This is a genomic window from Streptomyces sp. TAA204 (assembly GCF_000424965.1).
Genome location: NZ_AUKW01000005.1, coordinates 1 through 57257, shown reverse-complemented (window position 1 = coordinate 57257; position 57257 = coordinate 1). Strand labels below are relative to the sequence as shown.

Annotated in this window: 52 protein-coding genes (1 of these 52 running past the window's edge); 38 read left to right on the top strand and 14 right to left on the bottom strand. The window is 71.9% G+C overall.

The window, feature by feature from the left end; genetic code table 11:
* A protein-coding gene (locus tag H343_RS0111055) for a cysteine desulfurase/sulfurtransferase TusA family protein (protein WP_028431186.1) crosses the window boundary here: on the top strand, positions 1-713 show its end. Its footprint begins 751 nt before the window's first position; 713 of the gene's 1464 nt are visible here — the last part of the coding sequence; its start codon lies off the left edge, out of view; its stop codon occupies positions 711-713.
* Positions 714-815: 102 nt separating this feature from the next.
* Here the strand turns inward: H343_RS0111055 and H343_RS0111050 are convergent, their stop codons facing one another.
* A complete protein-coding gene (locus H343_RS0111050) occupies positions 816-1790 on the bottom strand; it encodes a carbohydrate kinase family protein (protein WP_028431185.1) in 975 nt (324 codons plus the stop codon).
* Between the two features lie 138 nt (positions 1791-1928).
* Between H343_RS0111050 and H343_RS0111045 the strand changes: the two genes are divergently transcribed.
* Both H343_RS0111045 and H343_RS0111040 read left to right on the top strand, forming a co-directional pair.
* Complete coding sequence (locus tag H343_RS0111045) at positions 1929-2165, top strand: hypothetical protein (RefSeq protein WP_028431184.1); 237 nt, start codon at positions 1929-1931, stop codon at positions 2163-2165.
* Positions 2166-2297: 132 nt separating this feature from the next.
* Positions 2298-3878 carry a hypothetical protein gene (locus tag H343_RS0111040; protein ID WP_028431183.1) on the top strand — a complete coding sequence of 527 codons (1581 nt, stop codon included), beginning with the start codon at positions 2298-2300 and terminating at the stop codon, positions 3876-3878.
* A gap of 264 nt (positions 3879-4142) precedes the next feature.
* Here H343_RS0111040 and H343_RS0111035 read toward each other — a convergent pair whose 3' ends face one another.
* Entirely contained in the window at positions 4143-4496 is a 354-nt protein-coding gene (locus tag H343_RS0111035) for an iron-sulfur cluster assembly accessory protein (protein ID WP_028431182.1), read from the bottom strand.
* A gap of 250 nt (positions 4497-4746) precedes the next feature.
* On the opposite strand from H343_RS0111035, the gene nadA reads away from it, so the two are divergent.
* Both nadA and H343_RS0111025 read left to right on the top strand, forming a co-directional pair.
* A complete protein-coding gene (gene nadA, locus H343_RS0111030) occupies positions 4747-5943 on the top strand; it encodes a quinolinate synthase NadA (RefSeq protein WP_037903486.1) in 1197 nt (398 codons plus the stop codon).
* A 9-nt stretch (positions 5944-5952) separates the two neighbouring features.
* Positions 5953-6834, top strand: coding sequence for a GNAT family N-acetyltransferase (locus tag H343_RS0111025; protein ID WP_028431180.1), 882 nt, complete (start codon positions 5953-5955; stop codon positions 6832-6834).
* Between the two features lie 53 nt (positions 6835-6887).
* On the opposite strand, the gene H343_RS0111020 is transcribed toward H343_RS0111025, so the two are convergent.
* The 4 genes from H343_RS0111020 to H343_RS0111005 form a co-directional block, all read right to left on the bottom strand.
* The gene (locus H343_RS0111020; protein ID WP_028431179.1) at positions 6888-7586 is read right to left on the bottom strand and encodes a response regulator transcription factor; all 699 of its coding nucleotides are present in this window, start codon (positions 7584-7586) and stop codon (positions 6888-6890) included.
* Positions 7583-8962 (bottom strand): histidine kinase, encoded by a 1380-nt coding sequence (locus tag H343_RS30120; protein ID WP_051265074.1) that lies wholly within the window; start codon positions 8960-8962, stop codon positions 7583-7585. The genes H343_RS0111020 and H343_RS30120 overlap by 4 nt, the downstream gene beginning before the upstream one ends.
* 136 nt (positions 8963-9098) lie before the next feature.
* On the bottom strand, positions 9099-9377 hold the full coding sequence (gene pspAA, locus H343_RS0111010) for a PspA-associated protein PspAA (protein WP_028431178.1): 279 nt from the start codon (positions 9375-9377) through the stop codon (positions 9099-9101).
* An 89-nt stretch (positions 9378-9466) separates the two neighbouring features.
* Positions 9467-10273: a PspA/IM30 family protein gene (locus H343_RS0111005; RefSeq protein WP_078505420.1), complete on the bottom strand. Its 807-nt coding sequence runs from the start codon at positions 10271-10273 to the stop codon at positions 9467-9469.
* A 264-nt stretch (positions 10274-10537) separates the two neighbouring features.
* Here H343_RS0111005 and H343_RS0111000 point away from each other — a divergent pair, with 264 nt between their 5' ends.
* Together H343_RS0111000 and H343_RS0110995 are read left to right on the top strand one after the other, a co-directional pair.
* Entirely contained in the window at positions 10538-11137 is a 600-nt protein-coding gene (locus H343_RS0111000) for a DUF3043 domain-containing protein (protein ID WP_028431176.1), read from the top strand.
* Positions 11134-11865, top strand: coding sequence for a methyltransferase domain-containing protein (locus tag H343_RS0110995; protein WP_051265072.1), 732 nt, complete (start codon positions 11134-11136; stop codon positions 11863-11865). Before H343_RS0111000 ends, H343_RS0110995 begins: the two co-directional genes overlap by 4 nt.
* Before the next feature lie 51 nt (positions 11866-11916).
* Here H343_RS0110995 and H343_RS30115 read toward each other — a convergent pair whose 3' ends face one another.
* Positions 11917-12153 carry a hypothetical protein gene (locus H343_RS30115; protein WP_037903423.1) on the bottom strand — a complete coding sequence of 79 codons (237 nt, stop codon included), beginning with the start codon at positions 12151-12153 and terminating at the stop codon, positions 11917-11919.
* Positions 12154-12235: 82 nt separating this feature from the next.
* Between H343_RS30115 and H343_RS0110985 the strand changes: the two genes are divergently transcribed.
* From H343_RS0110985 to H343_RS0110950, 8 genes are all read left to right on the top strand, one after another.
* Positions 12236-13456, top strand: coding sequence for a bifunctional adenosylcobinamide kinase/adenosylcobinamide-phosphate guanylyltransferase (locus tag H343_RS0110985; protein ID WP_028431174.1), 1221 nt, complete (start codon positions 12236-12238; stop codon positions 13454-13456).
* A 149-nt stretch (positions 13457-13605) separates the two neighbouring features.
* On the top strand, positions 13606-14724 hold the full coding sequence (locus H343_RS0110980) for a nicotinate-nucleotide--dimethylbenzimidazole phosphoribosyltransferase (protein WP_028431173.1): 1119 nt from the start codon (positions 13606-13608) through the stop codon (positions 14722-14724).
* A 76-nt stretch (positions 14725-14800) separates the two neighbouring features.
* Positions 14801-15796, top strand: a complete 996-nt coding sequence (locus H343_RS0110975) for an adenosylcobinamide-GDP ribazoletransferase (RefSeq protein WP_078505418.1) — start codon at positions 14801-14803, stop codon at positions 15794-15796.
* A gap of 194 nt (positions 15797-15990) precedes the next feature.
* Entirely contained in the window at positions 15991-17538 is a 1548-nt protein-coding gene (locus H343_RS0110970) for a leucyl aminopeptidase (RefSeq protein ID WP_028431171.1), read from the top strand.
* Positions 17539-17844: 306 nt separating this feature from the next.
* Positions 17845-19233 carry a dihydrolipoyl dehydrogenase gene (gene lpdA / locus H343_RS0110965; RefSeq protein WP_028431170.1) on the top strand — a complete coding sequence of 463 codons (1389 nt, stop codon included), beginning with the start codon at positions 17845-17847 and terminating at the stop codon, positions 19231-19233.
* A 112-nt stretch (positions 19234-19345) separates the two neighbouring features.
* Positions 19346-21097, top strand: a complete 1752-nt coding sequence (gene sucB / locus H343_RS0110960; protein ID WP_028431169.1) for a 2-oxoglutarate dehydrogenase, E2 component, dihydrolipoamide succinyltransferase — start codon at positions 19346-19348, stop codon at positions 21095-21097.
* 192 nt (positions 21098-21289) lie between these two features.
* Complete coding sequence (locus tag H343_RS34870) at positions 21290-22312, top strand: helix-turn-helix domain-containing protein (protein ID WP_028431168.1); 1023 nt, start codon at positions 21290-21292, stop codon at positions 22310-22312.
* A gap of 457 nt (positions 22313-22769) precedes the next feature.
* Positions 22770-23273 (top strand): hypothetical protein, encoded by a 504-nt coding sequence (locus H343_RS0110950; RefSeq protein WP_028431167.1) that lies wholly within the window; start codon positions 22770-22772, stop codon positions 23271-23273.
* 168 nt (positions 23274-23441) lie between these two features.
* Here H343_RS0110950 and H343_RS0110945 read toward each other — a convergent pair whose 3' ends face one another.
* Positions 23442-24026 (bottom strand): Uma2 family endonuclease, encoded by a 585-nt coding sequence (locus H343_RS0110945; protein ID WP_028431166.1) that lies wholly within the window; start codon positions 24024-24026, stop codon positions 23442-23444.
* 136 nt (positions 24027-24162) lie between these two features.
* A complete protein-coding gene (locus H343_RS0110940; protein ID WP_028431165.1) occupies positions 24163-26880 on the bottom strand; it encodes a hypothetical protein in 2718 nt (905 codons plus the stop codon).
* 232 nt (positions 26881-27112) lie between these two features.
* On the opposite strand from H343_RS0110940, the gene H343_RS0110935 reads away from it, so the two are divergent.
* Positions 27113-27769 (top strand): GntR family transcriptional regulator, encoded by a 657-nt coding sequence (locus tag H343_RS0110935; protein WP_028431164.1) that lies wholly within the window; start codon positions 27113-27115, stop codon positions 27767-27769.
* 36 nt (positions 27770-27805) lie between these two features.
* Here H343_RS0110935 and H343_RS0110930 read toward each other — a convergent pair whose 3' ends face one another.
* Entirely contained in the window at positions 27806-28645 is an 840-nt protein-coding gene (locus H343_RS0110930) for a PaaX family transcriptional regulator (RefSeq protein ID WP_486586861.1), read from the bottom strand.
* Between the two features lie 147 nt (positions 28646-28792).
* Between H343_RS0110930 and H343_RS0110925 the strand changes: the two genes are divergently transcribed.
* From H343_RS0110925 to H343_RS0110895, 7 genes are all read left to right on the top strand, one after another.
* Positions 28793-29710, top strand: a complete 918-nt coding sequence (locus H343_RS0110925; RefSeq protein ID WP_037903420.1) for an SDR family oxidoreductase — start codon at positions 28793-28795, stop codon at positions 29708-29710.
* 50 nt (positions 29711-29760) lie between these two features.
* Positions 29761-30663 (top strand): amidohydrolase family protein, encoded by a 903-nt coding sequence (locus tag H343_RS0110920; RefSeq protein ID WP_028431161.1) that lies wholly within the window; start codon positions 29761-29763, stop codon positions 30661-30663.
* Positions 30660-31130, top strand: coding sequence for a MaoC family dehydratase (locus H343_RS0110915; protein WP_028431160.1), 471 nt, complete (start codon positions 30660-30662; stop codon positions 31128-31130). The genes H343_RS0110920 and H343_RS0110915 overlap by 4 nt, the downstream gene beginning before the upstream one ends.
* Before the next feature lie 74 nt (positions 31131-31204).
* Positions 31205-32593: an MFS transporter gene (locus H343_RS30110; RefSeq protein ID WP_051264999.1), complete on the top strand. Its 1389-nt coding sequence runs from the start codon at positions 31205-31207 to the stop codon at positions 32591-32593.
* Between the two features lie 13 nt (positions 32594-32606).
* Positions 32607-34151 carry an acyl-CoA synthetase gene (locus tag H343_RS0110905; protein WP_028431159.1) on the top strand — a complete coding sequence of 515 codons (1545 nt, stop codon included), beginning with the start codon at positions 32607-32609 and terminating at the stop codon, positions 34149-34151.
* Positions 34152-34466: 315 nt separating this feature from the next.
* Positions 34467-37181, top strand: a complete 2715-nt coding sequence (gene aceE, locus H343_RS0110900; protein ID WP_028431158.1) for a pyruvate dehydrogenase (acetyl-transferring), homodimeric type — start codon at positions 34467-34469, stop codon at positions 37179-37181.
* A 69-nt stretch (positions 37182-37250) separates the two neighbouring features.
* Entirely contained in the window at positions 37251-38288 is a 1038-nt protein-coding gene (locus H343_RS0110895; protein WP_028431157.1) for a WYL domain-containing protein, read from the top strand.
* On the opposite strand, the gene H343_RS0110890 is transcribed toward H343_RS0110895, so the two are convergent.
* On the bottom strand, positions 38279-39199 hold the full coding sequence (locus H343_RS0110890; protein ID WP_028431156.1) for an SDR family oxidoreductase: 921 nt from the start codon (positions 39197-39199) through the stop codon (positions 38279-38281). The genes H343_RS0110895 and H343_RS0110890 overlap by 10 nt on opposite strands.
* 234 nt (positions 39200-39433) lie before the next feature.
* On the opposite strand from H343_RS0110890, the gene H343_RS0110885 reads away from it, so the two are divergent.
* Complete coding sequence (locus tag H343_RS0110885; protein WP_028431155.1) at positions 39434-39952, top strand: DUF4240 domain-containing protein; 519 nt, start codon at positions 39434-39436, stop codon at positions 39950-39952.
* Between the two features lie 102 nt (positions 39953-40054).
* Here H343_RS0110885 and H343_RS0110875 read toward each other — a convergent pair whose 3' ends face one another.
* Complete coding sequence (locus tag H343_RS0110875; RefSeq protein WP_028431154.1) at positions 40055-40579, bottom strand: GNAT family N-acetyltransferase; 525 nt, start codon at positions 40577-40579, stop codon at positions 40055-40057.
* A gap of 172 nt (positions 40580-40751) precedes the next feature.
* Between H343_RS0110875 and H343_RS0110870 the strand changes: the two genes are divergently transcribed.
* From H343_RS0110870 to H343_RS0110860, 3 genes are all read left to right on the top strand, one after another.
* The gene (locus H343_RS0110870; protein WP_028431153.1) at positions 40752-41693 is read left to right on the top strand and encodes a TIGR01777 family oxidoreductase; all 942 of its coding nucleotides are present in this window, start codon (positions 40752-40754) and stop codon (positions 41691-41693) included.
* Positions 41694-41870: 177 nt separating this feature from the next.
* The gene (locus H343_RS30105) at positions 41871-43397 is read left to right on the top strand and encodes an FAD-dependent oxidoreductase (protein ID WP_078505409.1); all 1527 of its coding nucleotides are present in this window, start codon (positions 41871-41873) and stop codon (positions 43395-43397) included.
* Positions 43398-43612: 215 nt separating this feature from the next.
* Positions 43613-43927 (top strand): hypothetical protein, encoded by a 315-nt coding sequence (locus tag H343_RS0110860; protein ID WP_028431152.1) that lies wholly within the window; start codon positions 43613-43615, stop codon positions 43925-43927.
* A gap of 66 nt (positions 43928-43993) precedes the next feature.
* Here the strand turns inward: H343_RS0110860 and H343_RS0110855 are convergent, their stop codons facing one another.
* Positions 43994-44404 carry a DnaJ family domain-containing protein gene (locus H343_RS0110855; protein WP_028431151.1) on the bottom strand — a complete coding sequence of 137 codons (411 nt, stop codon included), beginning with the start codon at positions 44402-44404 and terminating at the stop codon, positions 43994-43996.
* 238 nt (positions 44405-44642) lie between these two features.
* Between H343_RS0110855 and H343_RS0110850 the strand changes: the two genes are divergently transcribed.
* The 3 genes from H343_RS0110850 (at position 44643) to H343_RS0110840 (ending at position 47768) form a co-directional block, all read left to right on the top strand.
* Complete coding sequence (locus H343_RS0110850) at positions 44643-45173, top strand: TerD family protein (protein WP_028431150.1); 531 nt, start codon at positions 44643-44645, stop codon at positions 45171-45173.
* A gap of 169 nt (positions 45174-45342) precedes the next feature.
* Positions 45343-47229 carry a Na+/H+ antiporter NhaA gene (gene nhaA, locus H343_RS0110845; protein WP_028431149.1) on the top strand — a complete coding sequence of 629 codons (1887 nt, stop codon included), beginning with the start codon at positions 45343-45345 and terminating at the stop codon, positions 47227-47229.
* An 83-nt stretch (positions 47230-47312) separates the two neighbouring features.
* Positions 47313-47768: a VOC family protein gene (locus H343_RS0110840; RefSeq protein ID WP_028431148.1), complete on the top strand. Its 456-nt coding sequence runs from the start codon at positions 47313-47315 to the stop codon at positions 47766-47768.
* 54 nt (positions 47769-47822) lie between these two features.
* Here the strand turns inward: H343_RS0110840 and H343_RS0110835 are convergent, their stop codons facing one another.
* The gene (locus H343_RS0110835; RefSeq protein ID WP_028431147.1) at positions 47823-48440 is read right to left on the bottom strand and encodes a histidine phosphatase family protein; all 618 of its coding nucleotides are present in this window, start codon (positions 48438-48440) and stop codon (positions 47823-47825) included.
* 287 nt (positions 48441-48727) lie between these two features.
* Here H343_RS0110835 and H343_RS0110830 point away from each other — a divergent pair, with 287 nt between their 5' ends.
* The 8 genes from H343_RS0110830 to H343_RS30095 form a co-directional block, all read left to right on the top strand.
* A complete protein-coding gene (locus H343_RS0110830; protein WP_028431146.1) occupies positions 48728-48946 on the top strand; it encodes a CbtB domain-containing protein in 219 nt (72 codons plus the stop codon).
* Positions 48947-48965: 19 nt separating this feature from the next.
* Positions 48966-49748 carry a CbtA family protein gene (locus H343_RS0110825; RefSeq protein ID WP_028431145.1) on the top strand — a complete coding sequence of 261 codons (783 nt, stop codon included), beginning with the start codon at positions 48966-48968 and terminating at the stop codon, positions 49746-49748.
* Between the two features lie 410 nt (positions 49749-50158).
* Complete coding sequence (locus H343_RS34155; RefSeq protein WP_028431144.1) at positions 50159-50884, top strand: dienelactone hydrolase family protein; 726 nt, start codon at positions 50159-50161, stop codon at positions 50882-50884.
* A gap of 112 nt (positions 50885-50996) precedes the next feature.
* A complete protein-coding gene (locus H343_RS35540; RefSeq protein ID WP_199778911.1) occupies positions 50997-51137 on the top strand; it encodes a hypothetical protein in 141 nt (46 codons plus the stop codon).
* Positions 51138-51635: 498 nt separating this feature from the next.
* Complete coding sequence (locus H343_RS30100) at positions 51636-53024, top strand: cytochrome P450 (RefSeq protein ID WP_078505403.1); 1389 nt, start codon at positions 51636-51638, stop codon at positions 53022-53024.
* A 229-nt stretch (positions 53025-53253) separates the two neighbouring features.
* Positions 53254-53541, top strand: a complete 288-nt coding sequence (locus H343_RS0110800) for a hypothetical protein (RefSeq protein ID WP_037903418.1) — start codon at positions 53254-53256, stop codon at positions 53539-53541.
* Between the two features lie 262 nt (positions 53542-53803).
* The gene (locus H343_RS35875) at positions 53804-53962 is read left to right on the top strand and encodes a DUF7196 family protein (protein ID WP_486586860.1); all 159 of its coding nucleotides are present in this window, start codon (positions 53804-53806) and stop codon (positions 53960-53962) included.
* 1085 nt (positions 53963-55047) lie between these two features.
* Positions 55048-57257 (top strand): Ig-like domain-containing protein (locus H343_RS30095; RefSeq protein ID WP_037903416.1); only part of this gene is annotated, 2210 nt, incomplete at its 3' end.

Genomic DNA, 57257 nt, shown 5'->3' with positions numbered 1-57257 from the left:
ACGCGGAGGCCGTGGCCGCCCGGCTGAGCCCGCTGGTGGACCGGGTACGGGCCCGGGTGCCGGAACTGGTGCCGGACGTGGAGGTCGTCGGCGACCCCCTGCGGCGGCTGCCGAACGTGGTGACCTTCTCCTGCCTCTACGTGGACGGCGAAGCCCTGCTGCACGCACTGGACCGGGAGGGTTTCTCGGTCTCCTCGGGCTCGTCGTGCACGTCCAGCACGCTCACACCGAGTCATGTGCTGCGCGCGATGGGAGTGCTCTCCGAGGGCAACATCCGCCTCTCGCTGCCTCCGGGGCCGCCGGAGTCGGTGGAGGCGCTGGAGGCGGACGTCGAGCGTTTCCTGGCGGTGCTCCCGGAGGCGGTGCGCGGAGTACGCGAACAACTCGACGCCCCCGTCGCAGGGCGGGAGGAGCAGGAGGAGCGGCAGGCACCCTCGGCGGCAGAGGCGCAGGCCGTCGCCGGCGCCCCTCCGGCCGGGTCAGCCGCTGCGGCTCCCGCTTCCGGGCTCACGGTCGACGCGCTGGGCACGCTGTGCCCGCTGCCCGTGATCGAACTGGCCAAGGTGATCGGGGATGTACCGGTGGGCGGCGTGATCACGGTCCTGGCGGACGACGAGGCGGCACGCGTCGACATCCCCGCCTGGTGCGGGATGCGCGGCCAGGAGTACCTGGGCGCCGAGGGCACGTCGTTCCGCGTACGCAGACTGAACTGAAGCCTGAACGCCCCCTCGGAGCGGACGGCCCGGGACATACCGCACCGTACATACGGGCGGGGCGGCCCCCTCACAGGGCCGCCCCGTCACGCGGGAACCCGCTCAGCGCAGATGTGCGGAGACCTCTGCCGCGGCGTCCTCGCCGTAGCGCTTCGTGAAGCGGTCCATGAAGTGGGCGCGCTTCAGCTCGTACTCCTGGGTGCCGACCGTCTCGATGACGAGGGTGGCCAGCATGCAGCCGACCTGGGCGGCGCGCTCCAGTCCGACCCCCCAGGAGAGGCCGGAGAGGAAGCCGGCGCGGAAGGCGTCGCCGACGCCCGTGGGGTCGGCCTTGGCCTCCTCGTCCGGTACGCCGACGAGAATGGGCTCCTCGCCCTCCCGTTCGATACGGACGCCCTTGGCTCCCAGCGTGACGACACGGGTGCCGACCTTGCCGAGTATCTCCTTGTCCGACCAGCCGGTCTTCGTCTCGATGAGCTCCTTCTCGTACTCGTTCGCGAAGAGGTAGGTCGCGCCCTCCAGAAGGGTCTGGATGTCCGGACCGTCCATCCGCGCGATCTGCTGCGAGAAGTCGGCGGCGAAGGGAATGCTGCGCTTGCGGCACTCTTCCGTGTGCCGGGTCATGGCCTCCGGGTCGTCCGCGCTGATGCAGACGAGGTCGAGGCCGCCGACGCGCTGGGCGACGGTCTGCAGTTCGATCTGGCGGGCCTCACTCATGGCTCCGGTGTAGAACGAGCCGATCTGGTTGTGGGCCGAGTCGGTGGTGCACACGAAGCGGGCCGTGTGCCTGAGTTCGGAGATGTGGACCGATTCGGTGTCCACACCGTGGCGGTCGAGCCAGGCGCGGTACTCCTCGAAGTCCTCTCCCGCGGCGCCGACCAGGATCGGGTTCGCCCCGAGCTGGCCCATACCGAAGGCGATGTTGGCGCCGACCCCGCCCCGCCGGATGTCGAGAGTGTCGACGAGGAAGGAGAGCGAGACGGTGTGCAGCTGGTCGGCGACCAGCTGGTCGGCGAACCGACCGGGGAACGTCATCAGGTGGTCATTCGCGATGGAGCCGGTGACTGCGATACGCACGGCGAAAACTGCTCCTGTCGGAGGACGCTGTCGGATGGCAGCATCACGCTACCCGCTCGGCTCCCGTATCCGAACAGGACGTAATTACCAGATAGTAGGGCCTTCCGGGCAGCTCACCTGCTGCGTAGCGTCTTCAGCATGCGGAACATCACGCCACGCCCTGCCACAGAACCCGAGTCGATGGACCAGCTCCTCGGCGAGGCCGCCCGCATGGCTCCCCACTGGTCGGACCCGGGCATCCCCTCCCCCTCCCTCTCCGCCGCCCCGGCCGGAACTCCCCGGCTCCCGGCGGCACATGAGGCGCTGGGCGGGGTGCGCGTACCGGCTGCCGGCGCCCGCCTGACGGAGGGCATGTCCGAGTACGGCGACTGCTGACGCAAGGGGCGGGCGAGGCGTCACGGCGAAAAAAAACCGGCGGGAACCTTCCGGGCTCCGTCTCCGTCACATCTGCGTCCTCACATACAGGCCGGGACCTGAAGTGATGAGCGGAGCCGAAGGAGCAATGCCGTGAGCACCGAACCGTCTCCCACCCGGAGTGGGCAGACCCCCGAGAGCGATGAGCAGCCCGTGCGGGCCCGCGGGCGTCAGCTGTCCGCCGTCGTGGTGGCGGCTGCCGTACTGCTGGCCGGCGGTGGCGGCGCGTACTGGGCCTCGAACGCCGGGAGCGACTCCGCCCCGGCGGGCGGCACGTCGGACCCCCCGAAGCTCGCGCTGGACGGCCTCGCCGCGCAGCACAGCGGGGAGGACGGCGGGGACGGCAAACCCGGCGTCGCGCCGGGCGAACCGCACAACTCGCAGACCTACAAGGCGAACAAGAAGCTGCCGGAGGGCCCTGAGGCGGCCTCCGTCCACCGCACTCCCACCTCCGTCACCCGCGGGGCGGTCGCACGGCTCGCGGAAACACTCGGCGTCCCCGGCTCTCCGGAGAAGAAGGACGGCCGCTGGGTGGTGGGCGAGGAGGGCGCCTCCGACGCCCGCCCGCAGCTCACGGTGAACGACGGCCGCACGGCGGGCAACTGGACCTTCCAGCGCGGGGACCTCTCGGCCATGGCCTGCTCGAAGCCGCTGCCGACGGTCCCCGGCGGCGACGCCCCTGCCCAGTCCGGCCCGCCGGAGAAGGCCCCCGACTCATGTCCCGGCATGCCCGGTTCCGGCAAGGGCGATCCCGTCTCCGAGGAGGAGGCGAAGAGCGCCGTGGAGTCCGCGCTGAAGACGCTGGATCTCCGCGGCGCCGAGCTGGACGCCGGCACGACCACCGGGTCGATGCGCATGGTGAGCGCGACGCCCGAGGTCGACGGCATGCCCGCCAGGGACTGGAACAGCACCTTCACGGTGGACAAGGACGGCAAGGTCGTACGCGGACACGGCAGTCTGGGGAAGCTCCGCAAGGGCGACTCCTACCCGGTGATGACGGCCGGGCAGACGCTGAAGCACCTCAACAAGCAGGGTGCGGCGGGCACGTCCGGCGGATCGGGCACGGTGCGTGAGCCGGCGCCCGGCAAGGGCGCCCAGGAGCCTTCCGGCGAGTCCGGCGCGGTCGCGCCGAGTGAGCCGCTCAAGGTGACGGACGCCGAGTTCGGCCTGGTGACGCGCTACACGCTCGGAAAGCCCCTGCTCGTACCGTCGTGGATCTACGAGGTCGAACTGCAGGGCGGCGAGAACACGGCGAGCGTCGCGCACCCGGCGATCCAGCCGGAGTTCCTGAAGCCGGCCGGGCCCGCCGGAACGGGCGCCGACCCCGGAAAGGGCCAGGACGGCTCCGAACCGGGCTCCGGTTCCGGCCCGGACCCGGGCCAGGCGCAGAAGCCCGGTTCACCCGCGCCGATCCAGGCCGTCACGTCCTACAAGGCCGACGGACGCACCGTGGAGCTGACGTTCTGGGGCGGGGTCTGCGGTGGCTACAGGGCGAGCGCCGAGGAGTCGGGGAAGACGGTCGAGGTCACCGTCCGCCCCGAGAAGAGCGACTCGAAGAAGGTCTGCGTGAAGATGGCCGAGCAGCAGACGGTCGAGGTCGAGCTGGAGAAGGCTCTCGGTGACCGCGAGGTCGTGGACGGACGCGACGGAGAGGGTGTGCCGCGCGGAGGGTGACGGCGTCCCGCGCGGAGCGGTGACGACCGGGGACGGCCCGGGACAGCCGGCCGGGCGGACACGGCACAGGACACGGCACAGGACACGGCACAGGACACGGCCGGGGCGAGAGGCCCGCAGGAACGCAGAGGACGACGCAGTGGACGAGGGGGCCGAGGGGGGGCGGAACGACGAAGGCGGCGGACCCCTGGTGGGGGGAGTCCGCCGCCTTCGTCCTCTTCGGCCCGGCGCGCCGGCCGGTGCTCCGGCGGGCGCGGCTGCCTGTCAGTTGAAGGAGTCACCGCAGGCGCAGGAGCCCGAGGCGTTGGGGTTGTCGATCGTGAAGCCCTGCTTCTCGATGGTGTCGACGAAGTCGATGGAGGCTCCCCCGAGGTAGGGCGCACTCATCCGGTCGGTGACGACCTTCACGCCGTCGAAGTCCTTGACCACGTCGCCGTCGAGTGAGCGCTCGTCGAAGAAGAGCTGGTACCGCAGCCCCGAACAGCCACCGGGCTGGACGGCGACCCGCAGCGCCAAGTCGTCACGACCCTCCTGCTCGAGCAGGTTCTTGACCTTCACCGCGGCGGCGTCGGACAGGATGATGCCGTCGCTCACAGCGGTCTCGTCCGATACGGACATCTGCTTCTCTCCCGGGGTTGGTCGGACTGCTCTGCCGCCGGTGAGAACCGGCGGCGTCCCGGATTCATTCCAGGGCGGGCACGTTCAATTCTGCGTCGTTCTCGGTCCTCATGCTCGCACACAGCCGGAGCGGGTGGGAATGCGTCACATCGACGCTAACGGCATCGTCAAAGTGACGTGAAGCGGTTATGATTAATAGCGTCAGTTAGACGAAAAGCTGCCTTCCGTCGCTAGAGAAAGGGTGGGTGCCGTGACCGCCCAGCCACTGGACGTCCAGCCGACCCCGCTCGCGCTGCTGCTGCTCGGCCGCGAGTCCGACCCGAAGAGCGAGCGCGGCGTCGACTGCCCGGGCGACCTGCCCGCCCCCTCCGACCCCGGCCTCGTCGAGCGTGCACGCGCCGCGAAGGCCAAGCTCGGAGAACGCGTGTTCGTGCTCGGCCACCACTACCAGCGCGACGAGGTCATCGAGTTCGCCGACGTGACCGGGGACTCCTTCAAGCTGGCGCGGGACGCGGCGGCACGGCCCGACGCGGAGTACATCGTCTTCTGCGGCGTGCACTTCATGGCCGAGTCGGCCGACATCCTCACCTCCGCCGAGCAGCGGGTGGTCCTGCCCGACCTCGCCGCGGGCTGCTCCATGGCCGACATGGCGACGGCCGAGCAGGTCGCCGAGTGCTGGGACGTGCTCACCGAGGCAGGCGTGGCGGACGTCACAGTTCCCGTCTCGTACATGAACTCCTCCGCCGACATCAAAGCCTTCACCGGCAGGCACGGCGGCACGATCTGCACCTCCTCCAACGCCCGCCGCGCACTGGAGTGGGCCTTCGCACAGGGTCAGCCGCGGGAGGGCGGCCGGCACAACAAGGTGCTCTTCCTGCCGGACCAGCACCTGGGCCGCAACACCGCCGTCCGCGACATGGGGATGTCGCTGGAGGACTGCGTGGTCTACAACCCGCACAAGCCGGACGGCGGGCTGACCGCCCGGCAGCTGCGCGACGCGAAGATGATCCTCTGGCGTGGCCACTGCTCCGTCCACGGCCGCTTCTCGCTGGACTCCGTGCACGACGTACGCGCCCGCGTCCCCGGCGTCAACGTCCTCGTGCACCCCGAGTGCAAGCACGAGGTGGTCGCCGCCGCCGACCAGGTCGGCTCGACCGAGTACATCATCAGGACGCTCCAGGACGCCCCCGCCGGCTCGAAGTGGGCGATCGGCACCGAACTGAACCTGGTGCGGCGGCTGGCGAAACGTCACGCCCCCGACAAGGAGGTCGTCTTCCTCGACCGCACGGTCTGCTTCTGCTCGACCATGAACCGGATCGACCTGCCCCATCTGGTCTGGGCACTGGAATCGCTGGCGGACGGCAAGGTCGTCAACCGGATCGAAGTGGACGAGGAGACCGAGAAGTTCGCGAAACTCGCCCTGGAGCGGATGCTGGCCCTGCCGTAGCCTGCGGCAATGCTGCTGCGACCGGCACGGGAGAGCGACGAGGACGCCGAGGCCGTACGGCGGCTGGCCGAGGCGTCCTTCGCCGCATCCGCCGCCGCGAAGGACGAGGCCCCTCTCCCGGAGCCCGGACCGCGGCAGGCGGCGCGGCGGCGCGAGCGCGTCCGGCATCTGGTGCGTACGGACCCCGCCGGAAGCTGGCTCGCCACCGGCGCCGACGGCCGGCCGGTGGGCGCCGCGCAGTCGCTGATCCGGGAGGGCACCTGGGGGCTGGCACTGCTCGTCGTACTGCCCGAGGCCCAGGGCAGAGGCGTGGGCACCGCGCTTCTGGAGCGGACTCTCCAGTACGGCAGGGCATGCCTGCGCGGCATGGTCCTCGGCTCGCGTCATCCGGTGGCTGCCCGCGCGTACCGCCGGGCGGGCTTCGACCTGCATCCGGCGATGCGGCTGCGCGGGACGGTCGACCACGCCGGACTCGCCGACCCCGACGGCCCGGCCGTCGTGGGGTCCGCCGCGCACCGCGACCTGATGGACTCTCTCGACCGGCGGCTGCGCGGCGGCGCGCACGGCCCGGACCACGAGTATCTGCTGCGCCACCGCCGCTTGTTCGTCGCCGACGACCTCGCGGGCAGCGGCTACTGCTACTTCGACGAAGACGGCAGGGTGGAGCTGCTGGCGGCCACCTCGCGGCGCCTGGCCACGCGGCTCCTGACCGCGGCACTGCTGAGCCTGCCCGAGGGCTCCACGGCCGCGGTCCACGGCCTCACGGCCGAGCAGCAGTGGGCTCTCGACGTCGGGCTGGCGGCGGGTATGGAGGTCACGACCGGCGGCTACGTCTGTCTGCGCGGCATGCGCCCGCCCAGTCCCTACATCCCTTCGGGCGGTTTCCTCTGAGGCCGCGGCCCCGGCCACCCCGGCGGCCGGGGACCGGGGACCGGGGACCGGGGTCAGCTCCCGGGCCGCACCAGTCCGTTCTCGTAGGCCGCGACGACGAGCTGGGCCCGGTCGCGCGCCGCCAGCTTCGACATGGTCCGGTTGACGTGCGTCTTGACGGTCAGCGGGCTGACTGTCAGCCGCTCCGCGATCTCCTCGTTGTTGAGACCGCCGCCGATCAGCGTGAGCACCTCGCGTTCACGTCCCGTGAGCACCTCCAGCGCCCCCCGGCCGGCGCCGGACGCGTCCCCCGCCGGGCTGCCGCCGGCCGGATGCGGGGCGCCCTGTGCCAGGAAGGAGGCGATCAGTCCCTTCGTGGCCGCCGGGGAGAGCAGTGCGTCGCCCTTGGCGGCCGTACGGATCGCGGCGAGCAGCTCCTCGGGCTCGGCGCCCTTGCCGAGGAAGCCGGAGGCCCCGGCGCGCAGCGCCTCAACGACGTAGTCGTCCGCCTCGAACGTGGTGAGGATGACCACCCGGACCGCGGAGAGCGCGGGGTCGCCGCTGATGGCGCGAGTGGCGGCGAGACCGTCGCTGCCGGGCATACGGATGTCCATCAGGACGACGTCCGCCCCGGTCCCGCGTACGGCCTCCACGGCCCCGTCCCCGTCGGACGCCTCGCCGACGACCTCCATGTCGGGCTCGGAGTCGACCAGCACCCTGAACGCGCTGCGCAGCAGCGTCTGGTCGTCGGCCAGCACCACCCGGATCGTCATGCGGACGCACCCTCCTGGGCCTGTGTCCGCGGGGCCCGCCCGTCCCGGGCCGAAGGCTGCAGCGGCAGCTGTACGTGCACACGGAAGCCGCCGCCGGGCAGCGGCCCCGTCTCACACACGCCGTGCAGGGCGGCGGCACGCTCGCGCATGCCGATCAGTCCGTGTCCCCCGCTCGTGGCGTCCTCCCCCGGCGCCTCACCCGGCGCCCGTGCGGGGGCGGCCGGCGGTCCGGTTCCGGCGGGCTGCGCGGGAGACTCCCCCGTCCCTGGAGGCTCCCCCGTCCCGGAGGGCTCCTTCGCCGGCTCCGCGGCGGTGCCCGCGCCGTCGTCGGTCACCGTGACCTCCAGGGAGGCCGGAGTCGCCGCGATGCGCACTTCGGCGTGCGCGCCGGGTCCGACGTGCTTCTGAACATTGGTCAGCGCCTCCTGAACGACCCGGTAGGCGGTCAGGTCGATCGCCGAGGGCAGCGACGGCCCCTCCGCCGCGGACGCGTCCTGAGGGGAGACGGAGACGGTGACGGACAGCCCCGCCCGGGTGAAGCCCTCGACCAGTTCGTCCAGCACACCGAGCCCCGGCGCCGGTTCGGTCGGAGCGGTGCTCTCCCCCGACTGGCGCAGCAGGCCGACGGTGGCCTGCAGTTCGTTGAGGGCGTGCCGGCTCGCCTCCCGTACGTGCGCGAGGGCCTGCTTGGCCTGGTCCGGACGCAGGTCCATCACATGAGAGGCGACCCCGGCCTGCACGTTGACGAGGGCGATGTGGTGGGCGACCACGTCGTGCAGTTCGCGTGCGATGCGCATCCGCTCCTCGGCGACCCGCCGCCGCGCCTCCTCCTCACGGGTGCGCTCGGCGCGTTCGGCGCGCTCACGGATGGCGTCGATGAAGGCCCGGCGGCTGCGTACGGCCTCTCCGGCCGCGGCGGCCAGCCCGGTCCAGGCGAAGATGCCCAGGTTCTCCTGCGCGTACCAGGGACGGCCGCTCAGCAGCATTCCCGCGGCGGTGAGCACACCGACGGTGACGGCACCCACGCGCACGCTCGTCACACGGTCGGTCCGGTTGGAGACCGTGTAGAGAGCGATGATCGCGGCGATCACGATGGGTGCCCGGTGCCCCTCAGGGGGTGCGCCGATGCGCGGGTCGCTGATCAGTCCGAAGACGGTGAGGGCGGTGGTCACGCACAGCACCGGCATCGGCGTACGGCGGCGCAGCACCAGCGCCGAGCAGGCCAGGGCCGCCAGCGTGATCGTCAGGGGGTGGACGTCGCGCTCACCGAAGTGCGGGCGGCCGTGGCCGTGCGCGTCGGCGGCCGCGCTCAGCAGGATCGCGCAGAGGACGCCGAGCGCTATCAGCCCGTCCACGGCGTACGGGTGCGCGCGCATGCTCCGGCGCGCCCGGCACAGGGCGCCGACCGCGGGGTTCGTCGTCACGTCAGGCACGCTAAGGCTCTCCACAGCCGCCGGCCGGAGCCCGGCAGGGGCACGGGCGGCGGCGCTGCCACCGGCCCCCGGGGGCCGCTCAGCCCGGGATGAGGCCGTCGTCGGTGAGCATCTCCCGTACCTCTTCGAGCGACGCGTCGGGCGAAGGCAGGATCAGCTCCGAAGGTTCCAGCACATCGTCGGGAAGCGTGGTGCCCATGGTGCGTACCGCGCTCAGCAGCGCGGTCAGGGTGCGCCGGAAACCTTCCCCGTCCCCGGTCTCCATCTCGGCGAGCAGCTCGTCGTCCAGCTTGTTCAGCTCGGCGAAGTGGCTGTCGTCCAGCTTCACCTGGCCTTCCCCCATGATCCGCACGATCATGTCGCTCTCCTTCTGCGTGGGGCCGTCAGCCGCTCGCCGATGTGTCGCGTCGGTGCCCGCGCTGCCGGCTCCCGCTGTCCGCCCGGGGGCTACTTCTCGAACTTGGGTGTGTCCTGGGACTGCTGCTGCGCCTGCTCGCCCTGGCCGGCGCTGTTGCCGCCCTCGATGGCCTGCTTGTCGCCGCTGCCGCTGCCGCCGGCCAGTTCGGCCTTCATCCGCTGCAGCTCCATTTCGACGTCGGTACCGCCGGAGAGCCGGTCGAGCTCGGCCGTGATGTCGTCCTTGGCCATGCCGGAGGGGTCATCGAGCGCACCGGAGGCGAGCAGCTCGTCGATGGCCCCGGAGCGGGCCTGCAGCTGCGCGGTCTTGTCCTCGGCGCGCTGGACGGCCATGCCGACGTCGCCCATCTCCTCGGAGATGCCGGAGAAGGCCTCGCCGATACGGGTCTGCGCCTGGGCGGCGGTGTAGGTGGCCTTGATGGTCTCCTTCTTCGTGCGGAACGCGTCGACCTTGGCCTGCAGCCGCTGCGAGGCGAGGGTCAGCTTCTCCTCCTCGCCCTGGAGCGTCTGGTGCTGCGACTCCAGGTCCGTGACCTGCTGCTGCAGGGCCGCACGCCGGGAGAGCGCCTCGCGGGCCAGGTCCTCACGGCCCAGCGCGAGGGCCTTCTTGCCCTGCTCCTCCAGCTTGGAGGACTGGCCCTGCAACTGGCTGAGCTGCAGCTCGAGCCGTTTGCGGGACGTCGCGACGTCCGCGACACCGCGGCGCACCTTCTGCAGCAGTTCGAGCTGCTTCTGGTACGAGTAGTCGAGCGTCTCGCGGGGGTCCTCGGCCCGGTCCAGGGCCTTGTTCGCCTTCGCGCGGAAGAGCATCCCCATCCGCTTCATGACACCGCTCATGGGCCTCGCGCGCCCCCTTCGTAAACGGACTGAGCCTCAGCAGCACACCTTCAAGACCCAAGACTACGGGCCCTGCTTCCATTACCGCACTGTTCGGCGGCGGATGCGCTCCTCCTGAAGAACGATCCAGCTCCGCCGCCTCCGGCCCAGGGAGTAGGCGCAGGGTCCTCGACCGCGTGACCGGGCGCTCCGGGGCACGGGCGTTGCCAGATCGTTCCCGCCCGGGCCTGGGGGCACCCCGGCGCACGCCGTACCCTTGGAGTCGTGTTCCGAAGCCGTTCGAAGGAAGGGCAGGCCGCCTCCACCAGCAAGGTGACAGCTGCCGAGCCCAGTCAGATCCGTGACCCGCAGGCCCCCAAGGGCCGCCCGACGCCGAAGCGCAGTGACGCGCAGTCGCAGCGCCGTACGCTCGCCAAGACCCCGGCGAACCGCAGGGAGGCGGCCAAGCGGCAGCGCGAGGACCGCCGCAACGCCATGGCCCGCCAGCGTGCGGCGCTGGCAGGCGGTGACGAGCGCTATCTGCCCCCGCGGGACAAGGGGCCCGTGCGGCGGTACGCGCGCGACTACGTGGACTCACGATGGTCGGTCGCCGAGTTCTTCCTGCCCATCGCGGTGATCATCCTTGTGCTGAGCATGATGCCGTCGCTGCAGCTGAAGAACGTCTCGCTGCTGCTGTGGCTCTTCGTGATCGTGATGATCGTCCTCGATTCGGTCGGGCTGGGCTTCCGGCTGAAGCGCGACCTGCGCGCGCGCTTCCCCGACGAACCCAAGCGGGGCGCCGTGGCCTACGCCCTGATGCGTACGCTCCAGCTGCGCCGGATGCGCCTTCCCAAGCCGCAGGTCGCACGCGGCGAGCGACCCTGAGCGGGCAGCCGGGCCGGCTCGGTCAGCTCGGCCGGCTCGGTCAGGAAGTCCTCGCACGCCAGCTCGACGAGCAGCTCGCCGCGGGTTTCCCGGTGGGACGCAGGCTGCGTGTGCTCGACGTCGGCCTCGGGCACGGTGTACAGGCTCTGCGGCTGGCCCGCGCCGGGCACCATGTGACCGGGCTCGAGTCGGACCCCGATCTGCACGAACTCCTGGAGAAGGAGCTGGCGGACGAGCCCGAAGGGATACGCAAGCGGGTTCGTCTCGTCTCCGGCGGCAGCCAGGAGACGGGCGCCCACTTCCTGCCCGGGACCTTCGACGTCGTGCTGTGCCACGGGGGCCTCATCCAGGCCCGCGACCCCGGCACCACGCTGGCGGGGCTCGCAAGGGTGCTCGACGCGGGCGGGCTGCTGTCCGTGCTGATACGCAACGACGACGCGCTGGCCATGCACCCGGGCCGTACGGGCGACTGGGACGCGGCACTGGCGGCCTTCGACCTGCCGGAACACGTCGGGCGGGCCTTCCGTCTGGAGACGCTGGCCAGAGGGCTCGCCGGGATCGGCACACCGCTGCGGCACTGGTACGGGGTGGGGGTGTTCGGCCACGAGGCGTGGCCCGCCGAGGAGGAGGCCGCGGCGCGGATGCTGGCCGCGGAGGAGCGGGCGGGACGCACCGACCCGTACCGCTCGGTCGCCGCACTGCTGCACGTCTGCGGAGCGAGGGGCTGACCCGCCGGGCCCGGGGGCCGGGCCCGGCGGTGGGCACCGTTGCGGTGCGGTTCAGCTCTCCGGCGCGGTGTCGTCCGGGTAGCCCGCGTCGGCGTGCAGGCTCATCGGCCCGTAGATCCTGCTGCCGTCCTCCATCAGGGTGACCTGATCGGTCCCGCCCTCCAGCAGCTCCTTCCAGACCTCGCCGATCCATGACTCGGCGTCGCCCTGAGTGGGAAAGTCCTCGGGCTGTACGGCCGGTTCGGTCTCCGTGCCGTCCGTCTTCTCGAACCGCCACGTCCACGCCATCTGTGCCTCCCGAGATCGACTGTCTGCCCCGCAGAGTAATCCTGAGTGCGCGGCCGCCGACCGCGCACGAGACGATCGTGGTGTGGAACTCACACTGCTCGGCACCGGAGCCCCCACCGGACTGCCCCGGCCCGACTGCCCGTGCGCCGTGTGCGCGGCCTGCGTGGGCAGCCCGACGGACGCGCGCGCACCCACGGCGCTCCTCATCGACGACACGGTGCTGCTCGACCTCACTCCCGGCCCTGCCTTCGCCGCCGCACGGGCGGGGCGCTCCCTGCACCACGTACGCCAGGTACTGCTGTCGCATCCGCACGACGGGCCCGCGCTGGAGGTCCCCGCCGGACTGCCCGCCCCGGTACGGGTCTCGGACCGGCAGGAACTCGTCCTGATCAGCGGCCACCGCGTCCGCGCCGTGTCGCTGGACTCGCCGGGGACGGGCTACCAGGTGACCGGACCGGGCGGCGAGAGCCTGCTCTACCTGCCGCCCGGTGCCGGCCGCGCCGGGCCGGCCGACGGCCGGGACGCGCACGCGGCCGCGCCCCACGACATGGTGCTGCTCGACGTGCTCGGCCGCCCCGACGCACTCGCCCGGCTGCGTGCCGCCGGCGCGGTCGGCCCGTCCACCGACGTGCTCGCCGTCCACATCGGCCACGACGTGCCGCCCGGGGCCGAGCTGCGCAGGCGGCTCGCCGCGGCGGGGGCGCACACCGAGCCGGACGGGACCACGCTGGTCGTGGGCGAGTACCCGGAGCTGCCGGAGGTGCCGCGCCGCACGCTGGTCCTGGGCGGTGCGCGGTCGGGCAAGTCGGCGGAGGCGGAGCGGCGGCTGGCGGCCTTCCCGGGTGTGCTGTACGTGGCCACCGGCGGAAGCCGGGAGGACGATCCCGAGTGGGCGGACAGGGTGCAGGCGCACAGGGAGCGCCGCCCCGCGTCCTGGCGCACCAGCGAGACGTGCGATCTCGTCCCGCTCCTGGACGCCACCGGGCCGCCGCTGCTCGTCGACTGTCTCGCCCTGTGGCTGACGGACGCGATGGACGCGGCCGGGGCCTGGGACGAGCGGCGCTGGAGCACTGTCGGGGAGCGGATGCTGCGGGAGCGGGTCGCGCTTCTCGTCGCGGCCGTGCGCGGTACTCGGCGGACGGTGGTGGCGGTCAGCAACGAGGTGGGGTCGGGGATCGTGCCCGCCACCGCCGCGGGCCGCCGGTTCCGTGACGAACTGGGGCGGCTGAACGCGGCGTTCGCGGCGGAGTGCGAGCACGTGCTGACCGTCACCGCGGGCATCGCGCATCCGCTGCGCGGCTGAGGCGACGCAGGCCCGGGTTCCGTCCGCCCGCCTCGTCGCCGACCGCGCGGCACGCGGGCTTCCGTCCGTACGGCGGCCCGCTCCGGTCCGTACACGCCCCCACCCCGCACCACCGCCCGCGCGGGGTCGGTACCGTACGCTTCGCCAATATGAGTGACCGCACCCTGGAACTGGATGACTTCTCCGATCTCATCGAGCGCCCGCACGGCGGACTGCGCCGGGACGCCGAAGATCGAAGGGCGCGGACCGGACTGCCCGCTCATGCTCTCGGCAGGCTCGACGAGTTGGGCGAGTGGCTGACGGCGGCTCAGAACCGACTGCCCGTCGAGCCGGTGCGTCAGCCGCGCATGGTGGTCTTCGCGGGCGATCACGGCGTGGCCGAGCTGAACGTCTCGGCCTCCCCCCTCGGCAGTGCGACCGCGCTCGTACAGGCGGCGCTGGAGGGCACGTCACCCGCCGCGATCCTCGCCAGGCGCCTCGATGTCCCCGTGCGCATCGTCGACATGGCGCTCGACTGCGACCCCGGGGAGCTTCCCGCGGAGGTGACCCGGCACCGGGTGCGGCGCTCCTCGGGACGGCTGGACAAGGAGGACACCCTCACCGACGAGGAGGCGGAGCGGGCGTTCCGCGCGGGGATGGCCCTCGCGGACGAGGAGGCGGACGCCGGCACGGACCTGATCGTCCTCGGCGACCTGTCCGTCGGCGGTACGACGGCGGCGGGAACGCTCATCGCCGCGCTGTGCGGCACGGACGCCTCCGTCGTCACCGGACGCGGCGGCCACGAGATCGACGACCTCGCGTGGATGCGCAAGTGCGCCGCCGTCCGGGACGGTCTGCGGCGGGCGCGTCCCGTGCTGGGCGACCAGTTGGAGCTGCTCGCGGCCGTCGCGGGTGCGGACCTGACCGCGATGACAGGGTTCCTGCTGCAGTCCGCCGTGCGCCGTACGCCCGTGATCCTCGACGGCGTGGTCTCCGCGGCGTGCGCGCTCGTCGCGCAGCGCGTCGCGTTCCGCGCGCCCGACTGGTGGCTGGCCGGACAGGTCAGCGGCGAGCCGGCGCAGGCCAAGGCCCTGGACCGCATGGCGCTGGACCCCCTGATGGACCAGCGGGTCGCGGTCGGCGGAGGCACCGGGGCGCTGCTGGCGCTGCCGCTGGTTCAGGCGGCGTCCGAGCTGGCGGCTCAGCTGCCCGTGCGTGAGACCGACGGCGGAGCGGACGACGAGGGCGAGGGCGAGGGCGCGAACGCACCCGCGCTGGACGCGACTTGATCCGCCCCTCGTCGTCCCGGACCGAGTTCGCCGCGACGGTCCCGCCCGGTGGCGTGAAGCGCTAACCTGCGCTGCCATGGACGGCAACCGGCCGGACGGGCCCCAGGAGGACGACACCGCCGCCACCGCGGGCGGCGGTGACGCGCGGGACCCCGGCAGCCCCGGCGCGGACGGCGGCAGCGAAGGCCCGGGCGGCCCCGGTGACTCCGGTGACTCCGGTGACTCCGGTGACTCCGGTGACTCCGGTGACTCCGGTGACTCCGGCAAGGACTCCACCGGTACCGCGTCCGCCGAGGACGGACTGCGGTTCGCGCTGGGCACGCTCACCGTCCTTCCCGTGCACGTCACGCGCTGGGACCGCGGTGCGGCCCGCCGCGGCATGGAGCTGGCTCCGCTCGCCGGTCTGCTGATGGGTCTGGCGGCAGCCGCCGCGGGCGTGCTGGCGCTGCTGCTCGGTACGTCCGCGCTCTTCGCCGCCGTGGTCTGCGTCGCCGTGCCCGCCGTGCTCACCCGTGCGCTGCACCTGGACGGTCTCGCGGACGTCGCGGACGGGCTGGGCAGCGCCAAGCCTGCCGGAGACGCGCTGCGCGTCATGAAGCAGTCGGACATCGGCCCGTTCGGGGTCGTCACGCTGGTGCTCGTGCTGCTGGCGCAAACCGCCCTCATCAGCGAGCTGTTCGGCGAGAGCGGCTGGGCGTACGGGGCGCTCGCGGTGACCGTGTCCGCCGTCACGGCGCGAAGTGCGCTGACTCTCGCAGCCCGTTCGGGTGTCGCCGCCGCCCGTACGGACGGGCTGGGGGCGGCCGTCGCGGGCAGTGTCCCCGTACGTTCCGCCGCCGCCGTCGCCGCGCTGGTCACCGTGTCGGCAGCGGCCGCGGGGGCACTCGTGCACTGGGGCGCGGCGTTCCCGGGCGCCGTCTCCTGCGCGTTGGCCGTCCTCCTCGGACTGGCCGCCGCCGAGGCGCTGTTGCGGCACTGCCGCCGCCGGCTGGGCGGCGTGACCGGTGACGTCTTCGGCGCGCTCGCCGAGACGGCGGGCACCGTGGCACTGGCCGTCATGGCACTCGGCTGACCCCCGTGCGAGGAACCACGGCGGTGTGAAGACCGTCCCAGCGGCCGTTGTGGGCACACGGGCAGCGCGTATCGTCTCCCGCATACGACTTTTTCGCGGGCATACGATGCCCGGTGCCCGAAGCCCGGAAGCGCCCAACCGAGATCCGGCGGCCCGCCGTTCCGGCCTCTCCAAGGAAGAAGGTCCTTCTCACCGTGTCTGCTCTGACTCTCAGCACCTCCTCCGCGACGTCCCAGCGCGCGGACGTCGTCGTCATCGGCGTAGCCAAGGGCCCCAAGGGCCCCGTGGTCGCATCCGGGGGTGAGACCGTGGACAAGGCGTACGGCGGGAAGCTCGCCGCGACCCTGGACGCACTCGGCGCGGGCGGCAGTGAGGGCGAGACCACCAGGCTTCCGGCCCCCGCCGACGGCCTGAAGGCACCGGTCGTGCTGGCCGTCGGGCTGGGCGAGGCCCCCGCGAAGAACGAGCCCTGGGACCCGGAGACGCTTCGCCGCGCGGCGGGTACGGCCGCGCGCGCCCTGTCCGGCACGAAGAAGGCCGCCTTCGCGCTGCCGGTCGACGACGCGGCGGCCGTGGCAGCCGTGACGGAGGGCGCGCTGCTCGGCGCGTACGCCTTCACCACCTACCGCAGCGGCGGCGAGGACGGCAAGAAGGGACGGGGCGGCAAGGACAAGGACACCAAGGCCCCGCTCGCAGAGATCGCGGTGGTCGGAGCCAAGCCGCGGGACAAGGCGCACAAGGCCGCGGCGGAGCGCGCCCAGGTCCTCGCCTCGGAGGTGGACCGTGCCCGCGATCTGATCAACACCCCCTCCAACGACCTCACTCCGGCCGTCTTCGCCGACCGGGCGAGGGAGGCCGCCAAGAGTCACGGCCTGGACATCGAGGTCCTCGACGAGAAGGCGCTCGCCAAGGGCGGCTACGGCGGCATCCTCGGCGTCGGCCAGGGCTCGGACAACCCGCCGCGCCTGGTGCGTATCGCACACACCCACCCCAGGGCCAAGAAGTCGCTGGCCCTCGTCGGCAAGGGCATCACCTACGACTCGGGCGGCATCTCGCTCAAGCCCGCAGGCCACAACGAGACGATGAAGTGCGACATGAGCGGGGCGGCGGCCGTCTTCGCCGCGGTCGTCTCGGCCGCCCGGCTCGGCCTGCGCGTCAACGTGACGGGCTGGCTGGCGCTCGCCGAGAACATGCCGTCCGGTTCCGCCACCCGCCCCGGTGATGTGCTCAGCATGTACAGCGGCAAGACCGTCGAGGTGCTCAACACCGACGCGGAGGGCCGGCTCGTCCTCGCGGACGCCATCACCCGCGCCTGCGAGGAGTCCCCCGACGCCCTGGTGGACGTGGCCACCCTCACCGGCGCGATGGTGCTGGCGCTGGGCAACCGCACCTTCGGCATCCTCGGCAACGACGACGCCTTCCGCGGCACCGTGCACGAGCTGGCGGAGGAGGCGGGCGAGGCGTCGTGGCCGATGCCGATGCCCGCCCACCTGCGCAAGGGCATGGAGTCACCGGTCGCCGACATCGCCAACATCGGTGACCGGCCGGGCGGCGGCCTCGTGGCGGGCCTGTTCCTGAAGGAGTTCGTCGACGAGAAGGTCACCTGGGCCCACATCGACATCGCGGGCCCCGCGTTCAACGAGTCCGGCCCCTTCGGCTACACCCCCAAGGGCGGCACCGGCTCCGGGGTCCGCACCCTCGTCCGGCTCGCGGAGCGGACCGCGGCGGGCGACATCGGCTGAGGTTCCCTCCGCACGGGGGGGGGTGAGTGAGCAGCGTCACACTTCCCGCTCCGCGGAGGGGGTACTGAGTGAAGCGCCTTGCGGTACGGCCTCGTTCGCCCGGAGCGATCGTGGCCGTACCGCCCGGTAAACAGCCCCGCGTCCCGCTGCCCGCCGACAAGTGCGAAGATGGGTCTCCGGCAGGACAGGGCCCCCAGCGCGGCTTCACCAAGCCGAGTCCAGGGCCGAGCAAGACAGCGGCCGAACATACAGCCGCCCGGTCGGTAGGAGACCGGCTCCGGCGTACCCATGCATGGAGGACGTGACGTGGCGAAAGACGCCAGCACCGTTTTCGACCTAGTGATCCTCGGGGGCGGCAGCGGTGGCTATGCCGCTGCACTGCGCGGGGCGCAGCTGGGTCTGGACGTCGCCCTGATCGAGAAGGACAAGCTGGGCGGCACCTGTCTGCACCGTGGCTGCATCCCCACCAAGGCTCTGCTGCACGCCGGGGAACTGGCCGACCAGGCACGCGAGGGCGCCAAGTACGGCGTCAGGAGCAGCCTCGAAGGCATCGACATGGCCGGGGTGCACAAGTACAAGGACGGCGTGGTCTCCGGGCTCTACAAGGGCCTGCAGGGTCTCGTCGCGTCCCGCAAGATCACCTATGTCGAGGGCGAGGGCCGGCTGTCCTCCCCCACCTCCGTCGATGTGGGCGGCCAGCGCTACGAGGGCCGGCACATCCTTCTCGCGACGGGCTCGGTGCCCAAGTCGCTGCCCGGTCTGGAGATCGACGGCAACCGCATCATCTCCTCCGACCACGGACTGCGCCTGGACCGGGTTCCCGAGTCCGCGATCGTCCTGGGCGGCGGCGTCATCGGCGTCGAGTTCGCCTCCGCCTGGAAGTCGTTCGGCACGGACGTGACGATCGTCGAGGGTCTCCCCCACCTCGTCCCCGCGGAGGACGAGAGCAGCTCCAAGCTGCTGGAGCGCGCCTTCCGCAAGCGCGGCATCACCTTCTCCCTGGGCTCCTTCTTCGAGAAGGCCGAGTACACCGACAACGGTGTGAAGGTGCGGCTGGCCAACGGCAAGGAGTACGAAGCGGAGTTGCTGCTCGTCGCGATCGGCCGCGGCCCGGTCTCGCAGGGCCTGGGCTACGAGGAGGCCGGGGTCGCCATGGACCGCGGCTTCGTGCTCGCGGACGAGTACTGCCGTACGAACGTCCCGACGATCTCCGCCGTCGGCGACCTCATCCCGACCCTCCAGCTCGCACACGTCGGCTTCGCCGAGGGCATCCTCGTCGCGGAGCGGCTGGCCGGGCTGAACCCGGTGCCCGTCGACTACGACGGCGTGCCGCGCGTGACGTACTGCCACCCGGAGGTCGCCTCCGTCGGCGTCTCCGAGGAGAAGGCCAAGGAGATCTACGGCGCGGACAAGGTGGTCACCCTCAAGTACAACCTCGCCGGCAACGGAAAGAGCAAGATCCTCAACACCACGGGCGAGATCAAGCTGGTCCAGGTCCGTGACGGTGCCGTGGTGGGCGTCCACATGGTCGGTGACCGGATGGGCGAGCAGGTGGGCGAGGCCCAGCTCATCTACAACTGGGAGGCGCTGCCGGCCGAGGTCGCGCAGCTGATCCACGCACACCCGACGCAGAACGAGGCGCTCGGCGAAGCCCACCTGGCCCTCGCGGGCAAGCCGCTGCACTCCCACGACTGATGATTCGGCCTCCCCTGGGGGTCCCCCCGGCGAAGCGAGGGGGAGAGGCCCCCGGGGGAAGAGTCCGGGCGCGACCCGCATCCGCACCATTCCGTTAGGAGCAACCGAAACCATGGCGGTTTCCGTAACCCTGCCGGCGCTCGGCGAGAGCGTCACCGAGGGCACCGTCACCCGATGGCTGAAAGCCGAGGGTGAGCAAGTGGAGGCCGACGAGCCGCTGCTCGAGGTCTCCACCGACAAGGTCGACACCGAGATCCCGGCCCCCGCAGCCGGCACTCTCTCCTCCATCAAGGTGGCCGAGGACGAGACCGTCGAGGTCGGCGCCGAGCTGGCCGTGATCGACGACGGGACAGGGGGCGCGGCCGCCTCCGAGCCCGCGCAGGCACAGCCCGAGGCGCAGCCCGAGCCGGCGCAGGAAGCGCCCGCGCAGCAGGCACCGGCTCCGGCGGCCGAGGCACCGGCCGCGCAGTCCGGCGGCGGGCCCGCCGAGGGTACGGACGTGGTGCTCCCGGCGCTGGGCGAGTCCGTCACCGAGGGCACCGTCACGCGCTGGCTGAAGCAGGTCGGCGAGGAGGTCCAGGCCGACGAGCCGCTGCTGGAGGTCTCCACCGACAAGGTCGACACCGAGATCCCGGCCCCCGCGGCCGGCACTCTGCTGGAGATCGTGGTCGGCGAGGACGAGACCGCCGAGGTCGGCTCCAAGCTTGCCGTGATCGGCGCTGCGGGCGCCGCACCGGCGGCCGCTCCGGCGGCCCCGGCTCAGCCCGAGCCCGCGCAGGCACCGGCGCCCGAGCCCGAGCCGCAGCCCGCTCAGCAGACCCAGCAGCCCGCCCCCCAGCAGGCACCGCAGCAGCCCCAGGCTCCCGCCCCCGCGCCGACTCCTGCCCCTGCTCCGGCGCAGGCCGCGCCCGCCGCGCCCGCCCCCGCGGGCGGTGACTCCGACGGCGCGTACGTCACTCCGCTGGTGCGCAAGCTGGCCTCCGAGCAGGGCGTCGACCTCTCCACGGTCAAGGGCACCGGCGTCGGCGGCCGCATCCGCAAACAGGACGTCGTCGCCGCGGCCGAGGCCGCCAAGAAGCAGGCACCGGCGGCTCCGGCGGCTGCGTCGTCCGCTCCCAGGTCGCCGAAGCTGGAGCCCTCTCCGCTGCGCGGCCAGACGGTCAAGATGCCGCGCATCCGCAAGGTGATCGCGGAGAACATGATGAAGGCGCTGCACAACCAGGCGCAGTTGTCGACCGTGGTCGAGGTGGACGTCACCCGCGTGATGCGGCTGCGTGCCCGCGCGAAGGACTCCTTCACCGCCCGCGAGGGCGTCAAGCTCTCCCCGATGCCGTTCTTCGTGCAGGCGGCGGCCGAGGCGCTCAAGGCGCACCCGTCCGTCAACGCCCGCCTCAACGAGGACGGCACGATCACCTACCACGACGTCGAGAACATCGGCATCGCGGTGGACTCGGAGAAGGGCCTGATGGTCCCGGTCATCAAGGAGGCCGGGAACCTCAACCTCGCGGGAATCGCCCGTAAGACGGCCGAGCTGGCGAACAAGGTCCGCACCGGCGGCCTGGGCCCGGACGACATGTCCGGCGGGACGTTCACGATCAGCAACACCGGTTCGCGCGGTGCGCTGTTCGACACGATCATCGTGAACTACCCGCAGGTGGCCGAGCTCGGCATCGGCGCCACTGTCCGCCGTCCGATGGTCATCGACCACCCGGAGCTGGGCGAGACCATCGCGATCCGCGACATGGTCCACCTGACGCTCTCCTACGACCACCAGCTGGTCGACGGAGCGGACGCGGCGCGCTACCTCGGCGACGTCAAGGCCCGCCTGGAGGCAGGCGAGTTCGAGGGCGAGCTGGGTCTCTGACCCGCTCCCCCACGGCCTCGCGGCGGCCCCGCCCGGACAGCTCCTCGCTGCTCCGGGCGGGGCCGCCGCCGTACCGGGCCCCGCTCCCCGGCCCCCGCCCGCTCTCCGTCAGGACACAGCAACGCTGCGTATGCGCTAGCGTGTCGGCGAAACGTGCCGCCTGCGAGCGGAAGGGGCCACGGAGAACACCGCATGCTGCGCATCCACTTCACCGGTACGGACCTCGCACGCACCCACATCGCCGAGGGCCCCGACCCCCTCTGGGAGACGGTCTTCAGCCTGCACATGCTGCAGGCCCGGTACGGGCGTCTGCCCTTCGCCGAGTGGCGCCGGGAGGTACGGGCAGACCTGCGCCTGCACGGACGCACGGACGAGGTGCGGCAGTTGTCGGCCCTCGCGCCCGACGCCAGCTACTTCCCGGACTTCCTCACGCCGCCCGAGGGCATGCTGGGCGTGGAGCCGGGCGTCGAGGCCGTCCTCGCCACACCGCGCAGGCGCATCGGCGACGAACTCGGCAAGCTGCACGATCGCGTGGGGGCGCCCGGCTGGGCGCACGAACTCACCGACCGTTCACCGCACGCCCGCGAGCGGCTGGGCCGTATGATCACCGGCTTCCACGCGCGGGCGCTGACCCCGTACTGGCCGGCGGTCCGCCGCCGCGCCGCGGCGGACCGCGCGGTGCGCGTCCGGGCCCTCCGGGAGGGCGGAGTCGGCGGCGGTCAGGGCCTGTTGGACAGTTTCCGCCCGGCGATGCGCTGGCGGCCGCCCGTACTGGAGATTCCCGCACATCCCGTGGAGCGGGATCTTCACCTGCGGGGGCGCGGAGTCCATCTGGTCCCCTCCCAGTTCCTGTGGAGCCGCCCGGTGCCGCTCGCCGATCCGGACCTGCCGCCGACGATCCTCTACCCCCTGGACCGCGACGCCGGGTGGATGCGTCCCGAACCGTACGGTGCCGGGGAACCCTCCGGCGATGCGCTGGCCCGGGTGCTGGGCACCACACGGGCTGCAGTGCTGCGCGAGGCGGCCACCGTGCCCAACACCACCGAACTCGCCCGCGGCGCGGGCATCTCTCCGTCCGCCGCCAGCCAGCACGCCGCCGTCCTGCGGGACGCCGGGCTGCTCGTCAGCCGCCGGCACGCCAACAGCGTCTTCCACCAGCTCACTTCGCTGGGCGAGGCGCTGCTGCGGCAGAAGGGGGCTCCCGGGGAGGAGTGACAGATCCCGGTGAACGGCGAGGCCCCTGCCCGTGGTTGCGCACGGACAGGGACATCCCGTGGGCGGCGTACCGAACTTGCTTGCCGTTCTCGGCCGCCGCCCCGGCGAAGGAGACGCGGATCGCGCTCCGGGTGCCGTCCTTCGCCGTCCCCCCGGTTTCACAGGACGAGGCGCGTCCTGAACCGGTGACGACTGTGCCGGAGAAGGGCCGGGTAGGCCACAGAGGTTGAGCCAGAGACACAACACAATGGTCACAGGGGCGAGTTCGGGACCGGAGGCGCGCGTCGCGCGGCTGCTCATCGGCCGGGGGGTCAGGGCGGGCGACGTGCCCCGCCGGGGCGGTTCGTCCGCCCGGGTGATTCCCTCGTCCGTACGAGGGAGCCGCACACCGCGGCGTCATCCGTCGTGCGGGCCGGCAACGCGCTGGTGGCGCGCTGGTCAGAGAGGGTTCGGGGGCATGCCGCACAAGGCGAGGGCGGTCTCACTGTGCAAGAAGGCCGGGACGTGGGCGGTGATCGCCCTCAGCGCGTGGATCGTGATGGCACAGGGCGACGCGCTGTGGCGCCGGCTGGCGCCTCACTGGCCGGGCGGCGGTTACGGCTTCGCGGCCAGTGCCGGCTTCCTGATCGTCGTCACCTGGACCCTGGCCGGGACCGTCTACCGCCATGCCCGGCAGGCGGCCCCGCTCTCCCCGGAGGGTGCCGGGCTGTGGGGGTTGACCGTCCTCGCCTACGTCAGCGCCATGCCAAGCACCGCCGCGCTGCTCTCCCTCTTCCCCGGGCGCAACGGCGCACTGCTCGGCGAGGTCTTCCAGGACGGGCCGATGTGGGTGGAGGCCCGGCCGGAGGTGTGCTGGGCCATCCTTCCGGGGCTGGTCGCGGGTGCCGCGGTCGTGGCGATTCCGGCGGCGTTCGGCGTTCCCCGGGCCACGGGGCGCCGCCGTCAGGACGGAAACACCTGAGTTGCCGCGCGTGGGACGGCGCCGGTGCAGGGCAGGCAGGCTGCCCGGCGCCGTGGAGTTCACCGCACCGTCAGCGTCCCCGCCAGGGCGGCGAGTTCGGGCCTCGGAGGGTCCGGTCGCGCGGTTGCTCAGGTGCGGAGTGCGGGGCGGGAACGGCAGTCCGCGGCGTCAGCGCACGTAGTTCTTCAGCACGTCCGTGTCCAGTTCGATCCCCACGGGCTCGGGGAGGACCACCCTCTCGCCGAAGCGGGCGGTGTGGACGTCCCGGTAGCGAGCCCCTTCGGGATCCGGGTTGCTGTGCACGACGACCGTGCAGGAGTCCCGGTCGACAAGCAGGTAGACAGGGATGCCCGCGGCCGCGTACGCCGGGGGCTTCTCGACCCGGTCCCTGCGGTCGGTGTCCTCGTCGTAGGAGGTCACCTCCGCCACCATCAGGACTCCGCTCGGATCGGCCCACTCGCCCTGCCCGGCGAAGTGGGCCACGGGCGCGAGAGCGCCGTCGGCACGTGCACGGCCGTTGCGGTACGACCCGACCCGCAGCCCTCGTTCGGGATGGAGATCCAGCTCCGGCCGGGCGTGGATGCACTGTCTGAGCAGCCACATCGTGATGGTGTCGTGGTCCCCGTCAGGCATGCTCTTGACCCCGATCCGTCCGTCGAGGAACTCCAGCATGACGGTCTCGGGGGCTTTGGAGGCGATCTCTTCGAACTCCTCGACCCGCATCTGAGACGTGTGCTCGGCCATAACCGTCATGGTGTACCTCCTTCCAGTCGAAGGCCAGTATTGGCAGTACGAATCCCGTTCACGGGTGCTGCCGGGACGAATCATTCGCTCGGGTGACGCCCGTGTCCGTGGGAGCTGTTGCCGGCCGTCCCGTCCGCTGCGTCCGCTACTCCGCCCGCTCCGGTTCCGGGCACCAGTCATCCTGCTCCAACTGCCCCCAGCGCCCGCAGAACCCCATCTGTTCGGGTCTCTTCTCCCCGTCGACGTGCTGCACGGAGATCAGTTTGTCGAGGGGGATCTGCCGGTCGACCTTCCCGCCGAAGTCGATGCGTCCGCTCTCGCCGTCCAGGGCCGCGCTGCCGTGGATGCTGCTGAGCGCGTGCCACACGGCGGGTGCGGTCAGCGGCAGGCTCGGCGCTGTGTCCCGCAGTTGGCCGAGGGCTTTGATGTAGAGGTTGACGGCGTCGAACGCCAGCGTCGCGTGTCCGTCCAGCGAGGTGTTCGGCGCCTGCTCGCACTCGTCGGGGAACAGCTCCCGCATCGTGCTGTAGAGGTTGCTCTCGCTGTCGCAGGAGACGGAGCCCATGGTGAAGTCGAGGAAGGTGAAGGGCACCTTGGGATAGGCGGTGCGCAGGTCGGGGTCGGCCGCGAGCCGTGCCACGTCGTCCCCGCCCAGCAGGGTGGGAGGGGCGGATCCGCAGGCTTCGTCGGTCCCGTTCAGCACCGTCGCGAAGTCCTCCGCGCGTCCGGCGTAGAAGACCAGTCCGTCGTAGCCGCAGGCCTGCTCGCCCATCAGCCGCGGTCCGGCACGGCCCGCCCCGGCTGCCGAACCGGTCCCGGGTGTGAAGGCTGCCTCCTCGACGTCGAAGTCCGCCGCGAGCATCGACTCCTTCATGTCCTCCCGGAGGTTGGAGCTGTAGACGTCCGACGGGTCGGCGGAGTAGATGATGCGGACCCGACGCTCCCGGTCCTCCTTCTCGGCAAGTTCGGAGGCGTAGGCGGCGGCGACCGCCGACTCGCGGCGGTTCTGCGGTGAGACCTGGTAGTACATCGGCGAGGAGTCGCTGAAGGAGTCCGCCGACGGGGTCGTCGCGACCATCGGGAGCCCGATGCGGGTGAGCTGCCTGATCGTGGTGACCGTCATGGTCCGGCTCTGGTCGAGTCCGGTGACACCCACGATGGACTCGTCCTCCCGCATCATGCGCTCGAGCGTCTTGACGACCTCGGGGCCGTAGCGCATCTGGGAGCCGGCGCTCGCCGGGTAGATGCGCAGCACGGGCTGGGTGCCGCCCCTCTTGTCGAGCTGGCGCCGCTGCGCGCTCGCGGCTCCCTGGAGCTGTTCACGCGCGTATGTCAGTGGCCCGTCGTTCTTCGCCTGCGCGGAGTTGAGCAGCGCCGAGACGTGCACGAGCGTCACCAGGGGGCGCTGCGAGTCGCGGTGCAGCCTGTCGGCTTCCTCGTTCTGTTCGGCGAGTGTCTTCAGCGTCTTGTTGACCTTCGGGTCCGAGGAGCCGAAGGCGTAGCCGTGGGGTGCCACACCGACGCATTCGCCGTCGCCGTGGACGCTCAGTGTGGCCGCGTCCGGGTCCGAGCGGCTCAGTCCGCAGTGCCGCTCCTCCCAGCTGCCCTCGCTGCGGGCCCACCCGGCGACGCCTCCGGCCAGCACGCACAGCGCGACGACGGCCGCCGCGACGCTCACGCGGCGCCGTGCCCAGCGCGGCGGCGGGTCGACCTCCAGCTTGTTGGCCAGCCGCAGCCGGTCCTGGTGCAGTTCGTAGTCGGCGTCGGTGTCGGAGAGAGGCCCGGGGACGGTGACGGGCAGGTACCACACGTCGGGGGTGCGGCTCCGTCCCGCGTCGCTGAACTTGTTGCGCCAGATCCCGTACAGGTCCTCGGAGAGCTGCCCCTGGCCCGGACGTTCGTCGCCGCTCGGGGCGCTGCTGCTGATGACCACCAACGGGTCGAACGCACCGGTGTCGTTGCGGACGTCGACGAGTGAACGCAGCAGCTCCTTGCCGTGGTTGGCCTCGCTCACCCCGCGCAGCAGCGCCACGCAGTAGGCCGTACGGCGCGCGGCCCGCCGCCGGCGCCCCGTGCGCCGGCGGTACTCCGCCCGCAGGTCCTCCAGGAAGGCGTTGATCATCAGTTTGCCGACCTGTTCGGGGCTCTCCCGCCCCCAGCGGGGCTGCGTCAGCCGCATCGCGAAGCCGACGAAGGTCCCCGGGTCTCGCGGCGCCATGTACGGCTGGCGCAGCAGCCACCTGTACTCGGCGCCCACTCCGCGCCAGGCCCGGAACCACACCACGGGAAAGACGTGCAGCCCGAGAATCGGCACCCACCAGGAGATCCCGGCGCCCTGCAGCGCGACCTCGGTCTCCGGGCTGCGCAGCACACCGAAGAAGCGCCGTCGCCTGAACTCCCGCTCCCGCAGGCCGCGCAGCAGTTCCCGGTCGTGCTGGGGGTCGGGCTCCTCCGCGGCGTACTGCGTCGACAGCAGCCAGTTGACGAGGCCGAACCGGCGGAAGCGCACGCGCCGGTCGCGTTCGTTGCTCGCCGAGGAGTACTCCTGCGCGAGCTTGACCAGGACCTGCCGGCAGAGCTCGACGGGCTTCCAGTCGTCGGGCAGGTCGGTCCGCTGCCGCGTGACCTCGGACCACACCGCCGGCACGTCGACCGACTCGTGCAGGACTCCGTTCGGTCTGGCCGTGCGCAGCGCTCCCGCCATGTCCGCGGCCAGGCCGTCCTGGTCGTGAGTCGTCAGGCACACGACCGGGATGCCGTTGCGGCCCTTCACGCCTTCCGGTGATTCGCCTCTGGACGGCCTGCGCACCAGTCTGTTCAGCAGCTTGAAGACACCGTCGGCGCCCTTGAAGACAAGCGTCATGGTCTTTCCGTCAACCCCCCGTTGATCCGAGCACGAAGTACGTCCACGCCTGTGAACGGCCGACTGCGCATGGTAAGGGGAGACGGCGCCGGGGACGGAAGTCGTTAACCGGCCGAGCCGTCCCCCGCTGTCTTGAATGCCTCCCCGCGAGGCGGCCCCTTCCCGGGCCGTATTGTCGAGGCACCGTCCCGCCCGGAATCCCGCACGATCCGCACGAAAGGAAGCCGCGCCTGTGACCTCCACCCCGTCCCGGCCGCCGCTCGCCCACTCGCTGCGCGAGCAGATCCGCGAGCACATCGTGGAGGGGATCGTCAGCGGCCGGTGGCAGCCCGGAGAGCGGATCGTCGAGCGGCGGATCGCAGTGGAGCTGGAGGTCAGCCAGACGCCCGTCAGGGAGGCCCTGCGCGAGCTGGAGGCGCTGCGGCTGATCGAGTCCGCCACCAACAAGGGCGTGCGGGTGAGGGAGTTGTCGGCGGCCGACCTGGAGGAGATCTACCCGGTACGGGCCGGGCTGGAGCAGATCGCCGCCGAGCTGGCCGCGCCGGGGCTGGCCGGTGACGCCTCCGCCCTCCGGCCCCACGTGGAGGCGCTCTACGAGGCTGACCGGACCGGTGACGGGGAGGCGCAGGTGCGGCACACGGTCGCCTTCCACCGTGAACTGGTGCGGGCGGCGGGCAACAGCGTGCTGCTGCACACGTGGGAATCGCTGGGCATCGGGGTGTGGACGGCGCTGTCGATCCGCTGGCTGGGGACGGTGCAGCAGTCCTACGCGGAGGAGCACGAGGCGGTCATGGAGGCTTTCCGGCGGCACGATCCGCGTATCGGCGAGCTGGTCAAGGCGCACGTCCTCGGCTGTGCCCCCGCGCCCCGGGGGCCCGCGGCCCCGTAGCGGGGGGCGGGTCGGGCGGGGTGCGGTGCGGCCGCGTCAGGTGAGGTCGAGTACGTCCAGCACTTCGCCGGCGATGCGGGCGGCGACCGGTTCGTAGGTGCCCGCCAGGGAGCGGAAGCACGTCTCCGCGCGGATGGCCGGCCAGTCCCGCGGGAGGTGTTCGGCGGGCAGGTGGGGGTCCTGGCGGACCAGTTGGAGCCAGTCCGTGTGCAGCATCAGCTGCCGCGCCAGGTCGTCGGGGGCGGAGGGCAGCGGGCGGTGCCGGTCCCAGCGTTCGAGGAAGGCCCTGTACCCGTCGGCGATGGCGGAGGTGTCGAAGGCCTTCCGTACGAGGTCGGCGGCCTCGGTCGGCTTGGACGCCTGCGCCCTCAGCACGGTGACGTGCTCGTCGAGGCCGAGCGGCGCGAGGATCGCTGCGGCGTCCTTCTCGCCCGGCGCGATCCACAGTCCGCTCTGCAGCGGGCCGAATCCCTCCCAGGTGAGCTGGGAGCGCAGGTCGTGTCTCTCCCGGCGGCGGCTGTCGGGGAGTGAGAAGCCCACGAGCGTCCAGGTGCCGTCCCGGTCGCGGTTGACGGCGCCGGTCTCCCAGATGCGCCGGTGGCCGTCGCGGAGTACGTCCTCGGCGTGCGGGGTGAGGCCGAAGTAGACCTTTCGGCCCTGCCGCCTGCGCATCAGCAGGTTCCGCTTGACCATGCGGGCGAGCGTGGAGCGCACGGCCTCCTCGGAGACGCCGGTCCGGGCGAAGACGTCGATGATGCTTCCCGAGTAGACGCCCGTGCCGCGTCCGAGCACGTGGATGCCGAGGAAGCTGAACATCAGCGACTGCGGGCGCACCGACAGCCGCTGCGCGGGGGTGTCTTCACTGCTGGGCGTCACACCCCGAGCGTAGCCCCCGGATCTGATGTTGTGCACATTATTGACGGACGTCACGAGACAGCCGTACGTTCCTGGCTGTACGCACACGGCCGAGCGCCGGGCGCCGCACATCGAGCGCCGAACAGCGGACGAGAGAGGTACGTGCCCATGGACCTGTCCGGGAAAGCAGCCGTCGTCACCGGGAGCGGCCGGGGCCTCGGCCTGGCCTATGCGGAGGCGCTGGCCGGAGCCGGAGCGCGCGTCGTGATCAACGACGTGGACGCCGGTGCCGCGGACGCCGCGGTCGGGAGGATCACCGCACGCGGCGGCACGGCGGTCTCCGTCGTCGCGCCCGTGGGAGAGACAGCGACAGCCGACGCCCTCGTCGACAAGGCGGTCGAGGAGTTCGGACGGCTCGACGTCATGGTCACCAACGCCGGCATCCTCCGCGACAAGGTGCTGTGGAAGATGTCCGACGAGGACTTCGACGACGTGGTGAGGGTCCACCTGCGCGGCACGTTCACCTGCGCCCGCGCCGCCGCCGTCCGTATGCGCGAGCAGGGCACCGGCGGCCGGCTGATCCTCGTCGCCTCCCCCGCCGGCCAGCGCGGCAACTTCGGGCAGACCAACTACGCGGCGGCCAAGGCGGGCATCGTCTCCATGGCCCGTACGTGGGCGATGGAGCTGGCACGGTCCGAGATCACCGCCAACGCGGTCGTGCCGGTGGCCGCCACCGAGATGACCAGGACGATCCCGGCCTTCGCACCGCTGATCGAGGAGGCCGAGCGGACGGGGAAGCCGCTGCCGGAATGGCTGCGCAAGGACGAGGGGTTCGGCACCGCCGAGGACGCCGCCCCGCTCGTCGTCTTCCTCGCCTCCGACGCCGCGAGCGGGGTGACGGGACAGGCCGTCGGCATCGGCGGCGACAAGCTCACCCTGTGGACGCATCCGCAGGAGAAGGCCGCCGCGTGGGCCGACGGCGGCTGGAGCGCCGAGGGCATCGCGGGCTCGTGGGCCGAGGGCGTGGGCGCCCGGCCGGAGACCTACGGCATCCCCGCGCCCCGGTCTCCCGAGGAGCTGCGGTGACGGCGGCCGGGACAGCGGCGGGAACGCCGGCCGGCGAGCCCCGGCCGGCCATGGACGTCGGGCAGCTGACGGCCATCGACGTGCACACCCACGCCGAGGTCTCCGCCGACGGCCACGGCTCACTCAGTCCCGAACTCTTCGGCGCTTCCGCCGAGTACTTCAAGTCCCGCACCGAACGGCAGCCCACCATCGGTCAGATGGCCGCCCACTACCGCGAACGCAGCATGGCCGCCGTCGTCTTCACCGTGGACGCCGAGCACGCCACCGGCCATCCCCGCATCTCCAACGAGGAGATCGCGGAGACCTGCGCCCGCCACTCCGACGTGCTGATCCCCTTCGCGAGCGTCGACCCGTTCAAGGGCAGGGCGGCCGTACGGGAGGCCCGGCGGCTCGTGGAGGAGTACGGCGTACGCGGCTTCAAGTTCCACCCCAGCATCCAGGGGTTCGCTCCGGACGACCGCATGGCCTACCCGCTCTACGGGGCGATCGAGGAGCTGGGCGTGCCCGCCCTGTTCCACACCGGGCAGACCGGCATCGGGGCCGGCGTCCCCGGCGGCGGAGGGATACGGCTGAAGTACTCCGACCCGATGCTGGTCGACGATGTCGCCGTGGATTTCCCGCAGCTGCGCATCATCCTGGCGCATCCGTCCTTCCCCTGGCAGGACGAGGCGCTGGCGGTCGCCACGCACAAGCCCTACGTCCACATCGACCTCTCCGGCTGGTCGCCGAAGTACTTCCCGCCGCAGCTGGTGAAGTACGCCAACTCGCTGCTGCAGGACAAGGTCCTCTTCGGCTCGGACTACCCGGTCATCACTCCCGACCGCTGGCTGGACGACTTCGCCCGGCTCGAGATCAAACCCGAAGTACGCCCGAAGATCCTCAAGGACAACGCGGCCCGGCTGCTCGGTCTGACCGGGCCGCCCGAACCGCACACGCGGAGGGAGACGACGTGACCACCGAAGCGCACGGGGTGCAGGAGCTGAAGGCACTCGCCGGCACGGACCTCGGCAGCAGCGAATGGCTGGAGGTCACGCAGGAGCGCGTGAACACCTTCGCCGACGCGACCGGCGACCACCAGTGGATTCACGTCGACGAGGAGCGGGCCGCCCAGGGCCCGTTCGGCAAGACCATCGCGCACGGCTATCTGACTCTCTCGCTCGTCATCCCGCTCTTCACGCAGATGCTCACCGTCACCGGCGTCTCGATGAGCGTCAACTACGGCCTGGGGAAGGTCCGTTTCCCCAGCCCGGTCCCCGTCGGCAGCAGAGTCCGGCTGACCGGCCGGGTCGGTGCCGTCGAGGAAGTCGCGGGCGGCGGCGTCCAGATGGAGCTGGACTTCACCGTCGAACGCGACGGTTCCGACAAGCCCGCATGCGTCGGCCAGGCCCTCTACCGGCACTACGCCCCAGAGCACGCCTGAGCCATGTGAAACCCACCCGACGCGACACCTCCCCCGGAACTCGGGGGCCTCGCGACACAGACGGGACGGCAGTCATGGCCAACACCGCGACACCACCTCCGGACAACACCCAGCTGCGACGCGCGGTTGCCTCCAGCTTCCTCGGCAGCGTCATCGAGTACTACGACTTCCTCCTCTACGCCACCGCCGCCGCCGTGGTCTTCGGCAAGGTCTTCTTCACCGACCTCGATCCGCTGGCCGCCACGGTCGCCAGCTTCGGGACGTTCGCCGCCGGATACCTCGCCCGTCCCCTCGGGGGTGTCGTCTTCGGGCACTTCGGCGACCGGCTCGGCCGCAAACGCGTGCTGGTGATGACGATGACCCTGATGGGGGCTGTCAGCTTCCTCATCGGCGTGCTCCCCACGTACGAGCAGGTGGGCAGCTGGGCGGCGGTCATGCTGGTGCTGCTGCGCGTCCTGCAGGGCGTGGCGGTCGGCGGGGAGTGGGGCGGGGCGGTGCTGATGTCCGCCGAACACGCCACCTCGCGCCGCGGGTTGTGGGCGAGCTTCACCAACGCGGGCGCGCCCTGCGGCATGGTGCTCTCCACGGCGGCCCTGACGGGCACCGGAGCGGTGGTCGGCGAGGAGGCGTTCCTCGCGTGGGGCTGGCGCGTCCCCTTCCTGCTGAGCATCCTGCTGCTGGGCGTCGGCCTGTTCGTGCGGATGCGGGTGGAGGAGACGCCCGTCTTCGCGGCTGCCCGCAGGGGGAAGGACCGCAGGAGCGGACTGCCGCTGATGGAGGTGCTGCGGCGCCATCCGCGCAACCTGGCGCTCGCCGTCGGAGTGGGACTGGCCGCGTTCGTCGCGCAGGGAACGCTCACCACGTTCCTCATCGCCCACGGTGTGCAGGCCGGTCATGAGCGGCAGACGGTCCTCAACGCCCTGACGCTCTCCTCCGCACTGGCGGTGGCCGGCATCATCGGCTGGTCGGCGCTCTCGGACCGGGTCGGGCGGCGGCCGGTCGTCCTCGCGGGAGCGGTGGCGATGGGAGTCTTCGGTTTCGCCCTCTTCCCGATGGTCGACACCGGCAGCGCGCTGCTGCTGACGGCGGCGCTGGTGCTGGGGCAGTCCGTCATCCACCCGATGATGTACGGCCCGCTGGCGGCCCTGTGCGCGGAGATGTTCAGCACCCGAAGCCGCTACACGGGAGCGTCCCTGGGATATCAGCTCGCCGGGATGGGCGCGGGACTCGCCCCGCTGCTCTTCGCGGAGATCCAGCGTGCGACGGGCGGCGGCGCGACCTTTGTCATCTCCCTGGTCATCGCGGGGTTCTGTGTGCTGACCATTGTCAGCATCCGGCTGCTGGAGGAGACCAGCCGCAGAGACCTGACCGAGGAACCGGCGGGCACGGGCGGGCGTCCCACGGGAACCGCCTCCCCCGCCTCCCTCTCCGAGCCCGGGCGGGGCCCCCGCGCGCAACCCTAGCCAGGAGATGCAGATGCAGAATCAGGGCGTCGGATCGTGGCCTGCGCGGCGTGCGCAACTCTCGCCCCGGCGGACAGCGTTCATCCACGAGGGCACACCGGTCACCTACGCCGAGGTGCACGAGCGAAGCACCCGCCTGGCGTCGCAGCTGCGGGCGGCGGGCGTGGGGCCCGGCGACCGGGTCGCCTATCTGGGCCCCAACCACCCGGCGTTCGCCGAGACGATGTTCGCCACGCATCTGCTGGGCGGGGTGTTCGTGCCGCTCAACTTCCGCTCGGCGGCGCCCGAACTCGACTACGTGCTCGGCCAGTCGGGGGCCGCCGTCCTTGTCCACGCCCCCGAGTGCGCGGCCGCCGTACGTGCCCTGACGTGCGGGGACGCGCTGCGCACCGTCGTGGCTCTCGGCGAACCCGCCGAGGGCGAGCACGGCTACGAGTCCTGGCTCGCGGACGGCGATCCGGAGCCCCTCGACGTCCCCGTCCCCCGGGACGCCCCCGCTTTCATCCTCTACACCTCCGGGACCACGGGACGGCCCAAGGGAGCCACGCTCACCCACGCCAACCTGATCTGGAACACCTTCAATCTGATGGTCGGTCTCGACATCGCCGCCGACGAGGTGACGCTGCTGAGCGCCCCGCTCTTCCACGTCGCCGCCCTGAACCAGACGCTGCTGCCGACCTTCCTCAAGGGCGGCTGCTGCGTGATCATGCCCACCTGGGACGTCGGGGCGTGCTACGACCTGATCGAGAAGCACCGCATCACCTGGATGTTCGGGGTGACGACGATGTTCGCGGCGCTCGCGCACTCCCCGCGGTGGGACGGCGCGGACCTGTCCTCGCTGCGCCACCTGATGTCTGGGGGTGCGCCCGTGCCGGAGTCGCTGATCCGCACGTACCAGGAGCGCGGGCTGGTCTTCCTCCAGGGCTACGGGCTCACCGAGACCGCGCCCGGCGCGACGTTCCTGGAAGCAGCGGAGAGCGTCGCCAAGGCCGGAACCGCCGGGCTGCCCGCCTTCTTCGTCAACGTGCGCCTTGTGCGCCCCGACCTGACGGACGTAGGCCCCGGTGAGCGGGGCGAGGTCATCATCCAGGGGCCGAACGTCACCCCGGGCTACTGGAACGACCCGGACGCGACGGCGGCGGCGTTCTCCCCGGGCGACTGGTTCCACTCCGGCGATGTAGGCGTCCGCGACGAGGACGGCTACATATCCATCGTCGACCGGGTCAAGGACATGTACATCTCCGGCGGCGAGAACGTCTATCCGGCCGAGGTCGAGGGTGTGCTCTTCGCCCATCCCGCGGTGTCCGGCTGCGCCGTCGTCGGGGTCCCGCACCCGACGTGGGGGCAGGTGGGACGGGCGTTCGTGACACTCCGTCCTGGGATGGAGACCTCCGGCGGCGAACTGAAGTCCTTCCTCACCGATCATCTGGCGAAGTACAAGGTCCCCGCCTACTTCGAGCAGGTCGAGGCGCTGCCGCGGACGGGCTCGGGAAAGATCCAGAAGCAGTGGCTGCGCGACCTGCCGCCGGCCGGCGGTGAGGGTGTCCGCCGGCTGTGAGGACGTCCACCGGGCCGGTGGGACCGCTGAGGGGCACCCACCGGCCACTCGCTGAGGGCGTTCCGGCCATACCGGCGGCCGGAACGGCGGCCATATCGGCGGCCGGAACGGCGGCCCGAACGGCGACCCCGGACCTCGGGGCACCGCGTGCCGACTTCCACGGCACGGAATGCCAATTTCATACAAAGCTTTGATCGATCATCGATCGCAGGAGTACAGTCGCGTGTACTGGGCCGCCCTGTCCTGCCCCTTCAGGGAAGGCCCACCCCCTACCCCCCACACTCCCCCCATCAGCACGTCCGGAAGGCGGCCACCATGCCCCGTCCCGTACGCGACCAGCCGAGCGAGCTCGACCAGCTCCCGGACCGCGACCCGCAGGAGACCGCCGAGTGGCGGGACTCCCTCGACGCCGTGACCGCACACGCCGGACCCGAGCGCGCCGCGTACCTGATGCGCCGCACCCTCGACCACGCACGCGGCAGCGGAGTGCGTGTACCCCGGCTGCTGGAGACGGACTACGTCAACACCGTCCCGGCCTCCGCGGAGCCCGCCTTCCCCGGCGACGAGGAGATCGAGTCCAGGATCACCGCCTGGAACCGCTGGAACGCCGCCGCGATGGTCACCCGCGGCAGCCGCTACGGCCTCGGGGGGCACATCGCGACCTTCGCCTCCGCCGCCTGGCTGTACGAGACCGGCTTCCAGCACTTCTTCCGCGGCAAGGACGGCCTCGCCGAAGGAGGCTCCGGCGGCTCCGGCGACCAGCTCTTCATCCAGGGCCACGCCTCCCCCGGCATCTACGCCCGCGCCTTCCTCGACGGCCGCCTCACCGAGAGGGACCTCGACCACTTCCGCCAGGAGGCCGCGGGCCACGGCCTGCCCTCCTACCCGCACCCGCGGCGGCTGCCGTGGCTGTGGGAGTTCCCCACCGTCTCCATGGGCATCGGCCCGCTCTCGGCGATCCACCAGGCACGCTTCAACCGCTACCTGACGCACCGCGGCATCAAGGACACCTCCGCCTCCCACGTCTGGGCGTTCCTCGGCGACGGCGAGATGGACGAGCCCGAGTCGACCGCCGCACTCGCCCTCGCCGCCCGCGAGCAGCTCGACAACCTCACCTTCGTCGTCAACTGCAACCTGCAGCGCCTCGACGGGCCCGTGCGCGCCAACTTCCGCGTCGTGCAGGAGCTCGAGGCCCTCTTCCGCGCCGCGGGCTGGAACGTGGTGAAGTCCCTGTGGGGTGCCGCCTGGGACGAGTTGCTCCGGCTCGATGTCACCGGCGCCCTGGTCAGGCGCCTCGGGGAAGTGCCGGACGCCCAGTTCCAGACGTACGCCACCCGTGACGCCGCCTACATACGCGAGCACTTCTTCGGCGCAGACCCCGCGCTGGCGGAGATGGCCCGGCTGCTGACCGACGACAAGATCACCGAGTGCTTCCACACCTCGCGCGCCGGCCACGAACCGCGGAAGGTCTACGCGGCATACAGGGCGGCCGTCGAGCACGAGGGCGCACCGACCGTGATCCTCGCGCAGACCGTCAAGGGCTGGACGCTGGGCCCCGGCTTCGAGTCGCGCAACGCCAACCACCAGATGAAGAAGCTCACCGGTCAGGAGTTCCGCGCCATGCGGGACCTCCTGGAGCTGCCGGTGCCCGACAGCGAGCTGGAGGGCGACCTCGTCCCGTATCTGCACCCCGGTCCCGACTCGCCGGAGGTGCGCTACCTCCAGGAGCGCCGTGCCGCCCTCGGCGGTCCCGCGCCGGCCCGCAGGGTGCACCCGGTGAGCCTGCCGGAGCCCTCCGCGAAGCCGTTCGAGGCGCTTCAGAAGGGTTCGGGCAGCCAGGAGATCGCCACCACCATGGCCTTCGTGCGGCTGGTGAAGGACCTGATGCGGGAGAAGGAGAGCGGCAGGCGCTGGGTCCCCGTCGTCCCCGACGAGGCCCGCACCTTCGGGATGGAGTCCCTCTTCCCCTCCGCGGGCATCTACTCCCCCCTCGGCCAGAACTACGAGCCCGTCGACCGCGACCAACTCCTCTACTACAAGGAGGCGTCGGACGGGCAGATCCTCAACGAGGGCATCACGGAGGCCGGTTCGCTCGCGGACTTCACGGCGGCGGCGACGTCGTACGCGACGCACGGCGAGCCGATGATCCCGTTCTACATCTTCTACTCCATGTTCGGCTTCCAGCGCACCGGCGACCAGTTCTGGTCCCTGGCCGACCAGTTGGGCCGCGGCTTCGTCATCGGCGCCACCGCGGGCCGTACGACGATGACGGGTGAGGGGCTCCAGCACGCGGACGGCCACTCCCCGCTGCTGGCCTCCACCAACCCGGCGGTCCTCACCTACGACCCGGCGTTCGCCTACGAGGTCGGCGCCGTCGTCAAGGACGGGATGCGCCGGATGTACGGCCCGGACCCGGCCCGCAACGAGGACGTCTTCTACTACCTCACGGTCTACAACGAGCCGAAGGTCCAGCCGCCCATGCCTTCGGGCGAGGGCACCGGGAATATCGAGGAGGGCATCCTCAAGGGCCTCTACCGCTTCCGCGAGGGGCAGCCCGCCGAGCCCGGCTCGCCCCGCATCCAGCTCCTGGCCAGCGGCACCGCCGTCCACTGGACGCTGGAGGCGCAGCGGAAGCTGGCCGAGGAGTGGGAGGTGACCGCCGACGTGTGGTCGGCGCCCTCGTGGAGCGAGCTGCGGCGCGACGCGCTGGAGTGCGACGCCGCCGCCCTGCGGGGCGAGGACCGCGTCCCGTACGTGACACGCGTGCTGCAGGACGCCGAGGGCCCGGTGCTGGCCGTCAGCGACTGGATGCGGGCCGTGCCGGACCAGATCAGCCAGTGGGTGCCGCAGGACTGGTCCTCGCTGGGCACGGACGGCTTCGGCCTCTCCGACACGCGCGAGGCGGCCCGCCGCCACTTCGGCGTGGACGCCGAGTCGGTCGTCGTCGCCGCGCTGGACCGGCTCGCGCGGCGGGGCGAGGTCAAGCGCGAGACGGTCCGGCGGGCCGCCGAGGCGTACGGCCTGGCCTAATCCCGGCGGCCTTCCGCCCGCCGGCCCCCGTGGTTCACGCCGCCGAGGGGCCGGCGGCAGAATGCTGTCATGCGCGCGTCCCGGCTGATCAAGATGGTGCTGCTGCTGCAGACCCGGCGGGCCATGACCGGCGCGGAACTCGCCGCCGAGCTGGAGGTCTCCGAACGTACGGTCTCCCGCGACGTGCTGGCGCTCTCCGAGGCGGGGGTGCCGGTGTACGCGGACCGCGGCCGCAGCGGCGGCTACCGCCTCGTGGGTGGCTACCGCACCCGGCTGACCGGCATCGCCCGGGACGAGGCAGAGGCGCTGTTCCTGTCCGGAGTCCCCTCCGCGCTGCGGGACATGGGGCTCGCCGACGCGGCGTCCGCGGCACGGCTGAAGGTCTCCGCCGCCCTCCAGCCGGAGTTGAGCGACGCGCACCGCAGCGCGGCGCAGCGCTTCCATCTCGACGCGCCCGGCTGGTGGCAGCCGGCGCAGACACCGTCGCTGCTGCCGGTGCTGGCCGACGCGGTGTGGGACGACCGCAGGGTGCGGATGCGCTACCGGCGGCGCGGGGCGGAGGTGGAGCGCGAGCTGGAGCCGTACGGACTCGTGCTGAAGGCCGGCGTCTGGTATCTGGCGGCCAGGGTGACCGGCGGCGACTGGCGTGTGTACCGGGTGGACCGGATCGTGGAGGCGGAAGCGGGCGGGGGGCGCTTCGTGCGGGAGGAGGAGTTCGACCTGCCCGGTTTCTGGGAGGAGCGTTCGGCCGCCTTCGCCCGTTCGATCCTGCGGGAGAAGGTGGTGCTGCGGCTGACGCCCGCCGGTATGCGGATGCTGCGGTACGCCACCGACCGCCGGGCCGCGGAGGAGGCGCTGGCCGGAGCGGTAGTCGTGCCGGACGACGCGGCGGGAGGAGACGCGGAAGGAGAGGCGGAGGGCGGTGACCACGGCCGGGAGACGGCCGTGGTCGAACTGGCCGTGGAGTCGGCGGACGTCGCCTACACCCAGCTCCTCTCCCTGGGCCCGGAGTGCGAGGTGCTCGAACCGCCGCCGCTGCGGGCCCGGTTCGGGCAGGCGGGACGGCGCATGGCCGCGCTGTACGGCGCGGAGCCGCCTCAGCGGTAGCCGGTGACGTCGGCGGGCCCTTCCTGGTCGACCTCGGTGATGTAGCGCCAGGCGTCGGGGGACGAGCCGTCCACGTCCGTGAAGCCGTACTCCCGTGCGAGTCCGCCGCTGGAGAGTGAACGCCCGTTGAAGCGGGCCACTTCCGGGTCGGCGGCCAGTGCGGCCAGTGCCCGCCCGGTGAAGACCGGGGACTCGGAGATGGCGAAGTGCGGGTTCTGCGCGGTGCCTTCGAGCCAGTTCTCCTCGGTCACCTTGAAGTGGGTGTCGAGCATCGCCTCCGAGCGCAGCCAGCCGGGTGTGAGGCAGACGGCGGTCGCGCCGTGTTCGGGGAGTTCCTCGGCCAGGGCACGCGCCATCCGCAGCGGGGCGCACTTGGCCAGGTCGTAGTAGAAGGGGCGGCGGTAGCGGCGGTTGTACTCCTCGGTTCCGTCGGTGACTTCGACGACGAGACCGCCGGGGCGGCGGATGAGCAGCGGGATCGCGTAGCGGCTGGTGACGATGTGGCTCTCCACCCCCAGCCGCAGGATGCGCAGGCCCTGCTCCAGGTCGTGCTCCCACATCTTCCTGTCCCACTGGACGAGGTGGTCGCCGCCCCAGATGTCGTTGACGAGGATGTCCAGCCGGCCCTGCTCCCGCTCGATCCGCCCGACCAGCTCCCGTACCTGCCCGGGCTCCAGGTGGTCGGCGGGGTGGGCCACGCCCGTACCGCCCGCTTCCCCGACGAGCTCGGCGGTGCCCTCGACGGTCTCCCCGGCGCGTCCCACTTCGCTGACCGTGCCGCGGGTGGTGCGTCCCGTGGCGTAGACGGTCGCTCCCGCTCTGCCCAGCTCCACGGCCATGGCCCGGCCCGCGCCGCGTGTCGCGCCGGCGACCAGTGCGACCTTGCCCCTCAGTGCTCCTGCTGTGCTCACCGCGTGTCCTCCCGCTGCCCTCGCCCTGTGGCCTTCGCGACAGCACGCTGGCACGGATACACGACATCTTCTGTCCGGCTTCGGGGCGGGTCGCCGGAACCTTCACTGACGGCTCTGCGTGGGATCGTCACATCAACCGCTCATCGACACCGTGACGCGTCCCGGTAACGACAAGGCGGCATCCGAGGGAGTCCGCGTGCACTGGGCGGTTTCAAGGCGGATGCTGTGTTCGTGATGGACGAGACCGAGTTCTGGGCGCTGATCGATTCCACCCGCGAGGACGCCGACGGCGATCCCGAGGAGCAGGCCGACCTGCTCATCGAGCGGCTGACGCGGCTCGATCCGGACGCCGTGATGTTCTTCGCCCGGCACTTCGAGTCCCGCTACAACCGCGCCAACCAGTGGGACCTGTGGGCCGCGGCGTGGATTCTGCTGGACGGCGTCAGCGACGACGCCTTCGACGCCTTCCGCTGCTGGCTGATCGGCCAGGGCAGGGAGGTCTTCGAGAGCGCCGCGCACGACGCGGACTCCCTCGCGGACGTCCTGGAGGGCTTCGACGAGGAGCTCGACGGCGACGCCGAAGAGCTGGGCTACACCGCCGACGAGGCGTACGAGCAGCTCACCGGCATCATCATGCCCGACCTCGGTCTGCCCGAGCCGCCGGAGGACCCGACGGGGGTCTCGCTCGACCTGGAGGACGACGCGGCGCTCGCGGAGCGGCTCCCGAAGCTGTGGGAACGCTTCAGGGGGTGAGTGCGCCCCCTTCCGCCGCCGGTCCGTCCGCCGCCGGGGGCCGCCCGGCGGGCCGGTCGCCGTGCTGGTCGCCGTGGCCGGCGGCCCCGCCCGGACGGGCGCTCATGCGCCGGGCCGGGGCTCCAGCCAGCGCCCCATCAGCACGTCGTCCACATACCTGCCCTCCAGCTTGAACTCCCCGCGCAGCACCCCCTCCACGGCGAAGCCCGCCGCGGCGTACAGCGCGCGGGCTGGCTCGTTGTGCCCCAGTACGCGCAGCGTGATCCGTGCCGCGCCCTGCCGGCGCGCCCGCACGCACGCGGCCTCGACCAGCGCCTGCCCGACGCCGCGCCTGCGGGCGCCCGGATCGACGACCAGGCCCTGTATCTGCCGTACGTGGGCGTTGCACTCGAGGTCCGTGGGCGGCACGAGGCGTATGTATCCGGCCACGCCCTCACCCGGCGGGGCGTCGGGCAGCTGCGCGAGGAGATAGTGGGCGGGCAGGTGCGCCCCGTCGAAGAAGGGCGCGAACGGTGCCCGTGGCCGCGGCTGCACGGAGTGCAGCGGGGACCAGCAGCGACGGTCCAGCTCACCGAGCGGGACCTCGTCGGCGAGGGTGGCGTCACGGACGGCCGGCGGGGCGGGCATGCGCGTCACTGTGCCCAAGGACCGTGCGCGCCGCCACCGGATTCCCGGGGCAGACGGCGGTGCGGGCGGTGCCGGCCCGCGACGTGCGGTGCGGCCCGGAAGCGGGAGAGGCGCGGATGAGGGAGGGGCGCGGGCGTTTCAGGCTCGCCCCCTCGCACGGCAGGATGTCCTCATGCGTATCGCGGTCACCGGTTCCACCGGCCTCATCGGCACGGCCCTCTCCCGTTCGCTGCGTGCGGACGGGCACGACATCGTCCGGCTCGTACGGCGCTCCTCCCGGGACGCACGGCGCTACGAGGACGCAGGCCACGCACGGGGAGACGCCCAAGACCCGCCGTCGGAGGTGGCGTGGGACCCCAAGGGCCAGTACGTGGACGCGCGCGGCCTCTCCGGGTGCGACGCCGTCGTGCACCTCGCGGGAGCGGGCGTCGGGGACCGGCGCTGGACCCCCGCCTACAAGAAGGAGATCCGCGACAGCCGCGTGCTGGGCACCGCCGCCATCGCCGACGCCCTCGCCTCCCTCGACGACCCGCCGCGCACCCTGCTGGTCGGCACGGCCATCGGCTACTACGGCGACACCGGCGACCGCGCCGTCGACGAGAGCGCGCCGCCCGGGCGCGGCTTCCTGCCGGAGGTCTGCCAGGAGTGGGAGGAGGCGGCGAGCGCGGCCGAGGAGGCCGGGATCAGGACGGTCTTCGCCCGTACCGGTCTGGTGGTCGCACGGGGTGGCGGCGCGTGGGGGCGGCTCTTCCCCCTCTTCAAGGCGGGTCTGGGAGGACGGCTGGGCGACGGAAGCCAGTACTGGAGCCACATCGCGCTGCACGACCACATCGCCGCGCTGCGTCACCTGCTGGACCGCCAGGACCTGTCCGGCCCGTTCAACCTGACCGCGCCCGAGCCCGTCACGAACCGGGAGGTCACCGCCGCCATGGGCCGTGTCCTGCACCGGCCCGCCCCCTTCCCCGTTCCGGCCCCGGTGCTGCGGGCGGCGCTCGGCGAGTTCGCCGGGGACGTGCTGGGCAGCCAGCGGGTCGTGCCCCGGCGGCTGCTCGATTCGGGCTTCGGGTTCGCGTTTCCGGACATCGATGACGCGGTACGCGCCGCACTGCGCTGACAGCACGGCCCGGGTACGCCCGTGCGGCGAGAGGTCCCGTGACGTGCTGCGGCGGATGACATGTGCGGCGTGCGACCGGCGTGCGCCCGTGCTTCCACCGTGTGCCACTGCCCGCGTCCGGGCAGCTGCGTAGAGTCCTGAACCTCACGCTTCACCCGCGCCGGTTCGGGGAGGAGGATGGCAAGTACGGCCCCGCACCGCGCGCCGACCACGGGAGGCATCGTGCGCCCCAGCGACTCAGCACGCTCCGGCCGTACGCCGACACCGGACGCCGATGTCGTCGTCATCGGCTCAGGACTCGCGGGTCTCGCCGCCGCTCACCATCTGACGGCCGCCGGAGTGCAGGTCACCGTGCTGGAGGCGGCCTCGCGGGTGGGTGGCCGGATGGCCACCGAGTCGGTCGACGGCTATCTGCTCGACCTCAGCGGAAGGCTGCTGTGCCCCGACTGGCCGGAGCTGCGGCGGCTGCCCGCCCTGGACGCGCTCGAGCTGCGGCATTTCACGCCGGGGGCGCTGCTGAGGGCCGACGGGCGTACGCACCGGATCGGCGACTCCGCCCGCGTCGGCCCACGCCCCGGACGCACCGCCCGTCCCGGCGGCACGGAGGGGACCGGCACGGGGCCCGCCACTGGCGCGGGGCAGGGGACGGGCCACGGCGCCCGGCACGGCGAGCGGACCGACCGACGGCGCACGAGGGGCGCACTCACCACAGCGCGCGCCCTCACCAGTGTCCGCAGCCGCGCCGCGATGACGGGCGCGCTGGACCTGGCGCGGCTGCGCAACAGCCTGGCCCGTTTCGCCGCCATCCCCTCCGAGCGGCTGCTCGCCCGTACCGAACTCCCCGCCGCCCAGGCCCTCTCCGCTCGCGGCCTGCCCGCCCGTACGGTCGGCTCGCTCGTACGCCCGCTGCTGGTCGCGCTGCTCTCCGACCCCGCGCTGACCACCTCCAGCCGGGTCGCCGACCTCGCGCTGCGCGGGTTCGTGAGGGAAGGCTGCGCGCTCCCGGCGGGCGGCATGGCGGCGGTGCCCGGACTGCTGGCGGCCGGGCTGCCGGCGGGCACGATACGCACCGGTGTCCAGGCGGTGTCCGTCACCACGAACGCCGTGACGACCCGGCACCACGGGACTCTCGCGTGCCGGGCCGTCGTCGTCGCCACCGACGCCGCGGACGCCGGTGAACTCCTCCCCGGGCTGCGGGTACCCGGCTTCCATCCCATGACGGTCCTGCACCACGCCATCGACGAACCGCTGCCCCTGTCGCCGTCGCTGCTGGTGGACGGGGACGCGCAGCGGTCAGGGCCCGTCTCGCACACGTGGGCCGCCTCCGCCGTCGACCCGGCGCGGGCGCGGCCGGGAGGAGCGCTGGTCACCTCGGTGGTCCTGGGCGGGGCGGCGAGCGATCCCGTCACCGTCCTGGACAAGGCCTCCCGGCCTCAACTGGGCACGCTGCACGGCTTCCCGGCCGACCGCTGGAGCCTGGTCGCCGCCCACCACGAGCCGCGTGCGGTGCCAGCGATGCCGGCACCGCACGACATGCGGCGTCCGGTGCGGCTGCTGTCCGGGCTGTACGTGTGCGGCGAGCACCGCGACACGAGCACCGCTCAGGGAGCGCTGGTCTCGGGGCGGCGGGCAGCGGCCGAGGTCCTGCGCGACTTCGGGCTGCCGGTGCCGGCGGCGGACCGCCCCCTTCGTGTGGCGGCCTGAGGGCGCGCGGGGCGGGGCCGGGACGGCCGCGGGGGGCCGGGAAAAGGCCGGGACGGGGCCTCCCGAACACCGGCGGAGAATTCGAACAGTATCCTCTCGATTCCCTTCACCACCTGCGACGCAGGCCGTTCGATTGTCAGTGCCGGCGGGTATTCTGAGAAGCAGAATCCTGGTGCAGAGTCCAGGCGGATTCACGACGCTCATGGAGGTCGCCGATGACCGCAGCCAGCACCCTGAAGACCCCGCTTCCGCTCTCCCCGGCGCCCCCGGCCGCCTCGGCTCCCGCTGCTCCGGCGGCGGTACGGGTGCCGCCGGGGAAGAAGCCGTTGCCCGCCGGCCGCCCCCGGGAGTGGTACGTCTCCCACAACCGCCGGCTCAAGGCGATGCGCATAGCCGTCGCCCTGCTCGACTCCGGCGTCTACACCCCGGCACAGGCCCGCAACCGCACGATACGGCGCACGGCGGCCCGCATCGGCGTCCACCCGCCGTCCAACACGACGTGCGGCCTGGTGCGTTCACTGCTGCCCTGACAGTGTGCGGGGGCGGGGCAGGGCCTCGGCGGTGCCGGTCCGCGCAGTAAGGGCGGCACCCGGCCGTCAGCCCTCCCGGCTCCCGCCCCGCTCGCGCCACTCGGCGACGACGTCTTCCACGTCGTAGGGCGCCAGATTGAGCGGCGGGCCGGACATGGGACGGCGGATCGCCTCGCGGATCTTGTCGTTGATCTGCGTGACGATCCGCCGGACCTGACGCTCCGTGGGGGCGCGGAGGGCCGCGGCGAGCGCGTCCTGCGCCTCCTTGCGCAGGGCGAGGGTGGGCGGCAGGTGGGACAGGCCCTCCTCGCGCATCTTCCGCTTCAGCCACCATGTCTCGTCGTAGGGTGCGTCCGCGTCGCGCAGGGGCTTGCCCGCGCCGGGGAGACCGGCGAAGGCGCCGCGCTCCTCGGCCTCGCGGATCTGCCTGTCGGCCCACGACTCGAAGGTGACTCCCGGCGGTTTCCGTTCGGTCATGAGTCCATTGTCCCCCGGCCCCGGCGATGCCGACAGGCCGCGCCGGGGCCACCGGGCGCAGCGGGCGCCGGCGGGTTCCGCACGGGGCCGCCCCGCCCCCGGACGACGAGCGCGGGAGACGGTCGCGCGGACCTCGCCCCCGCTTTTCTGACGGCATGTCAAGTCAATCCTGCGGCAGTACAGTTGAGAGGTGAGCGCGGTCGCTTCCCGCCACAGCCCACCCGAGGAAGGGAAGTCTGTGAGCAGTCTCAACAAGGGACTCAGCAAAGTCGACGTTGCACTCAAGTGGGACCCGAGTCCCCTCGGTGCGCCGGTGCACGATCTCGACATCATCGCCGGCACGTACACGGCCGACGACCCCTACGGAGAACCCGCGTACCTCGTCCACTTCGACAGCCGCGCCCCCGACGGCACCATCATCCTCAACCGGGACAGCCGCACGGGCCAGGGCTTCGGCGCCGACGAGGAGATGACCCTGGAGCTGGAGCGGCTTGCCTCCTCCTACGTGCGTGTCGTCGTGGGCGTGGCCGTCCAGCAGGGCGGGGGCCGCAAGACGTTCCGCGACATACCGAACACCTCCGTCTCGGTCTCCGAGGGCTACACGGCGCTGGCGGAGGACGACTTCGCCGGCGTCGCGGACGCCACGGCCGCCACCGTCGCGGAGTTCACCCGGACCGACTCGGGTGCGTGGGAATTCCGCGCGGACGTGCGCGGGTTCGACACCGAGCCGGAGACCTTCGCGTCCGTGATGGGCGGGAAGCGCTCCTGACCCCCCGGGCGCGTCCCCCGTGCGGACGCGCCCGCCGCAAGGCGTTCCGGGGGCCGCACAGCATCCCGGGCCGCACGTGCGCGCGTTCCTGCGTCCGTACGTGCGGCCCTGCCCCCGACGCACGCCGCCGGTCCCGGGACGCGCTCCGCTCCTGGGACAGACTTGCGCAATGACCGAGTCCCAGGGGCCCCGCACTCAACTGACCGGCCGGACAGCCTGGGCGAACCTTCAGGGGCCGCTGCGCCGCTTCCTGCGCACGGAGACCGGCAGCGCCGGGGTACTCCTGGCGGCCTCGCTCGCTGCGCTCGTCTGGGCCAACACCGACCCGGGCTCGTACGAGCGCCTGTGGGCCGCACATCTGTATCTGGGTGTGGCGGACGGGCAGATCTCGCTGGAGCTGCACGAGTGGGTCAACAGCGGTCTGATGACGTTCTTCTTCTTCGTCGTCGGGCTCGAGGCGCGGCGCGAGTTCGACATGGGCGATCTGCGGGAGCGCCGCCGCGTGACCCTGCCGGCCCTCGCCGGTGTCGGCGCGATGATCGTCCCGGTCGGCCTGTATCTCGCGATCAACGCCGGGCAGCCCTCCGCTCAGGGCTGGGGCACGGCGATGTCGACGGACACGGCCTTCGCCCTGGGCATGCTCGCCCTGGTCGGGCCGCGCTTCCCACGGCGGCTGCGGGCTTTCGTACTGACCTTCACCATCGCCGACGACGCCGTCGCCCTCGTGGTGATCGCCCTCGTGTACAGCGAAGAGATCGACGGCGGGCCGCTGTTGAGCGCCTTGGGCGTCCTCGCCGCGGTGCTGGCGGTCCGTGCCGCGGGGGTCTCCTCCGGGACCGTCTACGCCGTGCTGGGCGTCGCCCTGTGGGTGGCGTTGCTGGAGTCCGGTGTCGACCCGGTCGTCACCGGACTGCTGCTGGGGCTGCTGACGTACGCCTATCCAGCCGCCCGGGACGATCTGGAGCGGGCGAGCGGCCTGTTCAGACTCTTCCGCGAGCAGCCCACCGGGGAACTGGCCCGCACCGTGCGGGTGGGACTGCGTTCGGCCATCTCCCCGAACGAACGGCTTCTGGAGGTGTTCCACCCCTGGGCGGGCTATGTGGTCGTGCCGCTGTTCGCCCTGGCCAACGTGGGCGTGCACTTCACCTCGGAGTTGCTCTCCCGCGCCTTCACCTCGCCCTTGACCCTCGGCATCCTCGTGGCCTTCCTCGTGGGCAAGCCTCTGGGGCTCCTCGGGTTCTCCTGGCTGGTGACCCGTCTCAGCAACGGCCGGCTCCGCCCTCCCGTGGGCTGGGTCGCGGCCGCGGGCGGCGGGACGATCGCCGGCATCGGCTTCACCGTCTCGCTGCTGATCGCCGGAAAGGCTTTCGAGGGAGAGGAGTTGGAGGAGGCGAAGGTCGGAGTGCTCAGCGCCGCGGTGTGCGCGTCCGCCGTGACCTGGGCCCTGGCCCGGGCGGCGGCGCGACTGCCGCACAATGTGAAGGGACGGGCCATGCTGGGCACCTCCGACCCGGTCGTCGACCTCACCGCCGTGGTCGACGACGAGCGCGACCACGTGCGCGGTCCCGAGGACGCGGCCGTCACGGTCCTGGAGTACGGCGACTACCAGTGCCCCTACTGCGGCGGCGCCGAGCCCGTCATCCGTGACCTGCTGCTCGGTGAGGACGACGTCCGCCACGTCTGGCGTCATCTGCCGCTGACCGATGTGCACCCGCAGGCGCAGCTGGCCGCGGAGGCAGCCGAGGCAGCCGCCGCTCAGGGCGCCTTCTGGGCGATGCACGAATGGATGCTGGAGCACCAGGACGACCTGCGCGTGACGGAGCTGACACGGCAGGCGGAGCTGATCGGGCTGGACACCGACCGCTTCCGGGAGGCCCTGCGCGCCCAGTCCGGCGCGGACCGTATCGCCGAGGACCTCGCCTCCGCCGAGGAGAGCGGTGCATCCGGCACGCCCACGTTCTTCATCAACGGCCGCTGGCACCGGGGCGCCTACGACCGCGAGAGCCTGCACCGGGCCGTGCGGGCGGCCAGGGTACGGGCCCACCTGGGGCACTGAGGCGTGTTACGGAACGTACCGGGACGAACGCCGCATACGCTCGGCACGTCAAGCGCCCGGAGAGACCGAAGCTGGGAGAGAACGTGCACCGAGACGACCTGCCCGCACCGCCGACGGGCCTGCTCCTCACCCACTTCCTCACCGTGCGGGACGTGGCCCGCTCCCGCGCGTTCTACGCGGACGTCCTGGGCGGCACGGTGGTGCTGGAGGAGAACCCGTGCATCGTCGCCCTCGCCAACGGCTGGATCATCATGAATCCCGGCGGCGGCCCCACCCCCGACAAGCCGGGGGTGACGCTGCGCCCGCCCGAGGACCCCGCCACCGCGTCGGCCTTCCTCAACATCCGCGTGGCCGACATCGCGGAGTGCCACCGCGAATGGAGCGCCCGGGGCGCCGAGTTCCTCACCCCGCCCATCGACCGCAAGGCCGAACTGCGCTGCTACGTACGGGATCCCGACGGCTACCTCATCGAGGTGGGGCAGGCGACGGGGATGCTGGAGGGCGTGTTCGCCGACCCTCCCGCCCCGGCGGAACGGTGACGGCCCGGGCGGTAACAGCCCGGGCCGTAACAGCCGGGCGGCGGGACGCCGTTGTCAGACACCGCTCCCGCCGCTCCCGCCTCCGGCACCTCCGCCTCCCGCACGCCCGAGTCCCGTTCCCGGCCGCAGGTTCCACCGGTCGGACCTGCCGCTGAGCCGGGTCGCCGTCAGCGGTTCCACGTCCACCCGCCACAGGCCCCGCGCCGGTGCGTCCAGGGCGCACACCACCGCTGCCCGTACGACATCCGGTTCCACGACGGCCACCACCGGCCCGGAGCCCTCAGCCAGTTCAGCCAGCCACCGCGCAGTCCGGGCCACCAACTGCCCCACGGACTCACCGCCGTGCGGCGCGCTGCCGGGGTCGGACAGCCACCGGGCGACGCCCTCCGGTTCGCGGGCCGTGACCTCCTCCAGGGTCCGTCCCCGCCAGCGGCCCATGGCACAGCCCGCGGCGGCGCCCGCGGTGGCCACGTCCCGCAGGCCCAGAGCCCGGGCCGTCTGCGCGCAGCGCTCGGAGGGCGAGGCGAAATTGCGTGCGCCGGCCGGCAGTTCGCCCGCGGCGGACCGTGCCGTCCGCTCCCCCGCCGGTGTCAGCGGCCCGCCGTCCTCGAAGCGGACCTCGTCGAGTGCCTCACTGCGGGCGGGCGAGATCAAAGTCACTCGGGTGGTCATCAGCCTCTCCTGGACCCGTGAACGGCCACGTTCCGTACGGGAGTTGGTCACTGCTCGGCTCCTGCGGCCCGCCGTGCGGCCTTGGCCCGGCAGGTGGTGTCGCGATACCTTCCGCTGGTATCGACGACGGCAGGGCGGAAGCCGGTGAGATCCCGGCGCGGTCGCGCCACTGTATGCCCCCTTCGGTCCGCTGCCGTGCGCAGCGTACGGGCGGGGCGAGTCAGACCCGCTGTGCCGTCACGGGCTCCACCGACAGGGACGCGAGTTCCCACCAGGAGGTCTTTGCCATGGCACAGTCCATCGCCCCGCCGAACACCGGCACCGCAGTCCCGGCAACGCTGCCGGTGAAGGCGATCCTGCCGTGGGCGTTCTTCTTCGGACTCGTGATGCTGGTCATGCTCTACTTCGTCGGCGCCGAGCAGGGAGCCACCTCCCTCTTCGCGGGCACCGGCGTGCACGAGTGGGTCCACGACGGACGCCACCTGCTCGGCTTCCCCTGCCACTGAGCGCGGGGGGATACACACCATGAACTCCGCCACTGTGAGAACCCTCCTCGTGCGCGGCATGCTCGCCGGTCTCGTCGCCGGCGTGTTCGCCCTCGCGGTCGCCTGGTCGCTGGGCGAACCGCACATCGACGCCGCCATCGCCTACGAGGAGGCCCAGGCACACGAACACGCAAGCGGGCACGGGCACGAGGAGGAGGCGGTCGTCAGCCGCTCCACGCAGTCGACGGCCGGACTGGCCACGGGCGTCCTGGTCTACGGCGTGGCCGTGGGCGGTATCGCCGCGCTGGCCTTCAGCTTCGCCCTGGGGCGGGTGGGCCGTTTCGGCCCGCGTGCCACGGCGGCGCTGCTGGCGGGCGCCGCCTTCGTGAGCGTCTACCTCGTGCCGTTCCTGAAGTACCCCGCCAACCCGCCGTCCGTGGGCGACCCCGCCAGCCTCGACCAACGCACCGCTCTGTTCTTCCTCATGGTGCTGCTGAGCGTGCTGCTGGCGGTCGCCGCCACGATCGCGGGCAGACGCATGGCGTCGCGGCTGGGCAACTGGAACGCGAGCGTCGCCGCCGGGCTCGGCTTCGCCGCCGCCGTCGGCCTCGCCTACGCCTTCCTGCCCTCCCTCAGTGAACTCCCCGAGGGCTTCCCGGGGATGCTGCTGTGGCGGTTCAGGATCTCGACGCTCGCGGTCCAGCTCGTACTGTGGGCCGCGTTCGGCCTGACCTTCGGTCATCTCGCCGAGCGAGCGCTGGGGTCCAGGACACGGCGCGGTTCGCAGGAGCCCGCCGCGGCGGCGCCCGCCGGCACGCCGTAGCCGTACAGCCCGTCCCCTCACCGCTGCCGTGCGGTCCGTCGAACGGGCCGCACGGCAGCGGCCGTCGGTGTTCCCGCACGGCGGCGGTGTCACGGAGAACGGCGGACGCCGCGGCGGAGTGCCAACGCCGGGGGAAGCCCGATGCCCCCGCAGGCCAGGTGTTCACCTTCGACGGCCGGCATGCCGTTGACCGGGACACCCTCTACCGCCTCTACCGCGCGATCGGTGAGGCCGCCAACAGGCCCGGTGGATACTCCGGCTGGAACCTGGACTCTCCGCACGACTGTCCGAGAGGCGGCCGGGGTGCGACCACTCCGTTCACCGTGCACTGGGACTCCTCGGCCGGGGCTCTTCTGCCGGCGGCAGAACACCGGCCCGGCCGGGCTCGGCGATCACTACTGTCCAGGCTCATGACGACAGTTACAACGCGCACGATCGAATACGCGGCCGACGGCCTGACGATGACCGGGCACCTCGCGCTCCCGGCCGGTGCCGACTGCCGGCCCGCGGTCCTGGTCGGGCCCGAGGGGGTGGGGCTCAGCGACGTCGAGCGCCGCCGGGCCGATGCGCTCGCCGAGCTGGGATACGTGGCGCTGGCCTTCGACCTCCACGGCGGGCGCTACTTGGGCGACCCGGAGGAGATGTTGGCCCGTTGCAAGCCGCTGCTCGCCGACCCCGGCCGGATGCGAGGCATCGGCCACGCGGCGCTCGACGTGCTCCGCGCCGAGCCGCGGACCGCCCCGGGACGGATCGCCGCCGTCGGCTACGGCACCGGGGGCGCAATCGCGCTGGAACTCGGGCGCGACGGCGTCGACCTGCGCGCGATCGCGACAGTCAACGGACTGATCACGGGCCGACCGGGCGAGACGGCGCGCATTCACTGCCCGGTGTGGGCCGGGGTCGGGTCGGAAGACCCGATCATGCCGCCCGCGCAACGGGACGCATTCACCGCCGAGATGCAGGCTGCGGGCGTCGACTGGCGCCTCGTGGTCTACGGTGGCGCCTTGCACGCCTTCCATCACCCACCGGTCGACCACAGCGCGCTTCCCGGGGTCGGTCATCACCCTCAGCACGCGCGGCGAGCTTGGCGGGACGTCGTCGACCTGCTCGCCGAGTGCCTGCCCATAGCGGAGTGACCCGGGCAGACTTAGGGATTTGTTCACAGGCTCTGACAGCTCTTGCTTCAGGGCATCGCCCTGGGGAACGTCATTCGGACTCCTGCGGACGGCGGCGTACGGGGATGCCGAGATGGAGGGCTGGTCGCCGAGCTCGGCGCTGGGTCTCGTCGCGCTTCGCGCGGAGGTGAGCGAGGGTGAGGTCGGTTCCCTCGATCTCACCGACCCGGCCTTCGGCCCCGGCCCGCGTCCTGCGTCGCAGAAGGAGCGATGACCAGCATCGCGATGACCTCGCCACAGGGCCGCCGGTACTGGCGGATGCTCAGGTGGGCTCGCACGTTCCTCGTTGCGGACGCCGGAGTGCCGCAGCGTCTCCACCGCTGCCCGGTCCCAGAAGGCGGTTTCCTCCCCGACGGCGATGTGGACCATCTCTCCGCCGTCGTTGTAACGCGGACGCGGCGGGACCGGAGGTGCGGACAACTGTGCACCCACCGGCGGCGCGGCGGGACCGTCCGTACGGGTCGCTGCGGTGTGGCGGACACCGCCTGAGGTCCGGGGCGGCCCAAGCTGCACATGGAGACTCACCGCCTCGCCGGGGCCGCGCACGGACGTACGCGAGCACGTGCACGCACCACGTAACGCACGCGGTACGCACGTACGGCCAGGGCGTCCGGGCCCTCGTCCGGGGCCGGGCACACCGTGAACGGGGCGACGCCCGGCATCGGTGGCACCGGCCGGCCGGGAGACAGCCGACGAACACAGGAGAGGGACCATGCCACTGCCCGCCCAGCCCGCCCAGTCCGCCCCGCACGGTGAGGGCCTGCCGCCCGAGGCCAACCCCGCCGACCCCCGCTTCTGGCAGCTCCCGCACGAGCAGCGCCTGGAAGCCTTCGCGACGCTGCGCCGCCGACGGGAGCCCGTCTTCTGCTCCCCCCCGCCGCACACCTGGCGCCGGGGGCAGCCACAGGGCTTCTACGCGCTGGTCCGGCACGAGGACGTGCGCGAGGCCAGCCGCAACCCCGCCGTCTTCGCCAGCGCCCCCGGAGTCACCACGCCGCAGCCCGCGCGCTGGGTACAGACACTCTTCGGGAAATCCATGGTCAACCTCGACGGACGGGAACACGCCCAGCTCCGGAAGATCGTCTCGCGGGCCTTCAGCCCCCGGCTGCTCGCCGACGCCGAGAAGAACATCGAGGAGGTGGCCGCCCGGGTCGTCGAGGACGCGCTGAGGCAGCCCTCCCGCGAGTTCGTGACGGCCGTTGCCTCCCGCGTGCCCTTCGAAGTGGTGTGCGACATGATGGGCATCCCCGAACGGCACCGTCCGCGCATTCTCGACCAGCTCAACGACGCCTCGGAGAACATCGGCGTACGGCGGGGCGCGGGCGCGAAGTTCCGCATCCCCGGAAAAGGGCTGCGCGCCCTGGCCCGTATGCACGTCATGATCGCCACGCTCGCCCGCGAACGACGACGGCGGCCCACCAACGACCTCGTCTCCGCCCTCGTCAGCGCCGACGTGGACGGCCAGTGCCTGGGAAACCGCCAACTGGGCGCGTTCTTCACGCTGCTGATGGTCGCGGGTGTGGAGACCACCCGCAACGCCATCTCGCACGGTCTCGCGCTGCTCAGCGCCCACCCGGAGCAACGCGCCCTGTGGGCGGGCGACTTCGAGACGTACGCGGAGACGGCCGTGGACGAGATCGTGCGGTGCTCCACGCCCATCATCCAGTTCAAGCGCACGCTGACATGCGACCACGCCGTGGGCGGACGGACGCTGCGCCAGGGCGAGACCGTGGCGCTCTTCTACGCGTCCGCCAACCGCGACGAGGCCGTCTTCACCGAACCCGGCACCTTCGACATCACCCGCAGCCCCAACCCGCACCTCGGCTACGGCGGCGGCGGGCCGCACTACTGCCTCGGTGCGCACCTCGCCCGGCAGGAGCTGAAGGCGCTCTTCAAGGTGCTTCTCAGCGAGGACATCGGGATGCGCGCGGCGGGACAGCCGGAGTTCGTGCCCTCCAACTTCGACAACCGCATCCGCTCGCTGCCCTTCACCGCCGGCCGTGGCACCGGCCTGCACACGGGTGGCAGCACCGGCGCCTACGAGGACGGGCCGCAGGTCCCGGTGGCCTCCGAAACCGAGGTGACCGCCGGCGGCGCGTGAGTGCACCGCGTCGGGCCCGCGTGCCGGGGGAGCCGTCCCTCCTCCGGCACGTGCCGGGCGGCGGGGCGGAAGCGGGCGGCGAAGGGGGCGTGCAAAAAGCTCCGGGTGGTGAATTCGGGGTCACGGGGTTCCGGCAGGCGCGGTTCTGCCCCGCGCACCACCACTCGGCACGCCGGAAAGAGGCATCACAGGGCTGTTCCCGGCACCGGTCCGCCGTACGATGAATCCCATGACTGTGGTGGTGTTTCTTCTCGCGCTCGGCATCACGTGCCGCATCACCCGATTCATAGCGAAGGACACGCTCGCCGCCGGATTCCGGTCCTGGACGGCCGAACGGTTCGGCGACGACTCCAAATTGGCCTATGTCGTCACCTGCAGCTGGTGCACCAGCATCTGGGTGGCCGCCGCCGTTGTTCCCGTAGCCCATCTGACCGGGCACACGGTCGCCTTCCAGACCGTCGCGATGGTTCTTTCCCTGTCCTATCTCTGCGGTGTCGCGTCCAACTGGCTCGACTGACCAGCACGGAAACACCGGCTTCCGAACAGGGCAGAAATTCCACGGGTGTCGGGAACCGCCGGCCCGGGGACAATGATTCCGGGAAGCGGGGAGGCAACCCACCCCCACGGTACACGGCAGCATTCCGCCGCTCCTCCCAAGTCAGCCGCCGGGAACGCGGCGCGGGACCGGCGGACCACGAGCCCCATTACGACGAGGGCCACGGCATCGGCGGGTTCTCCGGCCGACTACAGCAGGCCCGGGCCCCAAGGAGGAAGACACGATGGGATGCAATTGCGGCGGACGTTCCCGCCGGACCGTCACCGTGTACCGGCTGATTCTGCCGAACGGGGGCACCCGCGACTACGCGACCCTGCAGGAGGCCCACGCCGCAAAGAGGCGCCTGGGGAACGGCGGAAGGATAGTGGCCGTCAACCAGTGAGCGCCGAGGTGGAGTTGACACTCCCGGCCCCACCCTCCGGATCACGGACCCCGCACACGGGCCACTGACCGGACACCGACACCGGGCAATAGACAACCGGAGAAGCTCGCAGACTCCCGCCGGCGTGCAGCACCGCTGCACGCCGGCTGCCTGTGCGGCCGGACAGGGCGCCCGCAAGGTAACCGTCCCCACCGCCACTCCCCCGCTTGAGCGCGCCTTGCCCGTCCGCGCCCTCCGCCCCTCCGCGCCGCTTCCGCAGGGCCGCCCTCAAGTCCTCCGGCTCCGCTCCGGGCCCCACGCATTCCGACGCAAGCACTCATTCCATATGATTACTTTGCTGAATCGATGCCTTCTATCGGGGTCTTCCTGATTCCGTCCGCGGGGGCGCAGAAGAGGCGCGAACTGGCAGCGCCCCGGACATTCCGAATACGCCCCCGCTCGCGAACGTAACGCTTGACGGGAAGAAGAAGGCGCGGCGGGACCGTCTTCACGAAGTGTGACTCCGGCTCGCAAGCCAGGGGAAGTTCAAGCGCTCCGTACAAACGGAGACGGCAACGGCCGAGTTGTTCCCGCACACAGCTGTGACAGCTGGCGACCGGCCACCGGGAGGGGCGCACTCGCGACGCACATTGAGGGCTCGCGGGGCGTACAAAGAATTTTCAAGAGTCCCGCACTCACGCTGAGTTCAGCGTTCCCTGGGAGCGCCTCCTGCGGACTTGGCTGAAACAGAGCAGGATTGAGAGCGGTCCGGTCACGTTCAGGACATTCGAGAGCGTGCGCCGGTGGCGTCGGGGTCTGCATGGATTCGCGCCCCGCACTCCCCAATGCGCTCCGCCAACCGGGGGTTTTCGGGTCCACTCGTCTGGCCCAAAAGCCGATCACTGACGCTTACTTGAAACACCGTCAGGTGAGCGCTGACTCCTCCGTCTTCCACCGAACTCCGCGGGACGCAGGCATCCACGTGGTGTCGACCGACTCCGCGGAATTCAGTCGGCGGCCGAAGCAGACCCTGCTCGTGCCCGGTCGCACCGGGAGGGAGAACGTGCTCACTTCCGCCCCGTGATTCCCGTGAAAGGCGTCTCACAATGGCCAGTTCGACCACCTCGATAACCTCGGCACCGGACCCGTCAACCTGCGGTGAGACCGTCACCTTCACCGCTGTGGTGAGCCCGGTACCTCCGGAAACAGCAACCCCGACCGGCACCGTCACCTTCATCATCAGTGACGACGGACCCGCCGTGGTCGTCCCGCTCGACGGCGCCGGCCAGGCCCAGATGACCATCGACGACCTGAGCGTCGGCGTTCACACGGCCATCGCCGTCTACAGCGGCGACGGAACCTTCGATCCCTCCTCATCCCCGCTCGACACCCACACCGTCCAGGCTGCGACCAGCACCACCGTGGTCACGGCCGACCCGAACCCCTCGGTGTGCGGCGAATCCGTCGAGATCTGCGCGGTGGTCACCATCAACCCGCCCGGAGGGGGCATCCCGACCGGCACGGTCACCTTCACCAGCCCCGGTGGACTCAACGAGCCAGTCGTACTGGACGGCACGGGCGAAGCCTGCTTCACCTCCACAACCCTCATCACGGAAACGGTGACCGCCACCTACAGCGGGGACGACTGCGCCGGCGGATCGGCCGACACCGTCGACATCACCGTCAACCCGGCAGACACCACGACTTCGGTGACGGCCGACCCGAACCCCTCGGTGTGCGGCGAATCCGTCGAAGTCTGCGCCGTCGTCACCACCAACGCACCCGGCACCGGAATCCCCACCGGCACCGTCACCTTCACCAGCCCCGGCGGACTCAACCAAACCGTCCCACTCGACGGCACCGGCGAAGCCTGCCTCACCACCACAACCCTCACCACCGAAACGGTCACCGCCACCTACAACGGCGATTCCTGCCGCAACAGCTCGATCGACACCGTCGCAGTCACCGTCAACCCCGCAGACACCACGACTTCGGTGACGGCCGACCCGAACCCCTCGGTGTGTGGCGAGTCGGTCGAAGTCTGCGCCGTCGTCACCACCAACGCACCCGGCACCGGAATCCCCACCGGCACCGTCACCTTCACCAGCCCCGGCGGACTCAACCAAACCGTCCCACTCGACGGCACCGGCGAAGCCTGCCTCACCACCACAACCCTCACCACCGAAACGGTCACCGCCACCTACGACGGCGACCCCTGCCGCAACAGCTCGATCGACACCGTCGCAGTCACCGTCAACCCCGCAGACACCACCACCGTCGTCACCGCCGACCCCGACCCTTCCGTCTGCGGAGAATCCGTCGAGGTCTGCGCGGTGGTCACCACCAACGCACCCGGATCGGGAATCCCCACCGGCACGGTCACCTTCACCGGGCCGGGCGGACTCAACCAGACCGTTGCACTCGACGGCACCGGCGAAGCCTGCCTCACCACCACGACGCTCGCCACCGGCACCATCACCGCCACCTACAACGGCGACCCCTGCCGCAACAGCTCGATCGACACCGTGGCGGTGACCGTCAACCCGGCGGCAACGACAACCGTCGTGACCGCTGACCCCGACCCGTCGGTGTGTGGCGAGTCGGTCGAGGTCTGCGCGGTGGTCACCATCGACGCACCCGGATCGGGAATCCCCACGGGCACGGTCACCTTCACCGGGCCGGGCGGACTCAACCAGACCGTCGCACTGGACGGCACCGGCGAAGCCTGCCTCACCTCCACAACCCTCGCCACGGGGACAGTGACAGCCGTCTACAACGGCGACGCATGCGCCTCCACTTCGACAGGCACCACCGACATCACCGTCAACCCCGCAGCCACCACCACCGTCGTCACCGCTGACCCCGACCCGTCGGTGTGCGGGGAAACGGTCGAGGTCTGCGCGGTGGTCACCATCGACGCACCCGGCTCCGGAATCCCCACCGGCACCGTCACCTTCACCGGGCCGGGCGGACTCAACCAGACCGTCGCACTCGACGGCACCGGCGAAGCCTGCCTCACCACCACAACCCTCACCACCGGCACCATCACCGCCGTCTACAACGGCGACGCATGCGCCTCCACTTCGACAGGCACCACCGACATCACCGTCAACCCCGCAGCCACCACCACCGTCGTCACCGCCGACCCCGACCCCTCCGTCTGCGGAGAATCCGTCGAAGTCTGCGCCGTCGTCACCACCAACGCACCCGGCACCGGAACACCCACCGGCACCGTCACCTTCACCGGACCCGGCGGACTCAACCAAACCGTCGCACTCGACGGCACCGGCGAAGCCTGCCTCACCACCACAACCCT

Bases quoted from the DNA above. Each gene is read 5' to 3' on its own strand.
- H343_RS0111045 (WP_028431184.1), top strand. From the start codon at position 1,929: ATGCGGAACATCACGCCACGCCCTGCCACAGAACCCGAGTCGATGGAC.
- H343_RS30100 (WP_078505403.1), top strand. From the start codon at position 51,636: ATGCCACTGCCCGCCCAGCCCGCCCAGTCCGCCCCGCACGGTGAGGGC.
- sucB (WP_028431169.1), top strand. From the start codon at position 19,346: ATGGCGGTTTCCGTAACCCTGCCGGCGCTCGGCGAGAGCGTCACCGAG.
- H343_RS0110905 (WP_028431159.1), top strand. From the start codon at position 32,607: ATGCAGAATCAGGGCGTCGGATCGTGGCCTGCGCGGCGTGCGCAACTC.
- H343_RS0110830 (WP_028431146.1), top strand. From the start codon at position 48,728: ATGGCACAGTCCATCGCCCCGCCGAACACCGGCACCGCAGTCCCGGCA.
- H343_RS0110835 (WP_028431147.1), bottom strand. From the start codon at position 48,440: ATGACCACCCGAGTGACTTTGATCTCGCCCGCCCGCAGTGAGGCACTC.
- H343_RS0110980 (WP_028431173.1), top strand. From the start codon at position 13,606: ATGAGTGACCGCACCCTGGAACTGGATGACTTCTCCGATCTCATCGAG.
- H343_RS30110 (WP_051264999.1), top strand. From the start codon at position 31,205: ATGGCCAACACCGCGACACCACCTCCGGACAACACCCAGCTGCGACGC.
- H343_RS0110895 (WP_028431157.1), top strand. From the start codon at position 37,251: ATGCGCGCGTCCCGGCTGATCAAGATGGTGCTGCTGCTGCAGACCCGG.
- H343_RS0110875 (WP_028431154.1), bottom strand. From the start codon at position 40,579: ATGCCCGCCCCGCCGGCCGTCCGTGACGCCACCCTCGCCGACGAGGTC.
- H343_RS0111020 (WP_028431179.1), bottom strand. From the start codon at position 7,586: ATGACGATCCGGGTGGTGCTGGCCGACGACCAGACGCTGCTGCGCAGC.
- pspAA (WP_028431178.1), bottom strand. From the start codon at position 9,377: ATGATCGTGCGGATCATGGGGGAAGGCCAGGTGAAGCTGGACGACAGC.
- H343_RS0110920 (WP_028431161.1), top strand. From the start codon at position 29,761: ATGGACGTCGGGCAGCTGACGGCCATCGACGTGCACACCCACGCCGAG.
- nhaA (WP_028431149.1), top strand. From the start codon at position 45,343: ATGACCGAGTCCCAGGGGCCCCGCACTCAACTGACCGGCCGGACAGCC.
- H343_RS30120 (WP_051265074.1), bottom strand. From the start codon at position 8,962: ATGCGCGCGCACCCGTACGCCGTGGACGGGCTGATAGCGCTCGGCGTC.
- H343_RS0110870 (WP_028431153.1), top strand. From the start codon at position 40,752: ATGCGTATCGCGGTCACCGGTTCCACCGGCCTCATCGGCACGGCCCTC.
- H343_RS0110950 (WP_028431167.1), top strand. From the start codon at position 22,770: ATGCCGCACAAGGCGAGGGCGGTCTCACTGTGCAAGAAGGCCGGGACG.
- H343_RS34155 (WP_028431144.1), top strand. From the start codon at position 50,159: ATGACGACAGTTACAACGCGCACGATCGAATACGCGGCCGACGGCCTG.
- H343_RS0110855 (WP_028431151.1), bottom strand. From the start codon at position 44,404: ATGACCGAACGGAAACCGCCGGGAGTCACCTTCGAGTCGTGGGCCGAC.
- H343_RS0110945 (WP_028431166.1), bottom strand. From the start codon at position 24,026: ATGACGGTTATGGCCGAGCACACGTCTCAGATGCGGGTCGAGGAGTTC.
- H343_RS0110940 (WP_028431165.1), bottom strand. From the start codon at position 26,880: ATGACGCTTGTCTTCAAGGGCGCCGACGGTGTCTTCAAGCTGCTGAAC.
- H343_RS0110975 (WP_078505418.1), top strand. From the start codon at position 14,801: ATGGACGGCAACCGGCCGGACGGGCCCCAGGAGGACGACACCGCCGCC.
- H343_RS0110825 (WP_028431145.1), top strand. From the start codon at position 48,966: ATGAACTCCGCCACTGTGAGAACCCTCCTCGTGCGCGGCATGCTCGCC.
- H343_RS35875 (WP_486586860.1), top strand. From the start codon at position 53,804: ATGGGATGCAATTGCGGCGGACGTTCCCGCCGGACCGTCACCGTGTAC.
- aceE (WP_028431158.1), top strand. From the start codon at position 34,467: ATGCCCCGTCCCGTACGCGACCAGCCGAGCGAGCTCGACCAGCTCCCG.
- H343_RS0110925 (WP_037903420.1), top strand. From the start codon at position 28,793: ATGGACCTGTCCGGGAAAGCAGCCGTCGTCACCGGGAGCGGCCGGGGC.
- H343_RS35540 (WP_199778911.1), top strand. From the start codon at position 50,997: ATGGAGGGCTGGTCGCCGAGCTCGGCGCTGGGTCTCGTCGCGCTTCGC.
- H343_RS30115 (WP_037903423.1), bottom strand. From the start codon at position 12,153: ATGGCGTGGACGTGGCGGTTCGAGAAGACGGACGGCACGGAGACCGAA.
- H343_RS0111005 (WP_078505420.1), bottom strand. From the start codon at position 10,273: ATGAGCGGTGTCATGAAGCGGATGGGGATGCTCTTCCGCGCGAAGGCG.
- H343_RS0110885 (WP_028431155.1), top strand. From the start codon at position 39,434: ATGGACGAGACCGAGTTCTGGGCGCTGATCGATTCCACCCGCGAGGAC.
- H343_RS30105 (WP_078505409.1), top strand. From the start codon at position 41,871: ATGGCAAGTACGGCCCCGCACCGCGCGCCGACCACGGGAGGCATCGTG.
- H343_RS0111035 (WP_028431182.1), bottom strand. From the start codon at position 4,496: ATGTCCGTATCGGACGAGACCGCTGTGAGCGACGGCATCATCCTGTCC.
- H343_RS34870 (WP_028431168.1), top strand. From the start codon at position 21,290: ATGCTGCGCATCCACTTCACCGGTACGGACCTCGCACGCACCCACATC.
- H343_RS0111025 (WP_028431180.1), top strand. From the start codon at position 5,953: ATGCTGCTGCGACCGGCACGGGAGAGCGACGAGGACGCCGAGGCCGTA.
- H343_RS0110800 (WP_037903418.1), top strand. From the start codon at position 53,254: ATGACTGTGGTGGTGTTTCTTCTCGCGCTCGGCATCACGTGCCGCATC.
- H343_RS0110860 (WP_028431152.1), top strand. From the start codon at position 43,613: ATGACCGCAGCCAGCACCCTGAAGACCCCGCTTCCGCTCTCCCCGGCG.